The sequence below is a fragment of the Pseudomonas sp. N-1-13 genome (assembly GCF_057787095.1).
Genome location: NZ_JBYNRI010000001.1, coordinates 3,164,425 through 3,221,089, shown reverse-complemented (window position 1 = coordinate 3,221,089; position 56,665 = coordinate 3,164,425). Strand labels below are relative to the sequence as shown.

The window sequence follows — 56,665 nt, the reverse complement described above, 5'->3', positions numbered from 1 at the left end:
CGACTGGCTAACCCGGCTGGTGCTGATGGCCACTCGTTGGCCCAGATCCTGTCTGCGTTCAAAGGGACCCGCAGTGAGCTGGCCCGGCACTTGGGTATCAGCGAACGGACTTTGTACCGGCGCTTGAAAGAGCAGGGTTTGGCCTGATCAGCCGCGATGACACCTGACTGCCAATCACTGCCGTCATGGCAGATTGGCAGCCTCTGAGGTTGGCGCAAAATCCCCCTTCTCCCAGGTTACGTTCCTAATCTGCTGTTATTTAACGATAAAAATCTGACCCTGAGCCTTGGCATGGCGCGTGCTAACTGCACCGACATGACTATTTCCGACAAACGACTGCGCCGTCATCTGCTCACAGCAGTGCTTATCAAGCTGCTCGTGCTGGCAGTGCTGTGGTGGCTATTCATCCAGGATTTCCACGTCAGCGTCGACTCCAACGCGGTCGGCAACCGTTTCGGTGTACCCACCTCGGCTCAAGGGGCAAGCAAGTGATCTCAGAACAACTGGTGGATTTGTCGCGGCTGCAGTTCGCAGCCACGGCGCTTTATCACTTCCTTTTCGTACCGCTCACCGTTGGCATGGTGTGGCTGCTGGTCATCATGGAAAGCGTCTATGTGATGACCGGTAAGGTCATCTGGAAAGACATGACGCGCTTCTGGGGCAAGCTATTTGGCATCAACTTCGCGCTGGGGGTGACCACCGGGATCACCCTGGAATTTCAGTTCGGCACCAACTGGGCCTACTACTCGCACTATGTCGGTGACATCTTCGGTGCACCGCTGGCAATCGAAGGCTTGATGGCGTTCTTCCTCGAATCGACCATGATCGGGCTGTTCTTTTTTGGTTGGGACCGTCTCAAGAGACAGCATCACTTGCTGGTCACGCTGTTGATGGCAATCGGCACAAACCTGTCGGCGCTGTGGATCCTGATCGCCAATGGCTGGATGCAGAACCCGGTGGGCTCAGAGTTCAGCTACATCACCATGCGCATGGAAATGGTCGATTTCTGGACGGTGGTGTTCAATCCGGTGGCCCAGGCCAAGTTTGTCCATACGGTTTCGGCCGGGTATGTCACCGGTTCGATGTTTGTGCTGTCGATCTCCAGTTGGTATTTACTCAAAAATCGTGATGTCGAGTTTGCCAAACGTAGCTTTCGGGTCGCCGCAGCGTTCGGCCTGGCCTCTGTGCTGAGCGTCATCGTACTGGGCGATGAGTCCGGTTACACGGTGGGGGAGGCGCAGCAGACCAAGCTGGCGGCCATGGAGGCCATGTGGGAAACAAAGCCCGCGCCGGCTGGCCTGACGCTGATCGCGAGCATCGATGAAGCTCAATCCCGAAATAATTGGGAGGTCGAGGTGCCATGGTTGATGGGCCTGATCGGGACCCGCTCGGTCAGCCAGCAGATTCCCGGCATTCATGAGATCAAGGAAAAGAACCGCGCCCGAATCATCCGCGGTATTAGCGCAGTCAATGCGCTGGAAGCACTGAGAGCCAATCGCAGCGATCCGGCGGCGTTCAAGACGTTCGAAGAATACAAAGCTGATCTGGGCTTCGGGTTGCTGCTCAAGCGCTATGTCGAGGACGTCAACCAAGCCACACCGGCCATGATCGAAACCGCGGTGAACGATACGGTTCCGCGCGTGACGCCTATGTTTTGGGCGTTCCGGATCATGGTCGGCCTGGGTTTTGCGATGCTGATGCTCTTTGCACTGGCATTCTGGAGCACGCTGAAGTCGAACCGCACCCGCCACCGAGGGTTGTTGCGTTGGGCACTCTACATGCTGCCGGCGCCCTGGATCGCCTGTGAACTGGGCTGGTTTGTCGCCGAATACGGCCGTCAGCCCTGGACGATCTACGGCGTATTACCGACCCACATGAGCGTGTCCACGCTCAGCGTCAACAACCTGTATGGCTCGCTGGCCGGGTTCATCGTTTTCTACACCGTGTTGCTGGTGGTGGAAATGTTCCTGATGGTCAAGTTCGCCCGCCAAGGGTCTGGCAGCCTCGGTACAGGCCGTTATGTTCACGACGCTCATCTGAAGGAGCTTCACCATGCTTGATTACTTCACCCTGAAAATAATCTGGTGGGCGTTGGTCGGCGTCCTGCTGATCGGTTTTGCGATCATGGATGGTCATGACATGGGCGTCGGCACGCTGCTGCCATTCGTTGGCCGCAATGACCTGGAGCGGCGCGTTGTCATCAATACCGTCGGGCCGCATTGGGATGGTAATCAGGTCTGGTTCATCACCGCTGGCGGCGCCTTGTTCGCGGCCTGGCCTGTGGTCTACGCCACTGCCTTCAGTGGTTTCTACTGGGCGATGATTCTGGTGCTCTGGGCGTTGTTCTTCCGCCCGGTGGGGTTTGACTACCGTAGCAAGATCCACAACGCCACTTGGCGCAGCACCTGGGATTGGGGGCTCTTTATCGGAGGGGCGGTGCCTCCGCTGGTGTTCGGGATTGCGTTTGGCAACTTGCTGCTGGGCGTGCCGTTTCACTTCAATGACTATCTGGTGTCTACCTACACCGGCAGTTTCTGGCAACTGCTCAATCCTTTCGCGCTGCTGTCCGGTGTTGTGAGCAGTGCAATGATCACCCTGCAGGGCGGCACTTATCTGGCCCATCGCACTGAGGGGATTATCCAGTCCCGGGCAGTAAAAGGTGCAGTGGCGGCGGCGATTGTGCTGGTGTGCTCATTCATCGTGGCCGGCATCTGGCTGCAATGGATTGACGGCTACCGCATCACCTCGCTCGTTGATACCGCGGCGCTGCCGGACATCCTCAGCAAGACTGTGGTACGTGAACCTGGCGCCTGGATGGCCAACTACGAACGCTATCCATTGCTTTGGCTGCTGCCCGTCCTTGGATTGGGCGGGGCTGTAGCTGCCGCGTTCTTGTTGATGGTGCGCCGCACGCTGTCGGCGTTTGTCGCCTCATCGCTTGCGGTGATTGGCGTGATCAGCACGGCGGGCGTCTCAATGTTTCCGTTCATCATGCCTTCCTCAACCATGCCTGCGGCAAGCCTGACGGTGTGGGACAGCGTCTCCAGCCACCTGAGCTTGGCGATCATGTTCTGGGCCACGTTGATCTTCATGCCTCTGATCGTGATTTATACCTCTTGGGCGTATCGCGTCATGAGCGGAAAAGTCACCGTTGCCCAGATCAAAGCCAACGAGCATTCGGCCTACTAGTGCCGGCAAAGGAGCAAAGAATATGTGGTATTTCGCCTGGATGTTGGGAGTCGGCTTTGCGCTGTTGCTGGCGATATTGAATGCAATGTGGGGGGAGAACGAAGCGAACCGGGCCTTGAGTGACAATGACGAGCAGCAGCGATGATTCAGCAACGCTCAGATACCCAGCCGTCTTCACGCATTCATCTGGCGAGTCTGATGATCGCCATCACCATCATGCTTGCCTGCACACTGTACCCGCCGATGATGGCAACCTCGGAGGGAAAAGCTGATCACGCACTGGCGGGTGCTTTGTTTGCGGCGATGAGTGTGGCTTTCGTCAGGGGCGTGGGTTTTATCCCGCGCCGGTGGCTCTGGCGCTGGCTGTTTTCAGGTTGGACCTGCACTGCGGCATTGGTGCTGGCCGGATGGCTGATGTTCGTGCGGTGAAGGCGGGCTTACGTTCAATAACGCTGCACGAGAACGGCGACAGTAGTATTGGCTGCGCCGTTCATTCAGTTCCCTGGCCAAGTATCACGCCGTTCACTTCTTTGCCATAAAGATTGATCCCATCATTGGCATGGAATTTCAACCGGGTCTGCTCGATTGAACCGGCTATCATCCTGGGGTCTTTCGGCCGTTCGTGGCTGTTCATGTAGGCAGCAACGTGCCAGGCCTCATCGGCGGACAGGGTGGCGCCTTTACCTAATGGCATATTCGACTTTATGAACCCGGCTGCGGTATTGATGCGATGCATCCCCGCGCCCCAATTGAATGAGTCTTTGCCCCATAACGGTGGGAATACGTAATCGCTCCCGGTCTTTTGGCCTTCGCCCTCGTTGCCATGACACACCGCGCATTGCTGGGCGTAGATGACCTTGCCCTTGGCCAGATCGAAGCCTCCCGCCGGTTGTGGCACCTCAGGATAAGCTCGCCCGGGCAGTTCCTGGCCTAGCGGTGCTCCTGTTGCCAGCCAGTAGGAAAAGGCAGTCAGGGCGGCGATGACCTGCCCGTCGGCCGGAGGCGGTTTTCCGTTCATGCTGAACTCAAAGCAGCCTTGTAGGCGCTCGGCGTAGGTATTGACCTTGTCGTTCTTTTTTCGATAAGCCGGGTACATCGTGTAAGCCGCCCAAAGGGGCGCCGAGTCGGCTTTTCTGCCTTGGTCCAAATGACAATTGGTGCAGTTCATCCCGTTTCCCACGAACTCGGGGGCGTTGGCTTTGGTATCGACAAAGATCGCATGCCCTTGCCGCACCAAACGGCCAAAGGCGTTATCAGGCAGCGTGTCCTCTGCTGGCGGAATAAATGTCGCCGTCCGCTGTTGTGGGGTGTCTGGGCCGGGCAAAGGGGGCGATGCACCTGCCACATCAGCAGCGCCAGCCATCGATACCATGTTGAAACTGATGAGTGCCGCGATGAATGATTTCATGGCCAGACCTCTATTGACTGAGCTCAGCGAAATACCGGGAAACAGCCTCGACCTCGGCTTCAGTGAGGGACCTCGCGATGTGGCCCATGAGATCGTCTGGATCATTTTTTCGGGTCTTCTGCCGCCAGGCATTCAGTTGCGAGACCAGGTACTGAGCCGATTGGCCCGCCAGCGGTGGAAAAGAGGCACCGACCCCGATTCCGCCGGGGCCATGACAGGAGACGCACTCGGGTATGTTTCGATCCCATGCGCCTCTCAATGCCAGGGTCTGCCCCAGGCCCTTGGCCGCCTGCGCACGATTGATGGGTTTGACGGGTGGGCCTGGCATGTTGGCGAGCATGCTGGCGAGGGCTTGTACCTCGTCCTCGCTCAATGCCTGGGCGATAGGAAGCATGATTGGGTTGGCCCTGGAGCCTGAGCGAAAATCCGCGATTTGTTTTGCGAAGTACTCAGCAGGTAACCCTGCAAGCCTTGGGAAGCCAGCCGCGGGCATCCCTGTACCGTCCGCACCATGACAGGTTGAACAGGCAATGGCGGCGGGGTTGGTCCCGCCCTGGGTGAAGGTCTTTTGCGCGTCAGCTGCATAAGCGGATGTTGCCAGCGCACCGGATAAAGCAAGGACTGATCCCCATCGCGACATACCCATCGTTCTGCCTCGCAGACGTTATGGGGGACAGGCCCCCTGGTGCGCCATCAACTGCAACTCACCCTCGGTTATTTGACCAAGGTAATCGGGATACTGGACAGCTGGATCACTTTGGCCGCGACAGAGCCCAGGAAGATGCCTTCGAGAAAACCACTGCCGTGCGAACCCAGGATGATGCTGTCGCACCCCAAGGATTTGGCGCACGCCACGATTCTGCTGGCCGCGTCGCCGTGCAGTGTATGGAAAGTAAAGGCGATGCCTTGCTGTTTCAGAAGAGTGATTGCCTTATTCGCATCTTCGGCACTTTTGCCGTCGTAGTAACGGTCAAGTTCATCCTTGCTCATGGTTTGCGCGATGCGAGTGGGTAAAAATGACTGCACATTGACCAGGTGCACCTCCACGCTGCCTCCCAGCAATCCGCCGTCCTGGATCAGTCCAATGAGGTAATGCACCACACGTTCGGAGTGCTCTGAACCATCGACAGCGACCAATACTTTGTGCATTTTCCGAATCCTCTTTCAGTAACATCCAGCGGCTGGTCGAACACCATGCCAGCCGCAGCGTCAGGGTGACTTCGGGGTCTGTCCCACTATGAGCGTAGCGCCCTTGGGGTCGGTTAACCGTAGCCGAATCTGTTTTTCAGTTTCGATGATCGCAAAGAGCGCGATGCCCACTGCGATAATCAATAGCCCATCCATAAAGGGGATCGCTTGAGTGGCAAACACCCTTTGCAGGGGAGGCGCGTAGGTGATGGCGAACTGAGCGAAGGTTACCACTGCAACGGTCAGCCACACGACCTTTGTGCCTCTGACAGCCTTCCAGGTCAGTGAAGTGCCATAAAGATTGCGAATGAAGAATAGATGGAATATTTCCATCACCACCAGCGTGTTAACGGCGATGGTGCGGGCCAACTCCACCGGGTAGCCTCGGTCGAGTGCGTAGGTAAAAATGCCGTAGACACCGCAAAGAAACAGGATCGAAACCAGCACCATGTGCCAGATCAACGCGCCGCTTATCAACGGCTCGTGCCTTGAGCGCGGCGGCCTGCGCATGGTGTTTTCTTCGGTCGGCTCGAACGCCAGGGCGATACCCAGCGTGATCGCGGTAATCAGGTTGATCCACAAGATCTGAATCGGTGTCACCGGCAGGGTGAGGCCAAACAGCAGCGCGACAATGATGGTCATGGTTTCGCCCGCGTTGGTGGGCAACGTCCAGCTCAGCACTTTCTTGATGTTGTCGTAGACCGTCCGGCCTTCACGTACGGCGGCCACGATGGAGGCGAAGTTGTCATCGGCCAGTACCAGGTCCGCCGCCTCTTTTGCCGCCTCACTGCCTTTGTCACCCATGGCGATGCCGGCGTCGGCGCGTTTGAGCGCGGGCGCGTCGTTGACCCCGTCGCCGGTCATGGCCACGGTCATGCCGTTCGATTGCAGCAACATCACCAGCCGTAGCTTATGTTCAGGGCTGGTGCGGGCGAAGATATTCACGTCCTTGAGCGCTTCTTTGAGCGTGCCGTCGTTCATCGCGTCCAGGTCGACGCCCGTCAGCACCTTGTCGGGATTTTGCAGGCCGATTTGCGCGCCGATCGCGGCGGCGGTGCCGGAGTGATCGCCGGTGATCATCTTGACTGCGATACCGGCAGCCTGGCATTGCTGGACCGCCTGGATCGTCTCGGGGCGAGGCGGGTCAATCATGCCTGTCATGCCAAGCAGGGTCAGCGAACCCTGCACGTCGCCAAACTCCAGAACGGTGTGCTCGGACGGCACGGGGCGGCTGGCAAACGCCAGCACGCGCTGACCTTTGCTGGCAATGGTGTTTGCCTGTTGGTGCCAGTAGTCAGCATTGAGCGGCTCCGTGGCGCCGGTACTGCCACGCTGCTGCGCGCACATGGCCAGGATCTGTTCCGGCGCGCCTTTTACATAGATTGACGCCTGTCGCTCATGGTTGTGGTGCAACGTCGCCATGAAGCGGTGTTTGGCGTCAAACGGAATCGCATCGGTGCGGGGCCAGGTGCGTCGTTCTTCTTCGCCATCGATTCCGGCTTTCACGGAAAACGCCAGCAGTGCGCCCTCCATGGGATCGCCCTCGACCTTCCATGTGGCGTCGTGCAGTCTCAACACCGCGTCATTGCAAAGCGCGGCGGCGCGTCCCAGTTCGGCTAACGTGGGGTGATTGGAGGTGTCGATCAACTGGTCAGCCAGGTTCATGTTTCCCGACGGCTGATAACCGGCACCGTCGACCGTGAACGTCAGATCACGGGTGACCACTGATGCGACCATCATTTCGTTGCGGGTGAGGGTGCCGGTCTTGTCCGTGCAGATGACCGAAACCGATCCCAGGGTTTCGATGGCGGGCAAGCGGCGAACGATGGCGTTGCGACGGGCCATCGCGCGAACCCCGACCGCCAGGGTAATGGTGAGAACGGCGGGCAGTCCTTCGGGGATGGCGGCGACTGACATGCCCACCACCACCATGAAGATTTCGTTGAATGCGTAATGGCCGACAAAATGACCGTAAACCAGTAACAGCCCGGCGACGAGCAGAATCAGGATCGTCAGCCAGCGCGCGAAGACGTTCATTTGCTGGACCAATGGCGTGGTCAGTGTCTCGACTTCCGACAACAGATTGCTGATGCGCCCGATCTCGGCGGCGGTCGCGGTTGCAACGACAACCCCGGTGGCCTGTCCGCAGGTCACCAGGGTTCCACTGAAGGCCATGCAGGCACGATCACCCAGGGGCGCTCCAAGGCGCACAGGTTCAGTGTGCTTTTCCACGGCGGCGGATTCACCGGTCAGGATGGCTTCCTGGATCTGCAGCCTGTTGGCGTGCAGCAAGCGAAGATCTGCCGGGACTTTATCGCCGGCCTCCAACAAGACGATATCGCCGGGTACCAGCGCTTCACCCGCGATGCTCAAACGTTCACCGGCACGAATCACGGCGGCGCGGGGCGCCAGCATCTGCCGGATCGCGTCCATGGCTTTTTCCGCTTTGCCCTCCTGGACGTAGCCAATGATGGCGTTGGCCACCACCACCGCCAGAATGACCACCGTATCCCAGAGGTGTTGTAACAGCGCAGTGATCACCGCGGAGCCCAGCAGCACATAAATCAGGATATTGTGAAACTGCAACAGAAAACGCAGCCACGCCGGTCGCCGCGCCGACTCCGGCAGGCGATTGAAGCCTGTGCGCGCAAGCCGGGCTTGAACTTCTGCATCGTTCAGCCCGGTGTGCTCATTGACCTCCAGCCGTTCGAGCACCTGCTGCGCAGGCAACGTGTACCAAGCCTCGGCATCTGTGGGAATCGGATCCTGCTCGGTCGGTGCGTTGCTCGCTCGGTTCATCAGGCCGCTATCCCTGTGCTCATTACACTATTGGCGTTCATGCCTTCAATCGAACTGCTGCGGTGCAATCACCCACAAGCTGCACGGCATCTTGTACAGCAGGCCTTCCACGGTGCTGCCGATCAACTTGTCCAAACCTTTGTAGCGCACGCGCCCCATGACAATGACATCAATGTCATGGGATGCCGCGTAGCTGGCCAATACCTTGGCCGGGTCGCCCATGACCATGCGCCGTTGTTCCGGCGCTATCCCGTTGCGCTCGGCCAACGCGTCAAACGCCTCGCCCTGGGATTCATAGAGCTGCCGGGCCAGGGTGGAGGAAAAGAACATCGAGCCGCTGCCGAAGCCGTATTCAGAGGCAGTGATGGACGACAGGTCATAGGCGTAAATGACTTCCAGAGTCGCGTCGCAGGAGGTGGCCAGTTTGTTGGCTTCGCTCAGGATCCGGTCGTTGAGGCCTTCGTAGCGGCCGTCGAGATGAAAGGGGTCAATGGCCGCCAGAATCTTGCGCGGACGGGCGTGAGTGACTTTGTTGACGAAATGCAACGGCACTTCGCTTTCGCGCAGCAGGTGCACATCCAGCGGGGTGAACATCAGGCGCGAGAACCAGGATTCATGCTCCACCGTCTTGATCAGGGCATCCATCGGCTGCTCCTTGAGGTGGACCAGAATCTCCTGCAGCGGTCGCTCGACCCACGCCACTTCGGTCGTGACTTCAATGCCCAGCTTGCGCAGTGGCCGGGCCTGGTCTTCCAGCCAGTGGCGATGGCGTTCAACGTAACCCAAGCGCATCTGTTCCAGGGCCTGCTCATTGACCAGGCTGGCGGTGGCCAGGCCTTCGAGGTAGTCGAAGGCAACGATATGCAGCGCGGCGCCTTCGGCCTTGGCCAGCGCCGCTGCCCGGTCGAAGGCCGGACTGTGTTCCATCAGCGGCGAGACGACCAACATCAAACGTGATTGCGTGGACATGACAAACCTCCCGAGCATGGACGTATGGGTACCCGACGGCCTTCGCGCCGCGTGGAGCCAGGGTTTGATCATGATCGTATCGGGCATCGGTCACTTGATTTGCATCAAGCTCATGCCAGAAGCGTGGCATCAATGCACACGGCGCCTGGCAATAGCGCTATGTTTGATCATGAAATCCTCCCAGGGACTACCCTGGACTCAGGTACAACCGGAACACTCAGTATAGAACCGAGGCCATGAGCGAAACCCTGGGCTTTGCCAATGCCGCCGCTGCGCTCGGAATCGGCTTGTTGATTGGGCTAGAACGCGAGCGACGCAAAGGCGAGGGCGCCCGGCGCGACTTCGCCGGCCTGCGTACCTTTGCCATTACCTCGTTGCTGGGTTATGTCACGGTCCAGGCTGGCGGAGTCTTGCTGCTGGGGTTCGTGGCGCTTGCGCTGGGGGCACTGGTCACGGCGGCGTATTGGCGAAACCTTGACCAGGACCCCGGTATCACCAGCGAAGTGGCGTTATTCGCGGCGCTGGCGTTGGGAGCGCTCTGCATGACCGCCCCGGCCCTGGCGATCGCGATCGGCGTGGTGATGGCCGGTCTGCTCGCCAGCCGCCAGGCGCTGCACCATTTTGCCCGTAACCAATTGACCGCCGCGGAAATGCGTGACGGGCTGGTGCTGTTGATCGCCGCGCTGGTGGTGTTGCCTCTGGTGCCGGATCGCTTCCTCGGGCCTTACGATGCGATCAACCTGCGCACCATCTGTATGTTGACGGTCATGTTGATGGCTGTGGGTGCGCTGGGGCATGTTGCGGTCCGGACCCTCGGCACTCACTACGGCTACGCCCTCAGCGCGGTTGCCTCGGGGTTCGCTTCGGCCACGCTGACCGTCGCCACCATGGGTAACATCGCCGCGAAAGAACCGGCCAATCTCAAGGTGCTGAGCGCCGCTGCCGTGTTGTCCAATCTGGCGACAGTGGCACAAATAGGGCTGATCCTCGGTGCCGTAGAACCGGCCCTGTTGCTTTGGATGTGGGGCCCGCTACTCTGTGGCCTGCTGACAACATTGATCTACGCCGGAATGCTGATGTTTCCCCGACCCAGGGCTCGGGCGGATGAACCGATCAAGCGCGGCGGGGCCTTCAACCTCAAACTGGCCTTGACGGTAGTCTTGGCGATGGCCGGTATCACGCTCCTGTCGTCGGCGATGCTTGCCGAGTTCGGCCAGACCGGGGTAACCGTAACGGCGGTTTTCAGCGGGCTGGTTGATGCTCATGCTTCAATTGCCTCTGTTGCTTCCCTGGCGAAGGCCGGATTGTTACCCCTGGATGGCATCGCCATACCGGTCTTGATGGCGATGAGCAGCAATTCCCTGAGTAAATGCGTAGTGGCCTGGCTCAGTGGCGGACGGCGTTTCGCCGGGTATTTCATCCCCGGCCAGGTGCTGGTGACGCTGGGAATGTGGGCCGGCGTTCTGCTCCCGAATCTGTGAGCCTGTGTGGTGGCAGTTTGATGAAGATCAAGTCCTGCCCGTGGCATACGTTCATTCTGGAACCCTCAATCCTTTAAGTGGCTGCCGCCACGTGCCGAGGTGTTCCATGTCCCAGACCCAACGTTTGTTGTTATTGGCACCCGATGCCATGACCCGTTCGCCTGCGTTCGACCGCGCCACCGAACTGGCCCTGGCGCTGGATCTGCCCCTGCACATCGTCGCCATCGATTATCTGGAGGTGCTCTCGGTGGCCGGTCTTTTTGCGCCAGAACAAGTCAAGAAGGCCCGTGACGGGTATCTGGAAACGCACCGGCACTGGTTGTGGCAACAGGCTGAGCTGGCGCGCCGCCATGGAGTGGAGGCGACGAGCGAGGTGGTCTGGGGCAAAGACGCTTATCAGGCCTTGCAGCAGTACGTCAAAGAGATGCCACTGGCGCTGATCATCAAGGACGCCGAGCCTGAACCGGCAATGAAGCGGATTTTCTTCACACCCATGGACTGGCGCCTGCTGCGCGACTGTCCGGTGCCGGTGCACCTGGTCACCGACGCGCGTCATCCGCGGCCCCGGCAGGTCCTGGCGATCGTCGATGTGCTGCGCAGCGAGGAGCAGGACCTGGTGTTCAACGACCGGATCGTCGATGCCGCCGTGAAACTGGCCGATCAATGCAACGCCCAGGTTGAGTTGTTGCACGCCTTCGACTGGACGGCGGTGTACGCCGCCGACATGGGCGTGGGTGCGCTCCCGCTCGCCACTGGGCTCTATGAAGCATTGGGGCAGGCGCAGCACGAAGTGTTTGAATCCCTGGCCGAGCGTCACGGCGTGCCGCCGCAGCAGCGTCACTTCATCGAAGGTGCGCCGCTGAGCAGCATCTGCACATTCGCCACCGATCATCAGTGCGACGTCATTGTCATGGGCACGACACAGCATCGAGGTCTGGACAAGCACTTGGGCAGTACTGCCGAGCAGGTGCTGCAACGGGCACCTTGCAGTATATGGGCAATCAAGCCGGGCGAGTGACGGCAGGGTGACCTTGCGCGAGGCCTGGCCCCGGGTCCCGCGCAATGCACTGTGGTTAAAGATAGAGCCGGTGGATGACCTGCCGGGCATCATCGGGGTCGGTGCGGGTATCAAACCCAAGGCTATGGGCCAGATCCCGCATAGGGGCGTTATCGGCGGCGTCGATGGAATACAGCTGGCGATAGCCGTTCTTGCGGGCCGCCTCTATCAAATGCTCCATCAACAACGTCCCCAGCCCCAGATGCTGCCATTGATCGGCTACGGTCACGGCGCACTCGCATTCGTGTTCACTGGTAGCGCAATAGCGACTGACACCGATTTCGATCAGTTGGCCGTTGTCGTGGACCAGGGCGATGTAAGCCATGCGCGTCTTGCAGTCGACATCCATCAACTGGTCGAGCATGGCCGCGCCGGGCTCATTGATTTGCGCCAGGAAACGCATGTGCCGGGACTCCGGTGACAGACGCTTGATGAAGTCATACTCACGCTGGCGATCTTCTTCCTTCAGTGGCCTGATCAAAACGTGCCGGCCATCTCTGAGGGCCTGGATCCAGTGCTTGCCGCTGATGCTGGCATACAGGGCAGCGGCGCGTTCATTGTGGTCTTTGACGTTGAGCATGATGCGTTCCTCCATCGGGTGTGAACCTTCGGCGCGGCAAAGGCCGTGCATTCGCTACTGTTCTACGCCGGCGTGGCAGATCGATTCTGATCTGGATCAGTGCTCGCGAATCCGCTCGTCGATGATCAATGCCGGGGAGCAATTTCAGTGGGAGCCAAACCTGTGGGGGGCAAGCTTTGCTCCCACAGGTATGTGCATGCAGTTGATAAAGATCAAGCCGCCCCGGGGTGACAAGCGCAGGCTGTTGCACATGCCAGAGAGGGACCGCTGGGGACCTGATGGCCAACAGACCAGTGGAGGTGTGTAATGGGACAGTACCAACGTTTGCTATTGATCGTTGAAGCCGACCTGCATCCGTCTGCCGCGCTGCGTCGCGCCTGTGCCCTGGCCAGGGTCAGTGGCGCGGCCTTGCACCTGTGCGCATTCGTTCAACCACCGCCTCACACGCATTTGTGGGGCGAAAAGAACGATGAAGCGACAGCTCAGCGCTATATGCACCACTACCGTCGCTGGATGGTGGAGGAGGCGGCGCTGCTCAAGGAGCAAGGACTGGATGTGACGACCCATGTGGTCTGGACCACTCATCCATTACTGGACATCCTGCGCTACGTCGAGCAGTTTCAGCCCGATTTGCTGATCAAGGATGTGACCCTCGAGCCGCTGCTCAGACGTGTTTTCGTGACGCCCCTGGACTGTCATCTGCTGCGCGATTGCCCGGTGCCGGTGCATCTGGTCAATCGCGCCACCCACAGCTTGCCACGTCGGGTCGTGGCGGCGGTGGACCCGGCCAATCCGCAGGCCAACGCCTTGAACGAGCGCATTATCGAGGCCGCCGGGGCAATGGCCCTGCAATGCAATGCCCCGCTGCATCTGCTGCACGCCTGCGATCTGTCTCCGGCCTTCAACGGGGAGGCTTCGTTGGTGGCTGGGGCCTGGGATGAAGATTTTGCCGAGGCCTTGCGAGAGTCGCTGCATGCGGCGTTCATCAATTTGGCCGAGCGGTGGAGCATTCCACCCGAGCGCCGTCATTTCGTCATTGGCCTGCCGGTGCCGGTGATCCATGAGTTCCTCGATGAGTTCGAGGCTGATGTGGTGGTGATGGGCACCGAGCAACGCGCTGGGCTGGACCGTCTGATCGGTAGCACGACGGAACGGGCCCTGTATTCGGTGTCGGGCAGCTTGTTGGCAGTCAGGGTATGAGCAGGGCGCGTTGACTCTGATGTAAATCAAGTCGGGTTTGTTCAAGCGCTCCAGAATCAGTCGTGGCAGACCGTTCGATATCGGTTCAAGCGATCAGGGCAGTTCGCGGGTAATTCAGCCTCTTTGGGAGAATGTGATGAGTGATTTTCTTAGCCCCGACCAACTGGAAGGCATTGACGCCTATTGGCGTGCTTCCAATTATCTGGCTGTGGGGCAGATTTACCTCAAAGACAACCCATTGTTGCGCAAACCGCTGCTACTGGGCCACGTCAAGCCGCGCCTGTTGGGTCACTGGGGCACCACGCCGGGATTGAACCTGATTTACGTTCACCTCAATCACCTGATCAAGACCCACGACCTGAACATGATCCTGGTCACCGGCCCCGGACACGGCGGCCCAGCCATCGTCGCCCAGAGCTATCTGGAGGGCAGCTTCACCCAGTGTTATCCCTCGGTGGAACAGAACGAGAACGGGATGCTGCGCCTGTTCCGGCAGTTTTCCTGGCCCTACGGGTTGTCCAGTCATGTCTCGGCGCAGATCCCGGGGTCCATTCATGAAGGCGGGGAGCTGGGGTATTGCCTGGCCCACGCCTACGGTGCGGCGTTCGACAACCCTGACCTGATCGTGGCCTGCGTTATCGGCGATGGTGAAGCCGAAACCGGTACGCTGGCGGCGAGCTGGCATTCCAACAAGTTCCTCAACCCCCGGTGTGACGGTGCGGTTCTGCCCATCCTTCACCTCAACGGCTTCAAGATCGCCAACCCCACGCTGCTTTCGCGTATCAGTGAAGACGAGCTGTCAGCCCTGATGTACGGGTATGGCTACGATCCTTATTTTGTCGAAGGCGACGACCCCCGCAGCGTTCACCAGCAACTGGCGATGGTCCTGGACGCCATGCTGCTCAAGATCCGCGAAATCCAGCGTACGGCCCGTGCAGACTCGTCGGCACATGAACTGGAGCGGCCACTGTGGCCGATGTTGGTGCTGCGCACGCCCAAGGGCTGGACCGGTCCGAGATTCGTCGACGGTCAGCAGGTCGAGGGCACCTGGCGCGCCCATCAGGTGCCACTGAGTCATTTCGAGCAGCCCATGCATCTGACGCAACTGCAACAATGGCTCGAGAGTTACCGGCCACAGGAACTGTTCGACGCCAGTGGTGCGTTGCTGCCGGAGATTGCGGCGCTGGCGCCCACAGGGCATCGGCGTCTGGGCGCCAATCCCCACGCCAATGGCGGCTTGCTCCTCCAGTCACTTGAGCTGCCTCGGTTTACCGATTACGCCGTGCCGTTCTCCGCGCCCGGCAGTGTGCAGGCGGAGTCCACCCGGGTGTTGGGTGGTTTTGTCCGGGACGTGATGAAGTACAACCTCAAGGCTGGCAACTTTCGCCTGTTCGGCCCCGACGAAACCGCCTCCAATCGCCTTGATGCGGTGTACGAGGTCAGTGGCAAGACCTGGATGGCGGCACTTGAAGCGGGGGATACCAACCTGGCCTGCGAAGGCCGGGTGATGGAAATTCTCAGCGAGCAGGTGTGTGAAGGCTGGCTTGAGGGCTATTTACTGACGGGCCGTCATGGCCTGTTCTCCTGCTATGAGGCGTTCATCCATATCGTCGATTCGATGTTCAACCAGCACGCCAAATGGCTCAAGACCGCTGCGCAGATTCCTTGGCGCGCGTCGATTGCTTCGCTCAACTACCTGCTCACATCCCACGTCTGGCGCCAGGACCACAATGGCTTCTCCCATCAGGATCCTGGATTTATCGACCATGTGGCGAACAAGAGTGCCGATGTGGTGCGTATCTACTTGCCGCCGGACGCCAATTGCCTGTTGTCGGTGGCCGATCACTGTCTCAAGAGCCGCGATTACATCAACGTGATCGTGGCCGGCAAGCAACCAGAGTGGCAATGGCTGGATATCGATTCGGCCATCAGGCACTGCTCCATTGGCATCGGTCGCTGGGCCTTCGCCTGCCAGAACGATGACGACCCGGATGTGGTGATGGCCTGCGCCGGTGATGTGCCAACCCTGGAAACCCTGGCCGCCGTGACACTGTTGCGCCAATACGTGCCGGATCTGCGCGTGCGGGTGGTGAACGTGGTGGACTTGATGGCCCTGCAACCGCCGCAACAGCATTGCCATGGTCTGCCGGATGCCGGGTTCGATGAGTTGTTCACCGTGGACAAACCGGTGATTTTCGCGTTCCACGGCTATCCTTCATTGATCCATCGTCTGGTCTACAAGCGCCATAACCATGACAATTTCCATGTGCGCGGTTTCATGGAGGAGGGGGCCACAACCACCCCGTTCGACATGGCGGTCATCAATCACTTGGATCGCTACCAACTGGCATTCGATGTCATCCAGCGAGTACCGCGCTTGCAACCGTTGGTGGAGGGCGCCCGGGACCGCTACTGGGCCACCATGGAGAAGCACCAGCTTTACCTGATCGAACATGGGCAGGACATGCCCGAGGTCTTGAACTGGCGCTGGACGCCGGCGCCGGGTTGACTGTCCGCCTTGTCACGACTTCGACATCGCGCCGTTCGCCCTGACTTTTTGGAGATCCATCATGAGCCAGTACCAGCGCTTACTGCTGATCCTCAACCCGGCACAGCGACACTCTCCGGCCCTTCATCACGCAGCGGCCCTGACGGCGGCCAGCGGGGCGCACTTGCATGTTTCTGCGTTGGTGCCGTCACTGGACATTCTCAAACTGTTGGAGCAGGAGCCCCGTGATGAAGCGCGTCAGAATTACCTGCAGGACCACCGTCACTGGCTGGAGGAGGAGGCCGACAAGATGCGGCGCCGAGGCCTGAGGGTCACCACGCAGGTGGATTGGGTCGACGGCATGGACGAGCAGATTCTCCAGCACGTTACGCAAATCCAGCCTGATCTGCTGATCAAGCAGGTGCAACACGAGCCCCTGCTCAAACGGGCCTTCCTTACTCCGCTGGACTGGCGTCTGTTGCGCCAGTGCCCGGTTCCCATGTACCTGGTGGGCGCCACCGGCCACGCCTTGCCGCGCAAAGTGGTTGCTGCGGTGGACCCTTCCAGCGACTTTGCGCAAAACAGTGGGCTCAACGACCGGATCATTCGCGAGGCAATCGGCTTGGCCTTGCAGTGCGACGCCGAGTTGCATCTGGTTCACGCCTATGAGGTTTCGTCGGTCTATCTCGGCGATGTCGGCGGAGGTGGCCTGACGCTTAAACAGCTCAGCAATGAACTGCGCAGGAGCCTGGAAAAAACATTCCTGGAGCTGGCCAACCTGTTCGGCGTGCCGGCCGAGCGCAGGCACTTCGTGCTGGGCCATCCGGTTTCAGCCTTGAGTGAGTTTGCCCTGGAGCATGAGGTCGATGTCGTGGTCATGGGGCGCTCGCAGAAGGGTGGTTCGCACGGGCTGTTGGGTAGCACCACGGAGCATATTTTGTATCAGGTGTCGTGCAGCGTACTGGCTGTGTGAAGAAACCGGTGCTCATGGCTGTGTCCTTGATGAAAATCAATGGCCCGCTGGGCGAATAGTGCGACCAATGGAACGCCAATCGATTGTTCAGGAGCACGCTCATGCGCATGACGTTTCTAGGGGCGGCCGGCACAGTCACCGGCAGCAAGTACCTGCTGGAGCATGACGATCAACGCATCCTGATCGACTGCGGGCTGTTTCAGGGCTACAAACAATTGCGCTTGCACAACTGGGACCCCTTCGAACTGCCGATGCGTGACCTGGACGCGATCGTGCTGACTCACGCACACCTGGACCACAGCGGTTACCTGCCAGTGCTGGTGCGAAACGGTTATCGCGGTCCGGTCTATGCCACGTCGGCCACCTGTGAGCTGGTCAAGATCCTCTTGCTCGACAGCGCCCGCTTGCAGGAGGAAGAGGCCGAATACGCCAACCGCAAGGGGTTTTCCAAGCATGATCCTGCCATGCCGTTGTACACCCGGGAGCATGCCGAGCGGGCACTGAAACTGTTACGCCCGATAGCGTTCGATCATCCGGTGGATATCGCCCGTGGGGTGGGGATTGTGCTGCGCCGCGCGGGACACATCCTGGGCGCAGCCACGGTGCAGGTGCAGGCCGCTGGCGTTACGTTGGTGTGCTCCGGCGACCTGGGGCGCCCCGAGGACCCGGTGATGTTTGCCCCGCAAACCATCGAGCAGGCGGATTACCTATTGGTTGAGTCCACCTACGGCGACCGGAGGCACCCAAGTCAATCGCCCGAAGATCAACTGGCTGACGTCATCACCCGCACCGCATTGCGCGGCGGCATCACCTTGGTGCCCTCGTTCACGGTCGGTCGGGCACAACTGCTGATGTATCACCTGTATCGCCTGAAACAGCGGATGGCGATCCCGGACATCCCCATCTACCTGAACAGCCCCATGGCCATTGATGTAACCCGCTTGTATCAACGCTTTGGCGATGAGCATCGTTTGTCCAGGGAGGAGTGTGAGGGCATGTGCCACATCGCGCACCCGGTGCGCTCGGCCAGGGATTCCATGAACCTGGACCAGCAACGCACCCCGGCGGTGATCATCGCCGCCAGTGGCATGGCTACCGGAGGGCGGGTGTTGTTTCACCTCAAGAGCCTGGCGCCGAACCCGATCAATACCTTGTTGATGCCAGGTTTCCAGGCCGGCGGGACGCGTGGCGCAAGGATCGTGGCGGGTGAGCCTGCGGTGCGCATCCATGGCAAGGACGTGCCAATCAACGCTGAAGTGGTGCCGATGCAAACATTGTCCGCCCATGCCGATGCCGATGAAATCATGCAATGGTTGCGCGGCTTCAAGACACCGCCCCGGCATACCTATGTCGTACATGGCGAACCCAACGCGTCCGATGTCCTGCGCCATCGCATTCGCGATGAGTTGGGCTGGTCAGTATCGGTGCCGGAGTATCGCGACAGCGTAGAGCTTTGAGGCCTCCTTCGCGAGCAGGCTCGCTCCCACAAAGGTCCTGAGGTGTACGCGGTATTTGTGTTCATCACCGCCCCTGTGGGAGCGATCCTGCGCGCGAAGCGGCCCATCAGCTTCAACAACACATCTAAATGCACAGGCAAAAAAAAGCCCCTCGTCGTTGGCCGGCGAGGGGCAGGGTGCACAGCGTCAGTCAGCCTTGATCGGCACGACTTTTTCCGCTTTCAGCGCTTCCGGTTTTTTAGGCAGCGTCAGGGTCAGCACGCCTTTGCTGAACTGAGCTTCGATCTTGTCGCTATCGATGCCTTTTGGCAGGTTGAAAACCCGTTCGAAGGAGCCGTAATGGCGTTCGGACAGGTGATAACCTTTTTTCTTTTCTTCCTTGGCTTCTTTCTTCTCGCCCTTGATGATCAGGTTGCCATTGGCGAGCCGGATTTCGATGTCTTTCTGATCCATGCCGGGCAATTCGGCTGTGATTTCAAAGCTCTTTTCCTTCTCGCTGATGTCCACGGCCGGCAGGCTCGTGGAGAACTCCCTGCGCCAGAATGGCTCGACATCGAACAGTCCGCGACTGAAAGGAGAAAGACCTGTACCCCGGTTGAAGTCATCGAACAGGTGATCCACCTGCTGACGGAGTTTTTCCAGTGGATGCCAAAGGTCATTCTTGGCCGGATGTTGAGTGTTGTCTTGGGTATCGACCGGCATTTTTTTCACTGAATTGGACATTTGATTTTCCTCTTTGGTGATGTCCGGGCGGGACTTGGCATCATTGCCAGGGACCGGTTCCGGACGGGTCAATGCACGCTTGCAAGCCTTACAACGAGAGCTGGCCGAACCAGAGCATCCAGCCGGCGAAAATCGCCGCCACCCAGATCACCAGCAGCAACCCCCAGCCGAAACCATTGAGCGCATGCCCGGTCCTGGCCCGTTGCGCGCTGAGGTAAATCAGCGAGCCGGGGGCATAGAGCAGGGCGCTGAGCAGCATGTAGCGGGGGCCGGCGGCGTAGAGCAGCCAAATGCAATAGGTGGTGGCGACCAAGGCGATGGCCATGTCGCGCAATTGCAGGGCGCGGTGCCCGGCGTAGGTCTGGCCTTGCCAGGTCATCTTCAGCGCGTACAGGCCGCTGAACAGATAAGGCAGCAGGATCATCGAGGTGGCGAGCGAGATCAGGGCCAGGTAGCTGGCGCTCGAATACAGCGTCAACAACAGGAACAGCTGAATGCAGCCGTTGGTGATCCACAGCGCGTTGGCCGGCGCGCCGTGCTGGTTTTCCGAGGCCAGCGCGCGGGGCATGACCTTTTCCCTGGCCGGCGTGAACACCGATTCCGCTGCCAGCAGGGTCCAGGCCAGCAGCGCACCACCGACCGACACAATCAGGCCGATACTGATCAACACCGCACCCCAAGGACCGGCCACCGCCTCCAGAACACCCGCCATGGATGGGTTCTTCAGGGCAGCCAGTTCAGGTTGTCTGAGGATCCCCAGAGACAGGAGCGACACGGCAATCAGCAGCAGCAACGTCAGGACGAAACCGATCACCGTGGCCCTGCCCACATCCGCCCGGTCGGCGGCACGGGCGGAAAACACGTTGGCACCTTCAATGCCGATAAAGACCCAGACCGTCACCAGCATGGTGCTCTTGACCTGATCCAGGGTACTACCCAATGCCGGCGTGCCCCAAAAGTCGACCATGAAGGTGTCTTTGGAAAATCCGGCGATCACCAGGCCGATGAACAGCAGCAAGGGCACGACTTTGGCCACGGTGGTCAGGGCGTTGGCCTTGGCCGCTGTGCGCATCCCGCGCAGGATCATCCAATGCAACGACCACAGCACCACCGACGCACCGGCAATCGCGGCCTTGTTATTGCCTTCGCCGAACAAGGGAAAAAAGTAACTGAGCGCCGCGAACAGAATCACCAGATAACTGACGTTGCCAATCCACGCACTGATCCAGTAGCCCCACGCCGAATTGAAGCCCAGGAACTCACCCCCAAGCGCACGAGCGTAGGCGAACACGCCATTATCGAGTTCCGGTTGACGGTTGGAGAGTGTCTGATAGACCAGGGCCAGTGACAGCATACCCACGCCAGTGATCAGCCAGCCGATCAGGATAGCCCCGGCACCCGCGCTGGAGGCCATGTTCTGGGGCAGGCTGAAAATGCCGCTGCCGATCATCGAACCCACCACCAGCGCAACCAGCAGGCTCAATGACAGGCGTTTGGGTTCGACCTTTCGCAAACTGCCGGCCAAAGGATGAGGTTTGACGGCCGGGATGACCGGCTCAGTGCCTTGCAGGTGCGTTGCCATGATTGAAGCCTCCACGAGACGAAGGGGTCGACGACCTTCGCCGAAGCGAAGGTTCTAGCGCTGGTTATTAATCTCTGCGTGAAGAGGCTGGGGAGCATTGATTTAGATCAGAGGTTATGCAGGGCGTGAAACGATGAACTGATGAGCCTGCGCGACACCGGCAAGGGTTGATACCGGAGCGCCACAAACAGCAGCGCTGCGCAAGGCATGTTGCGACAGCGCATACCGTTGGACGATATTTCAATCATTGAGCGGACGATACCGACGTTACTCGTCACGTCTCCAGTCGACGCTCAACCCGTACACATCATCGCTGTACCTGTAATCACAGTCTCCTTTGAAGGCGGCTTGGAGTGCATGACCCAGACGATTGGCGAGATGGATGCCGGTCGTGCTTACAATCAGGTCACCTGCCGAATCAGTCAGACCGATGATGCGTTCAAGGGCATGATCGGCCTTTTCCTTTTTCTCGGTGTTTTCGATCAGGTGGATGATTTCATCCCGGTGCTTTTGCAGAAAACTGCCCGATAGTGTGAGTGTTCCTGCTGGCATACCGTCATTAATGCGACGGCAGGCTGGGCACGTCACCGTCTGCGCATCATGAATTACGGTGTTTTCGGGACGTCTCCATGTCCAGTTACCCGCCTGGTATGTTGCATCACACTGTGGGCAGACGGCGGACCCTTCAAGCTTGGGCAGGCAATAAGGGTCATGGAGGGAGGGTTTGAACAGTTTGTTCTTTTGACTTTGTTGATACTTGTCCATGGGCATTGGTCCTTGCGTCGGGGTCATTGAAAGTGCCACGCAACGTGGATTCACCCATCCATTTGGACTCGGTTTGGCACCGTACAAGTTGATCTTTATCAATTGCAACGCAAGCGCGTCGACCGTTGCTCGCTCGGCTTTGCAATGTCCAGCACGGCCTCGGTCAGGTTTTGACTTTGTTGATAAACCTCAACGTTCCTGGGGCGATTTCAGAGAAGCTGCAAGAGAACATATCCAATGCTCAAGCAGAGGGAGGGCGATCTGATGGCTCACAGCAAAATTGTGTTTCGTGCTGCCGCGCGCGAGAAAATCCTCAGTGGTGCAACGCAGTTGGCCGATGCCGTACGCGTGACGCTGGGGCCCAAATCAAAATCGGTGTTGATCCAAAACAAATGGGGCAATCCGACGGTTTGCAATGATGGCGTGACAATCGCCAAACGCATTGACCTGCTGGACCCCGAAGAAAACCTGGGCGCCCAGATGCTGCGTCAAGCGGCGGAACGCACGGGGGATGCGGTAGGGGACGGAACCAGTACCGCCACGATATTGGCCCATGCAATCCTGGCCGATGGCATACGCAACGTCGTTGCCGGGGCCAGTGCGGTCGACCTCAAGCGCGGCCTGGATTGCGGTCTGGCGCTCGTGGTGGCATCGCTTGCAGCTTTGTCACGACCCGTAAGTACCCTCAAGGAAAAGGCCCAGGTCGCCGCGTTGTCGGCGCATAACGACACCGTCGTCGGGCAACTGGTGGCAGACGCTCTGGATAAGGTCGGTGTGGAAGGCGTCATCAGTGTCGAGGAATCCAAAACCACGGAAACGGTGGTCGAGGTTATGGAAGGGATGCAGTTTGACCGGGGGTATGTCTCACCTTATTTCGTCACTGACACCGAGAAGATGCAGGTTGAGCTCGATGATGCCTATTTGCTGCTCTGCGACCACAAAATCGGCGTGCTCAAGGACTTGCTTCCGCTGCTTGAACTCCTGGCAAAAAGTGGACAACCACTGGTGGTAATCGCAGACGATATTGAAGGTGAAGCGTTGACCACGCTGGTCGTCAATCAGATTCGGGGTGTACTGCGAGCGGTGGCGATCAAGGCACCTGGCTTCGGTGACCGACGCAAGGAGATGCTTCAGGACATGGCCGTTCTGACGGGCGGGACATTGGTCTCCAATGAGCTGGGAATCACCCTCGAACAAGTAGGACTGGAGCAGTTGGGTCGAGCCCACCGAGTCGTGGTGCAGAAGGACAGCACTGCGCTGATTGGAGGCGCAGGTGCACCGGAGGCCATCGAGGCGCGCTTGCAGCAAATTCGTGCGCAAATGGATAGCACCTCCAGTGATTATGATCGTGAAAAGCTTCAGGAGCGCCTGGGTCGGTTGTCCGGAGGAGTAGCGGTGATCCGGGTCGGAGCACCCTCCGAAGCCGAGATGAAGGCACGCAAGGATGCCTTGGATGATGCCATTTGCGCGACCCGCGCAGCGATCGCCGAGGGCATTGTTCCCGGTGGCGGCCTGGCGCTGCTCAAGGCTGTGCCGATCCTTGTCGCCGAGGAGGATCAGCACCAGGGTGATGTCAGGACAGGCCTGCAGATACTGCGCCGGGCGTTAGAAGCGCCGGCCAGGCTGATTGCCGAAAACTCGGCGGTGGATGCGGGCGTTGTCGTTGCTCGCCTGCTGACGGAGACGGGAAGTATCGGCTTCGATGCTTCCACCAATTGTTACGTCGACATGTATGAAGCGGGAATCATTGACCCGACCAAGGTTGTGCGTATTGCCCTGGAAAATGCCGTTTCAGTTTCCAGCATTTTATTACTGACCGAAGCCACTTTGACCGATATTCCAGAAGAGCAATCATCCGCCCCGCCAGCCTTTGCGCAATGAGATATCCGTGCACCGCAGCTCGCGTTGTGTGGAATTTGACATAAGTCAACGCCAAGATCGCGGCTTCAGAGGACGCTGAATCAGCGTTGATGCAGCGATACATCAACGACGACATAGCTGGCCAATATGAGTGTGTTCTCAGCGAAACGACAGGCCTGAGCGCCTGGGGAGGCTTCCAATGAGTCAGAGTCCCTCAATGCAAACAGTGTGGAAGGACCGCAGCGCAGCGGGGCAAGGGCTGGTGGAACATTTGTTCAAATACGCCCATCGACCCGATGTCATCGTCCTGGCCTTGCCCCGCGGCGGAGTTCCAGTGGCTTATGAAGTGGTCACCGCTCTGCACGTGCGCCTTGATCTGATGCTGGTTCGCAAACTGGGTGTGCCGTCCAACCCTGAGTTCGCGATGGGCGCCATTGCCAGTGGTGGCATACAGATCCTCAATGACGACGCTCTTCGTGCCCATCCGATTGATCAGCCCAGTTTCGACGCCGTGGTTGCCCGGGAAACCCGGGAGCTGTTGCGTCGTGAGCAGGCGTATCGAGGCACTCGTGAGCCTGTACAACTCAAGGACCAGGTGGTCATCCTGATTGATGACGGTCTGGCGACGGGGGCCTCGATGATGGCAGCGATCCACGCGGTCCGCACGCAAGGGCCTTCGCGCGTTGTGGTCGCCGTGCCGGTTGGGCCGCTTGAAACAGTGGAGGCGCTACGCAGCGAAGTGGATGAGGTGATTTGTCCGCTTATTCCTGACTGGCTGGTTTCCATAGGCTATTGGTACAAGGACTTCCCTCAGACATCCGATGAAATCGTCATCGATTTGCTGCAGCGGGCCTGGCAACGGGAGTCGACCGCCGCGTCTCAGGGGTAGAGCGGCAGGACTGCGAACGGGCTCACACGCCAAATGGAAACGTCTCGTCTTCCGGCTCCAGCTTCTGGCTTTTCGGCAGTGCCAGCGCCGCTACCGGCTGTGTCTTTTCGATCCAGACCATGGCATCGAACTGTTCACTCAGGACTGCTTCGAAATAGTGGCTGTCACGCTCGGTTTCGGGACGATAAATCACCCCGATAGCCCGTTCCAGCATGGGTTTTGAGAGTGCGCGGCGCAGGTCCTTGCGCTGCGGATCTCGCCAGTCGGTCAATGAAGCCGGAACGCCGGCTTTGAGAAACTGATGCTCCCAGCTGTCCGGGCGCGAAGGTCGAATGTCTTTGATGAGCATGGCGCCGTCCCAGTCATCGGCCGCCGCCACCTGGCCACGGTCAGTGCTCATGCCGATCAGGGCGACGTCGCGCCCATAGGCGCTGCGGCATAGCTGGCCGATGTTGAACTGGCCCTTCCAGCCCATTTGCGTGGCAGCCGCGTTGCCAATGTGAGAGTTGTGCGCCCACACCACGGCTTTGGCTTGAGGGCCCCGGTGTTCCAGCAATGCTTGCAGGGTGTTGAACATGTGGCGGTCACGCAGGTTCCAGGAGGCGGTCGAACCTCGATAAATTGCCCGATAATACTGTTCCGCCGCCTGCACCACGCGAGCATTTTGCGTCGCGTTGAAGAACGCCTCATCGTCCTTGATAAGTCCTGCCAGATGTTCGGCCAGCATGCTATTGAGCTGCGCTACCACGGCATCTTCACAGGGCATCACCCCACCGCGCTCGACAAAGTGGCCATATAGCGCCGGATCATCCTGCCAGGGTGTCAGGCAGCCATAGCGACGTCGGGCTTCGCTGGCCAGTTGCGGGTCGACGCGGTCCAGGTAATTCAGCACCTCATGAATGGAGTTACGCAAACTGTAGATGTCCAGGCCGCGGAACTCGACGCGATCTTCGGGGCTGCGCGGGTGGTTGAATTGATGGAGCCAGTGGGCAAATGTCTTAACTTCAGTGTTGCGCCACATCCAGGTCGGAAATCGGCTGAAGATGTGACGCTTCCACGCCGAGGGCGCGAGCCCTCGGACATATCGATCAACATGCGCCGCATCCGGCCAGTCCGCTTCAACGGCGACGATGTTGAACCCATGCTGTTCGATCAACCGTTGGGTGATGGCAGCCCGGAATCGATAGAACTCGCTGGTGCCGTGGCTGGCCTCACCGATCATCACGATACGCGCATCCGCGTAGCGATCGAACATTTGTCCAAAGCCCGGTGCATCCGGTTCCGGTAGAGGTTCGGCGTAGTGTTGCAGGACCGGGGCAATGCTGGCCTCTTCAATGGGGTGGGGTGAACCATACAGCCCATCGAGTGTGTGTTGCGAAGGTGTGTTCATGTTCGTCATCCGCTAATCGTGGGTGCGTGCGTCAAAGGTTGCACAACCCTTACCACGGGGCGCTTGAGCGGTAGGAGCGGTGCAAATTCTTCAGGGGTCAAGGTTTCCCTTTCCAGCAAAAGACGCGCGCCGGCGTCCAGATCGCCCCGACGGCTTTCAAGCAGCGTCTTGGCTCGTTGATAGGCTTCATCGAGCAAGGCGCGAATGGCCAGATCGACCTCTCTGGCCGTTATTTGCGAATAATCCCTTTCTGCGACTTCCTGCATGCGTTCGCCCAGGTAAGTGGCACTTTTACGTTCCAGCACCGCCTGACCAAGCTCGGCACTCATGCCGAACCGGGTGATCAGTTGGCGAGCGATATCGGTTGCATGGGCCAGATCATCGGCAGCCCCGGTCGATATCTGGCCATAGGCCAGGAATTCGGCGGCGCGGCCGGCCATCAGCACGACAATGCGGTCCTTGAGCATCTGGCAACTGATGAGGAAATGGTCTTCGGTGGGGCGCTGTAACGTGTAACCGAGCGAACCGATGGCACGGGGCACAATCGAGACCTTGTGGACCGGGTCCATGGCCGGCAGGTTGCTGGCGGCCAGGGCGTGGCCCATTTCGTGATAGGCCACCACCTGGCGTTCATCAGGCAACAACAGGCTGCTCTTGCGTTCAATTCCGGCGACGATGCGTTCCACGGCCGCGGTAAAGTCGTCGAGGCTGACGGTTTCGGCGCCGCGACGAGTGGCAACGATGGCGGCTTGGTTGACCAGATTGGCCAGGTCAGCGCCGGTGAAACCGGTGGTGATGTCAGCGATGCGCTCGCTGTCTAGATCCGGCCCCACGACGATTTTCTTGAGGTGTACCTTGAGGATCGCCTGCCGGCCTTTACGATCGGGGCGATCGATCAGAATCTGCCGGTCGATACGGCCGGCACGCAGCAATGCCGGGTCCAGGACCTCGGGCCGGTTGGTCGCGGCGAGCAACACAACACCCTCTCGAGGGTCGAACCCATCCAGTTCCGTCAGTAATTGATTGAGGGTTTGTTCTTTCTCGTCATTGCCACCCCAGGCGCCGACGCCGCGCATCTTGCCCAGCGCATCGAGTTCATCGATAAAAATGATGCAGGGGGCTGCCTGCCGTGCCTGCTCGAACAAATCGTGCACGCGAGCGGCACCGACACCGACGAACATCTCGACGAACTCGGAGCCCGAAATCGAGAAGAAGGGCACCCCGGCTTCTCCGGCGATGGCTTTGGCCACCAGAGTCTTGCCTGTTCCCGGCGGGCCGACCAGCAGCGTACCTTTGGGTATATGCGCCCCCAGCCGTGCGTATTTCGCCTTGTCCTTGAGAAAGGACACAATTTCCACCAGCTCGACCTTGGCTTCGTCGATTCCGGCCACATCGGCAAAGGTTACTCCGGTGTCCCGCTCGACGAATACCTTGGCGCGGGACTTGCCGATGTTCATCAGGCCGCCCATGCCTTGTTTTTCCGCCAACCCCCGGAACATGAAATGCCAGATCACCATGATCAAGCCGAAGGGCAGTAACCAGCCCAGCAAACCACCCAGGAAGGTATTCTCGCTCACCCCGGTAAAACCGACACCCGAATGGGCAAGATCCGTCGCCAGCGCAGGATCCACCCGTATAGTCGAGAACAGGTTATGACCGGCGATCGGCTCCTGCAGTTTGCCGCTGATCCGATCGTTTTCCACCCGTAGATCGCTGACCTTTTGCTCGTTGAGCAACTGCAGGAACTGGCTGTAGGGAATGACCTGGACCATGGGGCGTTCGAAAAACAAAAACTGCGCAAGGCTGAACACGACCAGGGCGACCAAAAAATATGACAGGTTCCATTGGTGGGTTTTTTTCATGGCCTCGGCTCAATGACGACAGCAGATGGAAATACAGCGAATGGATCACCGCAGAGACGGTTCTCTGCGGGCCTGCGACTCAGACAAGCAACAGGTGATCGTCCACCTCTCTGACCCCCGGCACCGACCAGGCCGCCCGTTCCGCGATTTTACGCTGGCGCCATAAATGGACTTTGCCTTCGAGCCTCACCACATCCCCATCGACCTTGACGTGAATTGCCTTGGCATCCACTTCGGCATTGCGTTTAAGGGCCTCTTCGATACGACGCTGGATGTTGCCCGCGTCCACTCGAGGGCGCAGGGTTAGCCGATTGTTCACGCCCACCACGCCGGACAGCTTGAACACGGACCGCTCCACGCTTTCTTTCTGGTATTGCCATTCCACTTCGCCTTCCAGGCTGACCCAGCCGTTCTGCACGATGACTTTTATGTCGCCTTCAGGAACGTCGCAGCTCCAGTTGATGATCTTCAAGGCGCGATTGGCAATGGTGTCGTCTGCGGTGCCGGCGTTTTTATTCAATCGGACCTGGATTTCCTCAGCTACGGCGCGCACGCCCTCGATGCTTTTGACGGCGCGTTCAGCGCTGATCTTTTCTGCATAACTGCCGACATGACCGGAAAGGGTGACGACGCCATTGTCCACGGCCACGCCAATATGGGCTGCGTTGAGGTCGGGTTGGAATTCCAGTTCTTCCAGAATGGTCTTGCGCAGGGTCAAGTCGCTCATCGTGGCGTCCTCCAGGTAATGCGAAGCGGGCGGGGCTATCAGGGCCCGGTCTGCTTTTTCTACGCCTGGGTGATGCCGACACATTGAGCTAAATCAACAAGGGTGTAAGTGGGTCAACGCGCTGTCGGGGCAACGGCCTGTGATTTGATGAAAGTCAGCAGGGCGGTCGACCGTGTCAGCGGGGCGGGCGATCAGGCGACGGGCAGGTGATCAGTGATGCAAGCGCCTCGAGAGGGTTTCACCGCTCTGAATGACGATGGCAACCGGCCACTTTTTGCTTGAGGCCGGGCAGGTCCAGGATGGTGACGTTGCGTCCATGCATTTCTACCAGTTCCTCTTCTCGCAGGTGCGCGATACCCCGGCAGATCGTTTCCAGCCGCAGGCCCAGATAAGAGCCGATAGCCTCGCGGCTCATGCGCAAGATGAATTCCCTGGAGGAGTAACCGCGCATGTTAAGTCGCTGAGACAGGTTCAGCAGAAACGCCGCAAGACGTTCATCGGCATTCATGTTGCCAAGCAACAGCAGCATGCTGTGGTCGCGCACGATCTCCTGGCTCAGGAGCTTGTTGAGGTTGTGCTGTAAAGAGGGCAAATCGTGGGCAAGTTTTTCCAGGTTGCTGAAAGGAATCGGGCAAACTTCGCTGTCTTCCAGCGCTATTGCATTGCAGGCGTAATGATCGGTGCTGATGGCGTCCAGACCGAGCATTTCGCCTTGCATCTGGAAACCGGTGATTTGTTCGCGTCCGTCTATCGACAATACGCTGGTCTTGAAAAAGCCCAGCCGCACTGCATACAACGAGCGCAGCGGATCGCCGGTGCGGTACAGCGCCGTGCCTTTTTTGACCTTGACCCGCTGGGAGATCAAGGTGTCCAGGCGCTCGACTTCGCCGCCCGTCAGCCCGATAGGCAGGCACAGCTCAAGCACGCTGCAGTTGGAGCAAGCGGTTTTAAGGGAATGCACGCGCAGAAGTCGTGCTTCTGATTCGCTCATCGGAATAAACTCCTTTGCTGGAGCAATCATAGAAGATCAAACCCGTTGCGCCTGTAATTTGTCGTATATAGATATACCGGCTGTCATGTTTCAATCTGCAAGCTCAGGTCTTGAAGCGAATGGTTCGACAAACACGAGGCCGACTACACTCAATTGCTGCTCTTCAGCGCGCTAGAAAAGATCCCTGTCCAGTTCAAACACCGAACCTGTTGAACTTTCATGAACTAGCGCGGTGAATAGGGATCTAGACCTCCAACACAACGGCTCTATGAAATATATCCGAACCCGCATTCAGAAGGATTATCCGAGCTGGAATCACCGACTCCGGCCATAAAACCGGGGGCGATGGGGAGCGTGGGCGTTTCAGCCAGGCGGATTGAGGATTACCAGATGTCGAACATTGAAGAGCTTGCCGTGGAGGTTTGCGCTCCGAGCGAGTACCAGAGCCTGCTCACCCTGGGCGCGAGCGCGCTCGACGCCATACCGGGGGCGGTATACCTCTGTGATCACGAGGGTTGGCTCGTCAGGTACAACAGTGAAGCGGCCGAGCTATGGGGCAGGACGCCCATTATCGGGAAAAACGGTGACCGCTTTTGCGGCTCGCACCGGCTTTTTTTACCGGATGGCACGCCGCTGGCTTTCGAAGACTGCCCCATGGCTTCGGTGCTTATTACCGGCGCTGCGACACGCAATCAGGAAGTGATCATTGAGCGTTCGGATGGAACGCGGCTTATGGCGCTGGTGAACATCCGGGCCCTCAGGGATCGGCGCGGGGCCATTCAAGGGGCGATCAACTGTTTTCAGGATGTCTCGGCGCGTCATGCGATGGCCGAAGAGCTTCGTCGCAAGAGTGCCGACCTCGAGGATTTTTTTGAAAACAGCGCGGTGGGGCTTCACATTGTCAGCAACGCGGGCATTATCCAGCGTGCCAACAAGGCCGAGCTGAACATGCTGGGCTATACGGCTGCCGAATATATCGGCCGCCACATTACGGAGTTTCATGTGGATGAGCCCGTTATTGGTGACATCCTCAATAAACTGGGCAGCGGCGAAAGCCTGGACAGCTACCCGGCGCGGTTGAGGGCCAAAGACGGCACGATCCGGCATGTAGCGATTACCTCCAATGGGCGTTTCGAGGACGGTAAGCTCTTTCACACACGCTGTTTCACCATCGATGTCACGCTCGCCCAGCAAATGGAAAGCCAGATTCGCGAAAGCGAACGGCATATGCGCAATCTTCTCGAGGCTCTGCCCGCTGCGGTTTATACAACCGATGCACAAGGGCGCATCACCTTCTTCAATCGGGCGGCTGTCGAATTGTCTGGCCGAACCCCACAGTTGGGGGACATGTGGTGCGTGACCTGGAAAATATTCAATACCGATGGAAGCGCGCTTCCCCACGACCAGTGCCCGATGGCGGTGGCCTTGAAGGAAAACCGCCCGATACGTGGTGTCGAGGCCATTGCCGAACGGCCGGATGGCACTCGTGTGCCGTTTGCGCCGTATCCCACACCGCTGCATGACGCCGATGGCAATCTGGTGGGCGCCATCAACATGCTGGTGGACATCACCGAGCGAAATCAGGCGCAGAACCGGCAGAAGACCCTGATCGACGAACTCAATCATCGGGTCAAGAACACCCTGGCCACCGTGCAATCCCTGGCGGCACAAACGGCGCGCAATGCCGAGGATGCGAACGACGGTTACAGGCGTTTCGAAGCCAGGCTGCTTGCGTTGTCCCGGGCTCACGATCTGTTGACCCGGCGCCATTGGGGCCATACCCCGCTGGGGTCCCTTGCCCATGAAGTGCTGATGCCGATATTTGGCCAGGAACCCAGTCGAATCGTGGTGGAGGGCGACCCTGTCGACATCGGCACCCGCGTTGCGCTCAACCTCACCATGACCCTCAATGAACTGGCGATCAATGCACTGAAATACGGCGCGATGTCAGTAGAGACGGGCACGCTTTCAGTGAAGTGGGTTGTGCAACCACAATCCGATGGAATGCTACTGACCCTGGACTGGCGCGAGCAGGGCGGGCCACGGGTGGCCCAACCCAAGCGGGAAGGGTTGGGTTCGCGTTTGATGAAGCGCTGCATCGAGCGCGATTTGGGCGGGACATTTGACCTGACCTTCGACCCGAAGGGCGTTTGCTGCCGAATCTCGTTTCTGATCCAGGCGTCCAGTCCATGAGTTCGTTCCCCGGAGTCAGGGTGCTGCTGGTTGAGGACGAAGGCACCATCGCCATGCTGGTCGAGCAAATGCTGGAAGAGCTCGAATGCGTGGTGGTGGCGTCAGTGGCACGGCTCGCTACGGCCTGCGAAGTGGCGAATCGGGTGGCAATTGACCTGGCCATTCTCGATGTCAACCTGGCCGGTGAGCGGGTTTTTCCGGTTGCCGAAATTCTCCAGGCGCGCCAGATTCCGTTTTTATTCAGCACCGGATACGGTGCCAGCGGGCTGCCGAACGAGTTCGCCCATCGTCCTGTGTTGCACAAGCCATTCTCCGAAAACGAGTTGCAACTGAAGATCGCTCTTGCGCTGGGGCGCTGACCTTCAGCGATGAGCGGGCACGCTGTCCGGCCCTGGTGATTCCCCGCAGGCGCCCAGGACGTGTTCATTCCAGTTTATGAAACAGTGGATTGCAGTTCGTGCGTATTCCTCCCCAATCCCTTTGGGAAGAAGATAACCCCACCTGCAATGCACCCTCGGCAAGAGGCGTAGCGCAGTCCCCCTGACCGTAGCGTCTTAACGCAGCCTGCAAGGCTGCGGGCGCGAGGAGTAGCTGATGGACGAAGCCGCGAAACCACAATCCTCACCCTGGCATGAAGGCGAACTGACCTTGCAACGCTCGGTCGGTGCGGTCGACATGATGACCAGCGTCGGCCAGCGACAATTGGCGCGCAACTGGATGCCGGACCAGCACCGGGAGTTCTACGCACAGTTGCCTTTCGTGGTATTGGGCGCCGTGGATCGGCAAGGTGACGTGTGGGCGACCCTGCGCACCGGCAAACCCGGTTTCATGAGCTCACCTGATCCGCAAACCCTGCAGATCGATCTCAAGCCACAACCCAGCGATCCGGCCCAGGAGGGCATGGGCGAGGGGGCTGCCATCGGCATGCTGGGTATCGAATTGCACACCCGTCGGCGCAACCGCATGAACGGCAACATTCGCCGTCTGCTCGATCACGGGCTGGAAATTTCCGTCAGCCAGGCCTATGGCAATTGCCCTCGCTATATCAACCTGCGCCAATATTCCTTTGTCCGCGAACAGGCCGGTGACGTTCGGCACCTGGTGGCAACGGACCCATTGGCTCGACGCCTGATCACGGCGGCTGATTCGTTCTACATCGCCACCTATGTGGAGCGCGACGGCGAACGGCAGGTCGATGCGTCCCACCGCGGCGGCAAGCCAGGTTTTGTGCGCATGGACGAGGACGGCACGCTGACCATCCCGGACTTCTCTGGAAACCTGTTCTTCAACACCCTGGGCAACATCCTGCTCAATCCCCGCGCAGGCCTGATCTTCGTCGATTTCAAGACCGGCGATCTTCTGCAAATGACCGGTTCCGCCCAAGTATTGCTGGACGACCCCGAAATTGCCGCGTTCCAGGGCGCCGAGCGGCTGCTGCGCTTCAAGCCGCAGCGCGTGGTTTACCGCCAGGCCGCGATCCCGTTGCGCTGGAAGGACCAGAGCGCGGGTGACTCGCCCAATTCATTGATGACTGGCAGTTGGGAACAGGCCGCCGAGCGCTTGCAGGCCGAAGCCCTGCGGACCCAATGGCGCCCATTGCGCGTGGTTCGTGTGGTGGATGAGAGCCACAACATTCGCTCTTTCTACCTGCAAGCAGCCGACGGAGCGGGCGTGCCCCGGTTTGACGCCGGCCAGCACTTGCCCGTGCGGATTTCGCTGGAGGGGCAGAAAGCCCCCGCGATTCGTACCTACAGCGTGTCCAGCGCACCGTCGGATGATTTCCTGCGCATCAGCGTCAAGCGCGAGGGCTTGGTCTCCTCGCATCTGCATGACCGGATTGAGGTGGCGCAGCAGATCGAGGCGCGAGCGCCCCAAGGGCATTTCACCGTTCAGGCCGCTGAGCGGCGGCCCTTGGTGCTGCTGGCGGCGGGCGTGGGTGTGACGCCGCTGTTGTCGATGTTGCGCGAGGTGGTTTATCAGGGCCTGCGCATGAGTCGGATGCGTCCGGTCTGGTTGGTGCAAAGCGCGCGCACGGTAGCCGACCTGGCATTTCGCGAGGAAATCGATGAGCTGGTCAAGCGTGCCGCAGGTAAGGTAAAGGTACTGCGCCTGGTCAGCCAGCCACCTACGGACGGTGCGGGGCAAGGCTACGACGCGACGGGCAGGATCGATGTGGAACTGCTCAAGCAACTGCTGGCGCTCGATGACTACGACTACTACCTGTGCGGGCCCGGCAGCTTCACCCAGTCGCTGTATGACGGATTGCGCAAATTGCGCATTCCAGACGATCGCATTCATGCCGAAACCTTCGGCCCATCCACACTGGTACGCGACGCCGAAGTCAGCGTGCCCGCGGCCCCGCAAGTGCCTGCATCGAGCGAGTCGGTGAAGATCCTGTTCGCCAGCTCCGGCAAGGAGGCCCGCTGGGAACCGGGCAGCGGGACCCTGCTGGAGCTTGCCGAAGCCCGGGGCCTGAGCCCTGAGTTCAGCTGCCGTGGCGGTTCGTGCGGCACCTGTAAAACCCGGCTAAGCCAGGGGCAGGTGCATTATCTGAACAGTCCGGCCGAGCCGGTTGCCGAAGATGAGGTACTGATCTGTTGCGCAGTACCGGCACAGGGGAGTGAGACCGTGGTTCTGGACGTTTGAGCAGGTGCTACACCCTCGCCAAAAGAGCAGCTTTTTGATCGTTCCCACGCTCTGCGTGGGAATGCATCCCGTGACGCTCTGCGTCACCTTCCAGAAGCGGAACGCGGAGCGTCCCTGGCGACATTCCCACGCAGGAGCGTGGGAACGATCGAATCTCTGGCTCCAATCGCCCAGCCCAGCGCCCTCGCCACAGGCTAGATCGTACGGCGCACTTTTCCTGGTGCTTGCCCATAAATCTCCTTGAACTTCTTGCTGAACGCCGCCTGGGATTGGTAACCGACCTGCACGGCAATATCGCTCAAGCCCAAATGTGAATGGCTGAGCAGACTGAACGCCAACTCCATGCGTATTTGCGTCAACAACACCCAAGGCGATACCCCGGCCACGCGAACGAACGTTCGCATGAAGTTCGCGCGGGACATGTTCGCGAGGTCCGCCAGGCCTTGGATCGTCCACTCGTAGGCCGGATCTGCGAGCATCGCCTGCCAGGCTCGGCCCAGACGTTTATCGCCCAACAGCGCCAGCGAGCCGCTGTCCTGGCCGTGATTTGCCAGATGCGCACGCAGAATAAGCGTGAACAAAGCCTGGGAAAGCGCATCGAGCAGAAAACGGGCACCGACCTTGGCCTCATCGGCTTCCGCACGAATGACTTCCACCAGCGCGGGTAGCGGACCGTTGGCCGGCAACGCGCCGCTGGGGATGACCAGGTATTCGGGCAGGGAGGCAAACAGCAGTGAGGCCCGATTGAAGTGAAAGTCGCCACACAGCATGTCCAGTTCGGCACTGGCGTTGCCAATACGATGGACCGGCAGCGCGCCACCTGTGACGAGTTTCGGTGAAGTTGGCGCCACTGTTTTCCCAGGGCTGTGCATCAGGTGTCGCGCACCACGGGGCAACAGCAGGATGTCACCTGCGCGCATGGGCAAACGCTGCCCATCGGGAAACTCCACCCGGCACTCTCCCGCCAACACGATGTGATAGGGCGCCCTGCCCAAGGCTTGCTGTTCATGATCCAGAGCCCAGTCACCCTGGAATTGACAGCGTAGATCCAGACTGCCGCGAACATTGGCCAGGCTGATGAGTCGATCGATCGCATTCATTTGAGAGCATCGCCAAAAAAACTGAGCGGATTGAACAAAATCGACCCGCGCCGGAGTGAAAAACTGAGGGCGTCGAAACAGTACACCCAACCCACTCAGGAGTTAATGCCATGTTCAATAACTGGTCTGAAATGTTGCCCACCATTCAAAAAGCCTTTGGCGCGCTGGGCAAGAGCAACCCGAAAATGGTCAAGGCCTACATGGCCCTTGGGGAGGCCGCCAGCGAAAACGACGTACTCGATGCCAAGACCCGCGAGCTGATTTCGATTGCCGTCGCGGTGACCACCCGCTGCGATGGCTGTATCGCCGCGCACACGGACTCGGCGATCAAGGCTGGGGCGAGCCGCGAGGAAGTGGCCGCCGCCCTGGCAACCGCGATCTCGCTGAATGCAGGTGCCGCGTACATTTACTCGCTGCGTTCGCTTGAAGCCTATGACACGTTGAAAAACCGCGCGTGACGCCACGCAACGTCAGGCCCCGGCACTGCAAAGTCCCGGGGCTTTTGCCCGTTTTATGGAAAACAGCCAGTTGATTGTGCTAAACCTTCTGATCGTTCGATGCCGGCTTGCTGGCAGTCAACTGTCCTGACAACCGCTTAAGGGAATGATCATGAGCCTGCACGGCGATTACGATCCGCAGAACATCTTCGCGCTAATCCTTCGTGGCGACGCGCCGTGCTACAAGATTTACGAAGACGCCGATGTACTGGCCTTTCTGGATATCTTTCCTCAATCGCGCGGCCACGTCCTGGTGATTCCCAAAGCGTCCCAGGCCCGGAATATTCTTGATGTCGAGCCTGCGGCCCTCGGCGCGATGATGTCTGCCGTGCAGCGGCTCACACGGGTCATCGTGGACGAGTTGAAACCCGATGGTGTGCAAATCGCGCAGTTCAACGGGGCTCCGGCCGGGCAAACGGTCTACCACATTCATGTACACATCGTCCCTCGCTGGGAGGGCGAGGAGGCGGGCATACATGGGCGGGGCAAGGCCGACCCCGAGGAGCTCAAAGTGCTGCAGGCACGTCTGGTCGAGCGCATCCGTGCAGAGGGCTAGCGCTGGCCCGATCCTGACGTAGGTAGAGAGTCAGTACACGGTTTTCTTGAAAGGGCGGGTGACCACGCCCGTGTAAAACGCCAGGATCGCGAGGCCTTGCACCACGACAGCGGCAATCACGATAGCGACGATGGCCTGGCTCGGTTCGGCAAAGACTGAACGGACTAGGCCGAAGAATGCTGGAGCGAAGGCATAGGTGGCTTGACTGATTGCGACCATCAGCGCAATCACCCTGGCGGTCTGTTCGCGGCTGAACTCAGTCTGGGCGATCAACGGCGGCAATGAAGTGGCGTTGCCGATTCCCGAACCGATCAACACCACCGCCACCCAGGCGACCGCCGGATGGATATCCAGGCCCAGGAGCATCAGTGTTCCAAGCATCTGAATCCCATAACCCAGGCAGGCCAGTTGACGGCGGTTGACGCCTTGGGTCATCAGGCGTGCGGCCACGTAACGCCCGCCCATGGCGCTGGCGGTGGCCAGGCCCATGGCGAATGAGGCGTCATGGGCGCCCATGCGTCCCGCCAGAATCGAATACAGGTGGGCGATCAAGCCTATTTGGGCGAACAACCCCAGGGACATGCCCGCTGCCAAGGAACGGAAACTGGCCGATTTGAGGGTTTGCGCCGCAGTCCAGGGTGTGGCGCTCGTGCCAGTCGCTATCGGTTCTGGTTGGTCGGCATTGTCCGGATGTTGGCCGAGGCTTTGAGGGCTTTTATTGAACACCAGAAAGGCGAAGCAGCCGAGCAGCACCACGGCTGCGAGGCTGATCACCAGCGCCGCCGTGGCAAAACCAAAACGCTCGATCAGCAACACCCACAACGGCGAGAAAATCACCCCACCCATGCTGGCGCCGTTGTAAGCCTTGCCCAAGGCTTTGGGCCGCTCCTTGATATACCAGGGCGCGATCAGGGTGTTAACGGCAGCGGCGCCTAATGTCACCCAACCGATGCCCGAGCAGATGGCCCCGGCATACAGCACCCATAATTGGCTGGCCTGAGCCCAGATATTCACCCCGACCCCCAGCACCACGCTGCCCAGCAGGGTAACGGCCGGTACACCGAAGCGCGCGTAGAGCCTTGGCAGGTTGGCGATGACCAGGGTGCCGCTGAGAAAGTGCAACGTAACGGCCGCCGACACCTGGGCCACCGGCCAGCCGGTGCGATCCATCACGGCCTGCATGTAGATCGGCGGTCCATAGAAACCGACCCCCCATCCGATCATTGCCAGGATGAATGTGCAGGTCAGTACGGTCTTTCCAAAAAAACGGGTGGGTTTCATTGCCATCTCCTCCATGTGGGCTCACAGGTTATGCACCTGAGGCATCGCTCACTTCGAGGAGGGTCAAACTATGGATGTCGCTGCTGCCAATACTTTTTAATCCCACACCCGGTGCCAGGTTCAGCGCACGCGCGTGCGGCTCTGCTCCGCCAGGTCCAGCGCTTTTTGCATGTCCAGTCGAGCCGAACGCCCCACGTCCTTGTCGTTAAGCTGATAGCTGCGCTCCGACGGCAGGATAGGGGCCGTGAGGTCCTCGCCATCCATCCGTTCAAAATCGTGATTTTCACCGATGGTCATGGCGCTGCGCCGGAGCAGCATGCGTAGCTGCTCGGGCTGAAGTTGCGGGTTGATGGACAGCATCGCCGCCAGCAAGCCCGCGACCATGGGCGTGGCATAGGATGTGCCGCAATGCACTGCGCCGTTTTCGCCGGCGCGGGCGGTTGAGGCGTGGGCGCAAGCGGCGGCGGTGATATCCACGCGCATGTCGATGTTCGAGGAGCTGCGCTTGACCGCATAGCCCGGGTCATCGACGGCAGCTCCGGCGCGCTCGCTGCGCTGGTGCCCGCCGACCACCAGCAGTTGTTCGGTGATGAACGAAGAGGGCAGGCGGTATTCATCGCTGCCCGAGAACGAAGATCCGTTGCCGGCGGAGTTCACCACCACCACGTCGGGATGCTCCTTGCGCAGCCACAGGAAAAACTCTTCCAGCAGTTCCTCGTAACCGCTCATGGCGATGCCTGAGCGCAACAGCGAGTCCACCTCATCACCCTTGACGTTTTTCGCGCCAACGCGGTGAATGCCCCAGCTCCAGTTGAGCACCCGCACGCCGTCCTCCACAAGGTTGACCGAGGCGGCGATGTTGGCGGTGATCCCGGCATCGGAGTTGCGCTCGACAATGACTTCGAAACCACCGCTGGCTTTGTCCAGCCCCCGGAGAAAACCGGTGTTTCCACCGTCATCCCAGCGTGCGGCGAGAATGCCGGCGACGGTGGTGCCGTGGTTGTCTGGCGTATTCGCATCGCGCGCATAGACGCAGGTGCGCGGCATCGAGCAGCCGCCGAGGTAGTCGGCGAAATCGGCGGTGTCGAAATCCACGTTACGTTCGATCAGGCCGATGCGCACCGGTTGTGGCGGGGTGGGCGGTTGCCGCGCGGGAATGCGCCGCTGGTAGTAGTTCACCGCGTCGAGAAAGCGGTTGGCGGCCCATTCATCGGAGTCCAGGGCCGGCTTCTTCGGCTCTTCAGGGTGGGAGCTGGCTTGCTCGGCCTCTTCTGCCGCCGACTCCTCGATCACCACGGCATCGACACTGGTCTCGCTGCCCATCCGTAGCACCAGCGCGTCGCGCTGCACCAGATCCTTGGCCGGTAGCCGAAGCTGATACAGGTTCAGGGGAGCAATACTGCCGACGACCTTGGCGCCGTATTTTTGGGCGAGACGCTCAGCTTCCTGGCGCCCATCGTGATTCTCCTCGATCAACAGGCTCACCAGATCGACGTAGGTGCTCAAGCCGTCCATGTTCTTCGCCACTTCGTCCGGCCCGGCGGCCAATACGTGACTGTTGCGCAGGCTCAGCCAGGCTGCATTGCTGACGCGCTGCCCGTCTTCCAGCCAAATAGGGCCGCTCTGATAGGCGGCGCTGTCCAGGCGCACGCGCAGGTTTTGCCCTTCGCGTTGGACAATGAGCGCGGGTAGCGTTTTTTCACCGAGTTTCAGTTGTGGCGTTTGAGTATCCAAGCCATGCACCGTCAGGCACCAGTCCTGATGCTGGCTCTGCAGCAGGTCACCGCAGCGGTCCAGGCGTTCCAGACGCAGCGGTTCTTGTGCGGCGGCCGCCGTGCTGGCGGCCAACGTGAGCAACGTAGCGAGGACAGCAGATCGTAAGGACATGAGTCAGGTTTCTTTGCCGAGGGGCCTGGTGTTCCGACTGCCCCGTGGCCTGTTTCGTTCAGCGCGAACAGCAACGGTGACTGACTCACAGCATCCGGGGAAAAAACCGTTTCATCTGATCTGCTCGCCGAGGATTTCACCCTGAATTCTTGCCGCATCGCGTGCCGGGGGCAGTCCGAATACTCGTGCGTAATCGCGACTGAACTGCGTAGCGCTTTCGTAACCGACCTCCAATGCCGCGCTGGTAACGCTTTTGGCATGGGCAACCAGGAGTGTCCGAGCCTGAAGCAAACGCACTCTTTTTTGGTACTGCAGAGGGCTCAGCGCGGTCACGGCTTTGAAGTGACGGTGAAAGGCCGAAACGCTCATCGCAGCCCGTTGTGCCAGCGCTTCCACCCGAATGGACTCGGCAAATTCCCGGCGAATGTACTGGATCGCGAGGCTGACCCGAGCCATGGCGCTATCGGGTGCTGCGATATCACGCAGCATCCAGCCGTGAGGGCCTTGTAACACCCGGTAGAGGATCTCTCGTTCGTAAACGGGGGCAAGGGCCGCAATGTCTTCAGGCCGGTTCATCAACCGCAGCATACGGACCCAGGCATCCATCAACTCGGGCGTGACTGAGGCTACCGAAAAGCCCGCATCCTTTTCGTATTGGCCGACAGGCTTTGGCAGGTCGGCGAGCAAAGTTGCCAGGACCGCCGGGTCGAGTGTCAGGCTGACCGCCAGGTAAGGCTCGCCGGACGCAGCAGGATGGACTTGGCCGACCGCTGGCAATTCGATGGACATGACGAAATAGGTCGCAGGGTCATAGTCCAGCGTACGGTCGCCGATGGTCATTGACTTACTGCCTTGCAGAATCAGATTGATCATCGGTTCGTAAACGGCGGCCAGCAAATGCGCCGGGATTTCACCCTGGACCATGGCCAGGCGCGGTATGCCCGTTTCCGTGCGGCGGTTCTCGGCCCGAGCAGCCAGGGCGCGCAGTTCATTGAGTGGGTTGGTCATGGGGCCATCTGAACGCAGGCGGATGCGTCCACGCAAGCAAAAAGCAGAAACAGGCAGGATTCGAGCAGGAACGGCTGCGCTCGCTACCAAGGCGATGGTTACTGTGGTGACTCAACTCAGTGACAGTGGCGCAGCGAATGAGCGTGATCGCCATGCTGCTGTCCGAAGAAGGACGCTGGATCAATGCTCAGACGATCGAAGTCGCGGGCAGCTACAACATCTGAATAGCGAGGCTAGCGCATGCTTGATCATATTTTTATCTCAGTCAGCGACATTGAGCGTTCCATCCGTTTCTACACCGCGACACTGACCCCGCTGGGCATTACCGTGCGACTTGATTACGACGGCAAGGACGGACCGCCAGGCCACCCGGATCTCAAGGGCTTCGGCGCCAATGGGCGGATGTTCTTCTGGTTGCGCGAGGGCGTGGTCGAGGGGCGAGCCGTGCATGTCGGTTTCGTGGCGAGCAGCAAGGCCGAGGTCAACGCGGCGTATGCGGAGGCCATGGCCAGTGGCGGCCGCGACAACGGCGCCCCCGGCGCACGTCTGCATTACGACCCCGATTACTACGCAGCCAATGTCCTTGACCCGGATGGCTACAGCCTCGAATTCGTCTACAAGAACTGGCAGCACAATCAATGAAAAAATTAATGATCTACGGCGCGACGGGCTACACCGGGCGCATGGCTGCCGAGCATGCCAAAGCGTTGGGGCTGGAATTTGTCATCGCCGGACGCAATGGCGAAAGGTTGCAGGCTCTGGCTGCTCAACTGAACGTCACGTACCGAGTGTTCAGCCCGGATATACACGCAGCACAATCCCTGGAAGGCATCAGCGTGCTGCTGAACTTCGCCGGGCCTTTTGCACAGACAGCGCACGCCCTGATGCAGACCTGCATCAAGGCTGGGGTCGACTACCTGGACATCACCGCCGAGATCAACGTCTATCGGCAGGCCGAACAGCTTGGCGCACAGGCCGTCCAAGCGGGTGTCATGTTGCTGCCCGGCGTCGGCTGGGACGTGGTGCCGACAGACTGCCTGGCCATGCATATCGCCCGTCGTGTACAGGATCCGCAGTCGCTGAAGGTGGCGCTGCAGGTCGCAGGCTCCATGTCACGGGGATCGGCTTTGAGCGTCAGCGAGATCATCGGCGCGGGGCTCTTGGCGCGGGTGGACGGATTACTGGTGGCAACACCCGACGCGCAGCCTCAGCACTTCGACTTTGGCGATGGCCCGGCACTGTGCGCACCGCTGTCCTTCGGTGATCTGATCACCGGGTGGCATTCCACCGCAGTCCCCAATATCGCCATGTTCGTGAATATCACCGGTGATGCCTTTCCCGAAGGCGACCTGTCACAACTTTCCGACGGCCCAAGCGTTGAACAACGTGAGGCCAACCGCGCCCGCGCCGTGGCAGAAGTCACAGGAGCTGACGGCACGGTGGCGCGTTCAATGATCGAGACCGTCAACGGCTACACCTACACCCCCCTGGCGGCTGTGGAGGCGGCGCGGCGGGTACTGGACGGTGAGCGGCGGGCAGGCTTTGAAACCCCGGGCCGGATGTTCGGTGTCGGTTTCGCCGAGACGATTGCAGGGACGACAATCACTGATTTATAGGGGTACAACGGTGGCGGGCCGGCTAGAGACAAGCTTTACCTTCAGCAGGCCTATCGCATCGATACTCAACCCCAGCGGCCCTTCGGTGAATCCGGATTCGTAATTGACTTGAAAGCCCTGCGCCCATTCATGTTCATTTGTCGTTTCTATCGTCGACTCACGTCGCACTTGAGTCCGAGACACGTGCCGTTCGCACAAATAACGCGTGCACCTTCTCCCAGAAATTCCCCCCGAGTACAAAAAAGCTGCCAATCAGCATGACGTCACCCAGCAATTGGGCCTGCCAGAGGTTCGGTCTGAGACCTGGCCAGAAGGCATCGACGTAAGGCTCGAGGAATGAGGAGATCAACGGCAAGCAGAACATCACGATGCCGATTCGATGACGAACCGGGCCAACTTCGTCCTTCATGGAAGGCACAAGCCCGGACACGTAACCGACCAAGCTGCCCTTCAACTGCTGGAAGCCGGCCTTGCCCATGACGGCGATGACGAGAATCAGCAGGACTTTGTTGCTGATAAACAGGACCCCAGTCAGCGCTGCGATCTTTGATCCAGGCACATCGAGCGCCGCCGCGACCGGCACCATCAGCCAGGAGCCTAGCATCAGACAAATGATGGCTATACCCAGTTTGAAGCGCCATTTAGCGGTATGGGGGGAGTTCATGGCTGCCGTACCTTTTTGACTGGTCTTATCAAATGTAACGATGCTTGAAGAGCTTAGCAGTCTGCGGGCGATCAGGCGTCTATGCTCCTGTAATCTTCCTTGACTGGAAAAAACGCATGCATCTGACGCGATCGGGCCAACTGCTAGTGTTTGGAGTGCTCGGCTTGAGCGGCTGCGTGCGCCTGGGGCCAGACTTTCAGTCACCGAGGGAGGCGTGGCCAGGACACTGGACAACTCCTGCCCTTGAGCAAGTCAGCCAACGCAGCCGGGCCCCGGACTTTCGTCAATGGTGGCAAGTTTTCGGCGACCCGATCCTCAATCGTCTGATTGCCGAGGCGGATGCCAACAATTCAGACCTTAAAGTTGCCGGTCTGCGGGTGATTGAGGCACGGGCCCAGTTGGGTATTGCCCAAAGCGGGCGTTACCCACAACTGCAGCAGGCCAGCGCCGACAGTCTGTACTTCAACCGTCAGCAATCCGGCGGAAGTAGTCCGCAAAACAGTCATTTCTGGCAATACAGTGCGGGGTTCGACATTGGTTGGGAACTGGACTTCTGGGGGCGCTTCAGTCGCGCCATTGAATCATCCGATGCCAGGTACTTCGCCGCCCAGGCCAATTTCGAAGACGGGCTGGTTCTGCTGCGCGCCCAACTAGCCAGTACTTACTTTTCGCTGCGTACCACCGAAGCACGTTTGCGCGTGGCCAAGGAAAACGCCAAACAGCAAAAGCGTAACTTCGAGATAACCGAGAAGCTGTTCAAGAGCGGCCAGAATGCAGAGCTCGACCTGCAACAAGCCAGAACCCAATACCTGGGCACCCTGAGTACCATCCCCAACTTCGAGGATCAGGTTCTGCGTACCCGTAATTCGTTGGCGGTACTGATTGGACGGCCGCCCGGCGCTCTGCCGCAACTGGTCGAAAATGAAGGATGGATTCCGCTGGTGGACCGTACCGTGCTGCAGGATGTACCGGCCAACCTGCTGCTGCGCAGGCCCGACGTGCGTGCCGCTGAACTCAATGTCGCGGCCCAGTCGGCCCTGATCGGCGTGGCCGAAACCGATTTCTATCCGTCGCTGACCTTGCTGGGCAGCATCGTTTGGACGACTGATACGCTCAATGGCACCCCCAGGAGTCTGGACCTGATCGGTGGCCCGAGTCTGCGCTGGAATCTGTTCGACCACGGCCAGATCAGTAACAACGTGCGCGTCCAGGATGCGCGGTTGCAGCAACTGATCGAAGGGTACCGCGAAAAAGTGCGCCAAGCGGCACGCGAGGCAGATGACGCAGCCAATGGACTGATCAAGTCCCTGGAGCGCGAAGCAATCCTGCGTGAGGCCGAAGTCGCCGCCAAGCGATCACTGGTGCTGGCCAACGCCCTGTATCGGGAAGGGTATTCGGACTTCCAGCGGGTGCTCGACTCGCAACGCGCACTGCTGGAGCAACAGGACAATTACCTGGTCAGCCGAAGCAATGCCGTCAGCAATGTGATTGCCCTATACAAAGCGTTGGGCGGCGGTTGGTACAGCGTCCAACCGAAAGTCGCCCCGGCCACCCGCCAGCAAATGGAAGGGCGCACGGACTGGGGCAACTTGCTGGATGAGCCTTCAGCAGCGGAACCGAAAAAGGTCAACAAACATGAGTGAAGCCGCGCAGTCTTCCACCGATGCCTCTTCCCCCGAGGCGCCAGAACCGCCAGTTGAATCCGGCTCAAAAGGCATCAAGTGGGTACTGATCTTGATCACACTGAGTCTGGTCTGGTACTTGTTGGCTGACCGCTTTACGCCTTATACGCAACAGGCTCGAGTCGGTGCCTTTGTGATACCGGTGGCTGCGGAAGTGGCTGGTCGAGTCATCCGCGTCAACGTGCGTAACAATCAGGACGTCAAGGCGGGAGACGTGCTGTTCGAAGTGGATCCTCAGCCATATCAGATTGCCGTCGACCGTGCGCATGCAGATCTTGAGTCCACCCGTCGACAGATCGGTGCCAGCACCGCTGGCATAGCCGCGGCACAAGCCAATTTGCGAGCGGCCCAGGCGAATGAACTCAAGGCGCGGCAGGACAACCAGCGGCTCGAGGGTTTGTACCGCGAAGACCCAGGCACCATTTCCGTACGCTTGCTCGAAGTATCGCGCGCCAACTACCAACAAGCGCTCAGCCAGGTCGCCGCCGCCCGTGCCGAGGTCCAGCGCGCGCGCGAGCAAGAAGGTGGCAGTGCGGAAAACAACGCTTTGCTGCGCAGCGCCGCCACCGCGTTGTCGAAAGCTGAACTCGACCTGGCTAATACACAGATTCGCGCACGTTCGGCAGGTTTGATCACCGATCTACGCACCGACGCGGGGCAGTTCGCAGCCATCGGCAGCCCAGTCATGACCCTGATCGCCATCCATGATGTGTGGATCAGCGCAGACATGACCGAAAACAACCTCGGTCTGGTCAAGCCCCAGACAGCGGTGGCGATCGTCCTGGATGCATTGCCAGGCGAAGTGTTCGACGGGCGTGTACGCAGTGTCGGCTACGGCGTCAGCGTGGGTCCGACGACAGCGCCCGGTACATTGCCAACTGTGCAGAACAGCCGGGACTGGCTTCGTCCGGCACAGCGTTTTCCGGTGATCATCGAATTTTCCGAGGATTCAATGGCCAGGCTGCGTGACACTCGCGCGATACGTGCCGGTGGCCAAGCCGAGGTCATGGCTTTCCCCGCTCAAGGCAACCCGCTGAATCCACTGGGCCGCATATTTCTGAGGCTGATGAGTTGGCTGTCTTATGTCTACTAAGCGGACGCCGAGGACTCAGCGGGCGTTGCGCCTGGCTACAGGCACCGCGCTGTGCTTGGCGGTCAGCTTCGGCGTGGCCTTGCCGATTCCCTTTATCGCGCCTGTGCTTGCGGTACTTTTGATCGCCACCCTCAATCGTCCGTTGCAACTCAAGGCCGGACTGACACTGGCCCTGGTCGCGATGTTGACCACCGGTGTCGGCCTATTGCTTATCCCAATCCTGCGCTACTACCCGTTCAGCGGCGTTCTCCTGGTTGGCGTGAGCCTGTTCCTGGTTTTTCGATTGGGTCTGCGTGGCGGCAATAACCTGATCGTCACGTTTCTGGTGATTGGCCTGACCATGATCTCCTCAGCTGGCTTCGTCGATTTTGACTTGGCGATGATGATCATCGGTGCATTGGTTAAAGGCTTGATCCTCGCTGTCATCGTGCTGGCGATAAGTCATTGGCTGTTTCCCGAGTCAGCCAATACTCCGTCACCACCTGCGGCCCCGGCCTTGCGGGCGGAAGACGTCGACAGGGTTGCGCTACGGGCAGCGCTGATTGTATTACCAGCGTTTCTGGTGGCCCTGATTGATCCGGCCACTTACCTGCCCATTGTCTTGAAAGCGGTCAGCCTGGGTCAGCAGAGCTCCACAACGACGTCGCGTAATGCCGCTCGAGAATTGATTGGCTCGACCTTGTTGGGAGGCCTGCTGGCGGTGTTGTTCTGGTGTGCACTGAGTCTCTTTGTACACCTATGGATGTTCTTCCTTTGGATGCTGCTGTTCGGCCTCGTGCTGGCGCGCAAGCTATATGGGATAAGCCCTACACGGTTAAGCCCAGGGTTCTGGCTCAACAGCCTGATCACCCTGATTATTCTGCTGGGCCAGTCGGTTCAAGACAGTATTGCGGGCAAGGACGTCTACACGGCGTTTGCCGTACGCATGGGATTGTTCATTCTCGTGACGCTGTATGCCTGTCTGATGGTTCATATTCTGGATCAGCGACAACCAAGAAGATTCGTATATTCAGGTGCCTATCAGAAAATTATCGCTCTACGGCGACGCATTTGATCTCCACGAGAAGGCCAGGTTGAGCCAGTTCACCGACACCTATGCATGTCCATGCACAAGTGCTTCTGGGAAAGACTTCATCCTTCACGCGTCTAAAAATTGGCATGTGGCGGTGCATATCGACGTGATAAGTTGTCATTTCGACGACATCTTCAAATTCGCAGCCACCGGCTTCCAAGACGAGTCGGAGATTGTCCCATGCTGCCAAAAACTGCTGCTCAGGGTCTTCGATAACTGATAACTCCGGCGTCCGGCCTACCTGACCAGCGCAGTAAAGAGTTTTCCCTACCTTTACAGCTGGTGCATAACCGGCATGCTCGCAGAGCAATCTCATGCCATCTGGAATAATGATTTGGCGATCAGTCATGGTTGTGGTGCCCAAAGTATGAACGGATACGAAAGCTAACCCAGGTGCCAGAGCGGCGCCCTCGATCGACGCAAAAAGCACGAGCGGGAATCGTTATTGACCAGCAGCATTTCAGGTCTTGGTCCACTTATATGCTTGCTTATTAGTCAACCATGATCGCGTCGTCATCACCTTGAAATATCTCTGCGTAAAGCCGAGCGACTTTAGGCGTGAGGTTTTGAACGGAGGGAATCAGGAAGTCCGAGGGGGGAGCGAGTCGTTTTACGTAGATGACTTCGTAAACCCTGCGCACGGTTCCAGGCTCTGTTTCTTCTTGGTCGAAGCCAGGCATTATGCCTACGGCTTTGTAACCTGAGTGCTCCAATGCTTGTTGCATATACGAAGCGCTGGTTGTGGCCATGCCATAGATCAAACCCGCGCCCATGAACGTTCCCATTTTTTCTCCCAGGTCTTGGGCAGCAATGGCCAGTCTTGTCTGTCTATGAGGTTTGGCTACCGCGCCCACTCGCCCGAAGATGACATCAGCGCCGTCAATTTTTTCCCACGTTGCTATGGCGACAATGTCATGGTTCTGGCGAATCACGATAGCGAATATTCCCCGCTCCAGATTACCTTCGAACACCACGTTGTCTGCATAAAATTGTCGGTCCAGGAAGTGGCTTCCAAGCCCCACCGAAATGGAGGGAAACCATGTACGGAAAAAATCTATCGCGACATCGATCTCCTCGCATTTCAGGTAATCCCATGTGTAGCCAGAGGGCAAAACAGTAAAACTGCGAATCTGATCGATCGTTGGCCATTTCATGTGGTTTTCTCGTTGCGGTTGTCTGATTGCTTCTGGGAAGGGAGGCTTTTTCAGGCCTGAGGGGTAGCGTCCTTGCCGAGTTGCTGGTCATGCCTGGCCGCGAATTGTCTGTGACGATCGACTACTTCGCTGATGACAAACTGCATCAGCCTCTGAACGAAGGCCGTATCCAGCCTGGCCGCCTGGGCGAGTGCTGTCAGACGTTCGTATTGCTGCTGCTCTCTGTTCTCGTCTACCGCAGGCAACTGATGTCGAGCTTTGAGTAAGCCGATCTCATCAGTACAGCGGAACCGTTCAGCGAGCATGTGGATGAGTGCGGCGTCGATATTGTCGATGGTTTGTCTAAATGCCGAGAGTTGACGCGTGATGTCGGAATTCTCCATGGATGACCTCGTGGCAGTTGTTCTAAGGGGCTTGTCTGTATCCATCCTTGGTCTCTTGATGATTGGACTGAGAACCTCAGCAGGTGCTTTACTCGGGATCGGGCATGCTCAACGATTTTTCCAGCCACTGCGTGACCACCTTGAAAGCCGAATCTGAATTGCGTTCATAGATCAATCCGTGGCCATTGCCGTGAATACCCAGTGCCGGTAGATCCAGGTGGTGAATGTTGGCACCGGCATTTCGCAGGAAAGGGACGATGCTGGATGCGTAAGAAGCAAACGCTGATGTCTCACCTGTCACCAGCGCTACCGGAACGCCCTGCAATCCGGGAATTTTCAGGGTCGATGGTTCTGCTGTGCGGACTTGCTCCGGCGTCTTGCGAGGCGGATCGAAGGTCAGAGGGGCGGCGGTCAGTCCCCAGTCGAGGCTGCCTATACCCGGAGTGTGGCCAAATACCGGACCCATAGGCTCCACCGCTACAATCCCTGCGATCAGGTCGGGTCGACGATCGGCGACCAACCAGCCACTGGGCCCGGAAGCGGAATGCGTAACGATGATCGCCTTACCGATTCTGTCGAGCAGTTCGGTCAATCGATCGGCGTCGAGGGTCTGCGAAGCTGCGAGGTCAGCCGGCATAGGACCGTAGGCTGCAATGAAGGCGTCAAACGCTGCTTCGTCATCCGGCTCAAACGGCCATTGCGTTTCTCCGCCTCCCTCTGGAAAGTAGACTTCGCGGGCGCGCTCATAGGAAAACGCTGGCCCCATCGGCCCCATGATGTCGGGATGATAGGGTGATCGCCCGTGACCCGGTCGGTCGACGCGAAGGACTACGAAGCCCGCTTCGACGAACCGCTGCGCCCATCCCGGACGACCGTCGGGGGTATCCAGCCATTCGGTGCCCTGCAGCGTGCCACCATGCACCAGCACCACGGGATAGGCTTGAGTGATGTGCTCGGGGGATTCCCAGGCTACGTACATCGGACCCTTCTGGAAGCTTTTACCGTTCTGTGTAATGCGGGCTCCGGTCACCCAGAAGTTGCCACGCCGCGAGCGTTTTACCGGCGCGGTTCGCCAGGGTTGCGCGGCATGATCGGTTGATCGGGTAACAGTCTGCGTAGCAAAAGCCGACCAGTCCTTATCCCCGTCTCCCCAGGCTATCGCCGACATCATTTTCGATCGCGATAAGTGATGGCCAGCCCGGACGAGCAGTGTAATGATCGCTCTGCCCATGCTTCCCACACCGATAAAACCAATCTTCATTTGCAGCCCCCGGTTGGTGTTTCGACGAAGGTGAATGCAGACAAGTATGTCGGGCGTGGGATTGCTACGGCACTGCCATTGCTGCACTCTCACTGTTCATTTTTGTACGGGGTAGAGCATGGACTGGAGTGATGTGCGGGTCTTTCTCGCGATTGCCCGCAGTGGGTCATTAGGCGCTGCCGCCAAGCTGTTGGGTGTAAGTCATCCGACCGTGGGGCGGCGCTTGCAGGTGCTTGAACAGTCCAGTGGCCAACCTATTTTTCTGCGTACCACCCAAGGTCTGGTGCTGACCGGCAGCGGAGAAAAGTTGTTCAGCCTGGCGCAGGAAATGGAGCAAAGTGCGTTGGCCATCGAAAGGCGCCTTGCGGGCGACAGCGCACAGCCAGAAGGTGTGTTGCGCATTTCTTGCGCTGACTGGTTCGCCTGTTATGTGCTGGCCCCGGTCCTGAACGAACTGGGACGACGTTATCCGCTGATCGTGCCCGAGGTCATCGCCGGGCATCGATTGTTTGACCTGGCTCGCCGCGACGCCGACATCGCGTTTCGAATCGTTCCTTTCACCGAACCCGATATCGTTCACCGCAAGCTGACTACCCTGAGCTATGGGTTATATGCAGCCGTCGGATCTGCTGACCCCGAACCACAGGGCGACGGGCTTGGTTTGATTACCATGAGTGTGGCTCAGTCTCATTATCCTGACGTGCAATGGCTGCAGCAGCGATACCCTCTGGCCCGGACCGTGTTTACCAGTAGCAGCCGCACCGTCCAGGCACAGATATGCGCGCAAGGGCAGGGTGTCGCCGTATTGCCCCGTGCCCTGGGCGACCAGTTAACAGCGTTGCGGTTGATTGATCTGCATGAACCGCCACCGGGCCGCGACATATGGATGGGCTACCACCAGGACATGCGCCAGATGGACAGCCTTCGTGCCCTTGCCGACCTTGCTTCCATCATGATTGGCAATCAGGCCGCCGGTTGACTCACTCTGCTTGGCGCAAGGCCGCCGTTTGCAGCTCTGCGGCAGGTTGGCGTGCCAGGGTAAGACTTAGCCCCGCGCCCACCGCCAGGCACGCCGCGATGCAGAGTATGGAGACGGTGAAGGCGTGGGTGATGGCCGCCGCGTCCGTATCCGTACCCAGAAGGGTGTAGAAAATGCCGCCTATTATTGCGACGCTCAGTGACGTGCTGATTTGCAGGGTGGAGCTGGTAATGCCCGCAATCATGCCGGAGTACGCGGGCGCCACACGTCCTGTGATCATGCGCATCAATGTCGGAAGGGCCAATCCTTGTCCGAAACCGATCAGAAAGAGAATGACGGCAAGGGGCAGCGCAGCGGGACTAATGGTCATCGGCGTCTGTGCCACGAGCCAGGCCATTAGTACAAACCCCAACACTTCCAGCCCCATTCCGAAGGGGTTCACGTAATCCCCGAGAAAACGCCGGAACTGATGGGTAGCGAGCGGTCCCAGCAGAAATCCCGCGCCGAAAGGAAGGAAGACCAGACCTGCACTGAGTGGGCTCGTATGCAGTGCTCCCTGCAGATAAATGGAAAACAGCAGGAAAAACACGCCGATGGCGTAAAAGGTCAGGGCGACGAGCAACGCCCGGCCCAGACCAGGCGCGCGCAGTGCGGAAGGATTGAGCAACGGTGCGCCTTGCGCTTGATGCAAACGGGCTTCGTAGTGCCAGAACAGCCAGGCCAGCAGCGGCACCGCCGCAAGCGACAGCCAGGCCGACAAAGGCCAGCCCGCTTCACGCCCCTCGATCAGTGGAACGATCAGAGCCCCAAGCGTCACCATGGACAATAGCGTTCCGCCCAGATCCAGCTTGCTGGTCTGTTTCGCGCGGGTTTCCTTGACCACGGGAATGGCGATCAGAACGACCAGCACCGCAATCGGTAAATTGACCAGAAATATCGCCCGCCACCCCAAGTCCATCAGGTTGAGCGATATTAATATCCCGCCAAGTGCCTGGCCGACGACGGATGCCAGGCCAAAGACCGCGCCATAAAGGCTCAGGGCCAAGGGCTTTTCGGACTCGGGGAATATAGCCTGCACTGATGCGAGTGCCTGGGGCGCCATGACCGCTGCCGTCACGCCTTGCAGCGAACGTCCGGCAATCAGCATCCAGGGTGACTCGGCGACACCGCAGATCAGTGAGGCGACGGCAAAGCCAATCAGACCAACGAAGAACATTCTCATGCGGCCAAAGATGTCTCCAAGCCGTCCGCCGGTGATCAATGTCACGGCATAAAGCGCCGCATATGAAGAGATGATCAACTGTTCGGCAGAGGAGGCCGTGCCCAGCGAATCCTGAATTGAGGGCAGCGCTACGTTGACGATGAAAAAATCCAGCGGCGGTAAAAACGCACCGACCAACAAGATGGCGAACATCAACCAGCGCCGGGGTTCCGGGGGGGCGATTTTTGTCTGAGGCATAAGATCTCCTTCCTGGAACCCTTCGGTTCCAGAATATTCTCGATTGCGGGTCATGCTCTGAATCAGCTGGCTCCAATCTAAACGATCAAACCTTCGCTTACGCCTCACATAATTGAACGGCCAATGTTCATTTATGGCAGTGCCGCTCAACGCCTGATTCCTCTCAAAATGGTCGCACTGTGGTTCCAGTCGAGCCACACAACCGAGACTGAGGAGTCAGATATGTCAGGTAAATTCGCTGATCAGGTGGCAGTGGTCACCGGCGCATCCACCGGGATCGGGTTTGCGATTGCGAAGGGTTTAATTGCCGAGGGAGCCAAACGCGTATACATCACCGGGCGTTCTGCTGCCACGCTGGAGGTGGCGGTGGCAAAGCTCGGCGATAGAGCGGTCGCGGTCATTTCGGATGTCGCCAGCCAGGCTGATCTCGATAAGCTCAAGGCAACGATCGAGGCCCGCAACGATCAATTGGATTCCGTATTCGCCAATGCGGGTATTTGCGAAAAAAATCCGCTGGGCGAGACCACTGAGACGGATTATTTCAACATGTTCGACATTAACGTGAAGGGCGTCTTTTTCACCGTGCAGACGTTGATGCCGTTGCTGAAAAATGGCGCTTCGATCGTGTTGACGGCCTCTATCTGCTCGAGCAATGGCATGGAAGGACTGAGTCTCTACAACGCATCCAAGGCTGCAGTTCGTTCCTTCGCCAGGACTTGGGCCAACGAGCTCAAAGGTCGCAAGATTCGAGCGAATGTCCTGAGCCCTGGCTTCACCCGCACCCCTCTGATGGATAACGGTTTGAAGATGAGCGAGAGCGACATTGCCGCGCTGCGTCAGCACGTCGAGCAGATCACTCCGCTGGGGTATATGGCCCAACCTGAAGAAATCGCCTCGTCGGCGCTGTTCCTCGCATCCGCCGATGCGAAATATGTCAACGGTGTGGAGCTGATGGTCGACGGCGGCCTGTCGCAGATCTGAGCACTTGCTCAACCGTAGGGCAGCCCTCGCAGAGGGTTGCCTTTGTCGCTTTTGCGAAGCCTCAGCAGGAAACCTCATCATGAACGTTGAAGAATTGACCACCCGACTGGACGCACTGGAAAGTCGCGCCGCCATCGAGTCGCTGATCAGCACCTACGCCAATGCCTTCGACCGCATCGACGCCTCGCTCCTGAGCGGTATCTGGCACGAAGAGTCGACACTGGATCTACCGGGTTTCGGCCAAGCCGGAAACCGTGACGAAATACTCGCGATGGCGCAAAACAGCTGGCGCCAGATGCCACATATGCACCACTGGATGGCCAACCCGTTGATCGAAATCAAAGGTGACAGCGCGGTGGGTACGGTGGCTGCGGATTGCCTGTTCCATGACATTGAAAAAGGCCCGGTTCAAGTCAGCGGGCTGTACTACGACAGGTTTGAACGTCGGGACGGAAAATGGGCGTTCCTGTCACGTCGTTTTGAACTGCACTTCCTGACACCGTTAAATGATTGGGTACCCATAGCCGGCGAAGAAAAGTATGCGCCGGTTGAGCATCAGAGCCTGAGCAAGCCCTCAGAAAGTTGACCTGCTCGCATGACCCTCAGTGAGGGCAGTGAACGACAAGCACTGCCCGTTGATATCGTTCAAGCTCCAGGGAATGACAGCGAAAAACGGATAATCCCAGGCTTTGGCTGTTCGACACGCACGTGACCTCCATGCAGTTGCATGATTGCCACGACGATGGCGAGGCCAAGGCCGTAGGAGTCGGAGTTCTGGTGGCGAGACGCATCGCCGCGATAAAAGCGATCGAAGAGTTTGCCCAGGGTTTCGTCGCTCAGCACAGGCCCTTGGTTCTCCACTTCAATCCGTGCACCGCCTTGGGTTTCCATCACCCGCATGAGAATCTCGGAGCCCTCGTAGGCGTAGCGAATCGCGTTCGCTACCAGGTTGCTCAAGGCTCTGCGCAGCAGCAAGGGGTCAGCACGCACGTTGCCATCGCCTGTTATCTGAAAGGTCATTCGCCGCTCTTCAGCCAATCCTTCAAAATATTCAGCAATGCGCTGTGATTCGGCATGCAGCGATAGTTGCTGGCGCTCCACCACTGCTTGCGCTTCATCGGCGCGCGCAAGGAACAAGATGCTTTCGACTATGCGCGAGATCCGTTCGAGCTCTTCAAGGTTCGAAGCAATCAGTGCCTGGTAGTCGTCCTCGCTGCGGCGCTGGCGAAGGGCGACCTGGCAATGCCCCATGAGCGACCCAACCGGCGTGCGGATTTCATGGGCAAGGTCAGCGGAAAACTGCGTCAATCGCTGATAGCCCTGGGCAAGGCGATCGAGCATCGCGTTATAGGCGTCACTCAGCTGTTGCAGTTCAACCGGCGTATCGGCACTGTCCATGCGGCTGTGCAGACGCTCGGGTGTTATGGCTGCCGCATGGGCGGCCATTTTGCGCAACGGACGCAGCCCTCGACGCAGTACCAGGTAACCCAGCAACGCTGTTGCCAGAAAAGCAAGGGCAACGGCCAGGTAGATACGCTCGCGATACGCCGCGAGCATAGCCATTTCCTTGCCCATGAGGTGCGCTGCCGTCAGTCGGACTTCACGTCCACCCGAGGTCGTGACGACGGTCGCGGCGCGCAGCATTGTTCCCGAGTCGGTCACGCCGCTGCGCAGGTCACTGACGCTCAGCTTTGTATCCTGGCCGATCACCGGCAGTTCAGGCAGCGTGACGTTGAGTGGATTTACCTGGATTATCGGTTGCTGCCCCGGCTCTTCAATGATGAAGATGTCGTCTTCGCTGTCGAGCATGTTCTTGAAAATCTGCGGGCTGTCGCGCAGCTTCTCGATGGCGAGCTCGTAGTGCAGCAGCTTGCGAAAATGCTCCAGACGGCCCATGACCGCATGATCGCTGTATACCAATACCGAGGCTTTCATCGTCTGATACAGATAAACGCCCGCACCGGCCACGGCCAGCATCGCTACCATGGAAAACGCCACGGTCGATCGCAGGGTCAGAGAGGGTTGGCGTCGGGACCGCATGGCCTCACCTCGCAGACATAGCCGATACCGCGAATGGTATGGATCAGCTTGATCGGGTAGGGATGGTCGACCTTGTTGCGCAGGCGCTTGACCGCCACGTCCACCACATTGGTATCGCTGTCGAAATTCATGTCCCAGACTTCCGAAGCGATCTGTGTCCTGGACAGCACATCGCCTGCCCGACGCAGAAACAGATGCAGCAGGGCAAACTCCTTGTTGGTCAGCATGATCAATTGCTGTTGGCGTGTAACGCGGCGACGAACCAGGTCCAGCTCCAGGTCGGCGAGGTGGAAATGGTCGGCTTCGCGCACTACACCGCGACGCAAAATGGTGCGGATGCGTAACAGCAGTTCGGTAAACGAAAAAGGTTTGACCAGGTAATCATCGGCGCCCAGTTCCAGGCCGCGAATACGGTCATGCAACTGGTCGCGCGCGGTGAGGAACAGCACGGGTACGTCTTGTCTGGCGCGTAAGAGCTCAATGATCTGAAACCCGTCAATCCCGGGCAACATCACGTCCAGCACGATCAGGTCGTAGGGTGTATGTAAGGCCATGTGCAGGCCGTCGGCGCCATGCTGGGTCCAGTCAACGTTGTAACCGGACTCGCCGAGCCCTTTTTTGAGGTACTCACCTGTTTTGGTGTCATCTTCGATCAGCAGGATGTGCATCGTGAGGCGCGCTCGGGTCTCTTCATGAAGGGGTTCAGCCAGCGACATTGGTATCTCGGCTGTGCAGTGTAACGAGATGAGCCGGGGCAGTCGGTTACATTTCTGTCATTCATGGGTATGGGCTGGCGAATGACAGAAATGTCATTCGGCGGTCATCGTGACGTACCGGTCTGCGGTCGAGGATGGCGACACATCAACCCATGAGGAATCGTCGCCATGCAACTCAAACACGCCCTGTCTACCACATTCGGTTTGTTGATGCTCAGCGCTGCCGTCATTGCCACCGCGGCCGACATGCCGGTCATCAAACCGTTGCGCGGTACGGTGGAGAGCGTCAGCAACAACACGCTGACATTCACTGTCCGCTCCGGCGCCCAGCAGACTATCGGACTGACAGACAAGACCGGTATCAACCGGGTATCGAAGGCCAATATCGACTCGATCAAATCCGACAGCTTCATTGGCTCGGCGGCCATCCCGCAGGCCAACGGAACATTGAAGGCGCTGGAGGTCACGGTATTCGACGCCAGCCTCAAGGGCAGCGGCGAAGGTCATTACGGCTGGCAGAACGCGGATGGCAGCACAGGCACCATGACCAACGGCACCGTGGGCAAATTGTCCAAAGCTGACGGCCGCACATTGACCGTCAACTACAAGGGCGGCGAGAAACAAATCGTCGTACCGGATGATGTGCCAATCGCCTACGTCGAGCCAGGCAAAGCCGATGAACTGGTCAAAGGTACGAAAATTGTCGTGTTCCCCGCCGCAGATGGCACCACCGCACGCGGCATCGCGGTCGGCAAGGATGGCTTCCAACCACCGATGTAATCACCTGAAAAGGCAGGGGCGCTGCCGTTTGGCAACGCT

The 56,665-nt window shown here is 59.1% G+C and carries 54 protein-coding genes and 1 pseudogene (1 of these 55 cut by a window edge); 29 read left to right on the top strand and 26 right to left on the bottom strand.

Annotated features, from left to right (window positions below; translation table 11 throughout):
- The 6 genes from AC3I65_RS14515 to AC3I65_RS14490 all read left to right on the top strand — a co-directional run.
- A protein-coding gene (locus tag AC3I65_RS14515) for a sigma-54 interaction domain-containing protein (protein ID WP_139049885.1) crosses the window boundary here: on the top strand, positions 1-147 show its final stretch. Its footprint begins 1,179 nt before the window's first position; only the last 147 of its 1,326 coding nucleotides appear in the window; its start codon lies off the left edge, out of view; its stop codon occupies positions 145-147.
- Positions 148-291: 144 nt separating this feature from the next.
- Complete coding sequence (gene cydP / locus AC3I65_RS14510; protein WP_052915280.1) at positions 292-492, top strand: cytochrome oxidase putative small subunit CydP; 201 nt, start codon at positions 292-294, stop codon at positions 490-492.
- Positions 489-2,060: a cytochrome ubiquinol oxidase subunit I gene (locus AC3I65_RS14505; protein ID WP_488523916.1), complete on the top strand. Its 1,572-nt coding sequence runs from the start codon at positions 489-491 to the stop codon at positions 2,058-2,060. Before cydP ends, AC3I65_RS14505 begins: the two co-directional genes overlap by 4 nt.
- Positions 2,053-3,189, top strand: coding sequence for a cytochrome d ubiquinol oxidase subunit II (cydB, locus tag AC3I65_RS14500; RefSeq protein WP_076384320.1), 1,137 nt, complete (start codon positions 2,053-2,055; stop codon positions 3,187-3,189). The genes AC3I65_RS14505 and cydB overlap by 8 nt, the downstream gene beginning before the upstream one ends.
- 22 nt (positions 3,190-3,211) lie before the next feature.
- Positions 3,212-3,334 (top strand): cytochrome bd-I oxidase subunit CydX, encoded by a 123-nt coding sequence (gene cydX, locus AC3I65_RS14495; RefSeq protein WP_047225667.1) that lies wholly within the window; start codon positions 3,212-3,214, stop codon positions 3,332-3,334.
- Positions 3,331-3,618, top strand: a complete 288-nt coding sequence (locus AC3I65_RS14490; protein ID WP_107322782.1) for a cyd operon YbgE family protein — start codon at positions 3,331-3,333, stop codon at positions 3,616-3,618. The genes cydX and AC3I65_RS14490 overlap by 4 nt, the downstream gene beginning before the upstream one ends.
- Before the next feature lie 61 nt (positions 3,619-3,679).
- Here the strand turns inward: AC3I65_RS14490 and AC3I65_RS14485 are convergent, their stop codons facing one another.
- The 5 genes from AC3I65_RS14485 to AC3I65_RS14465 all read right to left on the bottom strand — a co-directional run bounded on the left by AC3I65_RS14485 (position 3,680) and on the right by AC3I65_RS14465 (position 9,553).
- Positions 3,680-4,597: a c-type cytochrome gene (locus AC3I65_RS14485; protein ID WP_488523915.1), complete on the bottom strand. Its 918-nt coding sequence runs from the start codon at positions 4,595-4,597 to the stop codon at positions 3,680-3,682.
- Between the two features lie 10 nt (positions 4,598-4,607).
- Complete coding sequence (locus AC3I65_RS14480; protein ID WP_107322781.1) at positions 4,608-5,243, bottom strand: c-type cytochrome; 636 nt, start codon at positions 5,241-5,243, stop codon at positions 4,608-4,610.
- Positions 5,244-5,311: 68 nt separating this feature from the next.
- Positions 5,312-5,746 (bottom strand): universal stress protein, encoded by a 435-nt coding sequence (locus tag AC3I65_RS14475; protein ID WP_076384326.1) that lies wholly within the window; start codon positions 5,744-5,746, stop codon positions 5,312-5,314.
- Between the two features lie 60 nt (positions 5,747-5,806).
- Positions 5,807-8,584 (bottom strand): cation-transporting P-type ATPase, encoded by a 2,778-nt coding sequence (locus AC3I65_RS14470; RefSeq protein ID WP_488523914.1) that lies wholly within the window; start codon positions 8,582-8,584, stop codon positions 5,807-5,809.
- A 45-nt stretch (positions 8,585-8,629) separates the two neighbouring features.
- A complete protein-coding gene (locus AC3I65_RS14465; protein WP_322833928.1) occupies positions 8,630-9,553 on the bottom strand; it encodes a universal stress protein in 924 nt (307 codons plus the stop codon).
- Positions 9,554-9,789: 236 nt separating this feature from the next.
- On the opposite strand from AC3I65_RS14465, the gene AC3I65_RS14460 reads away from it, so the two are divergent.
- Positions 9,790-11,034 carry an MgtC/SapB family protein gene (locus AC3I65_RS14460; protein WP_076384332.1) on the top strand — a complete coding sequence of 415 codons (1,245 nt, stop codon included), beginning with the start codon at positions 9,790-9,792 and terminating at the stop codon, positions 11,032-11,034.
- 106 nt (positions 11,035-11,140) lie between these two features.
- Entirely contained in the window at positions 11,141-12,052 is a 912-nt protein-coding gene (locus AC3I65_RS14455) for a universal stress protein (RefSeq protein ID WP_047225675.1), read from the top strand.
- 55 nt (positions 12,053-12,107) lie between these two features.
- Here the strand turns inward: AC3I65_RS14455 and AC3I65_RS14450 are convergent, their stop codons facing one another.
- Positions 12,108-12,671 (bottom strand): GNAT family N-acetyltransferase, encoded by a 564-nt coding sequence (locus AC3I65_RS14450; protein WP_047225870.1) that lies wholly within the window; start codon positions 12,669-12,671, stop codon positions 12,108-12,110.
- A 306-nt stretch (positions 12,672-12,977) separates the two neighbouring features.
- Here AC3I65_RS14450 and AC3I65_RS14445 point away from each other — a divergent pair, with 306 nt between their 5' ends.
- From AC3I65_RS14445 to AC3I65_RS14430, 4 genes are all read left to right on the top strand, one after another.
- Positions 12,978-13,871 carry a universal stress protein gene (locus tag AC3I65_RS14445; RefSeq protein WP_419417107.1) on the top strand — a complete coding sequence of 298 codons (894 nt, stop codon included), beginning with the start codon at positions 12,978-12,980 and terminating at the stop codon, positions 13,869-13,871.
- A 136-nt stretch (positions 13,872-14,007) separates the two neighbouring features.
- Positions 14,008-16,380: a phosphoketolase family protein gene (locus AC3I65_RS14440; protein ID WP_488523913.1), complete on the top strand. Its 2,373-nt coding sequence runs from the start codon at positions 14,008-14,010 to the stop codon at positions 16,378-16,380.
- Between the two features lie 61 nt (positions 16,381-16,441).
- Positions 16,442-17,332 (top strand): universal stress protein, encoded by an 891-nt coding sequence (locus AC3I65_RS14435; protein ID WP_047225679.1) that lies wholly within the window; start codon positions 16,442-16,444, stop codon positions 17,330-17,332.
- Between the two features lie 101 nt (positions 17,333-17,433).
- Complete coding sequence (locus tag AC3I65_RS14430) at positions 17,434-18,789, top strand: MBL fold metallo-hydrolase RNA specificity domain-containing protein (protein ID WP_487777030.1); 1,356 nt, start codon at positions 17,434-17,436, stop codon at positions 18,787-18,789.
- Positions 18,790-18,975: 186 nt separating this feature from the next.
- Here AC3I65_RS14430 and AC3I65_RS14425 read toward each other — a convergent pair whose 3' ends face one another.
- The 3 genes from AC3I65_RS14425 to AC3I65_RS14415 form a co-directional block, all read right to left on the bottom strand.
- Positions 18,976-19,512, bottom strand: a complete 537-nt coding sequence (locus AC3I65_RS14425) for an Hsp20/alpha crystallin family protein (protein WP_047225871.1) — start codon at positions 19,510-19,512, stop codon at positions 18,976-18,978.
- Positions 19,513-19,600: 88 nt separating this feature from the next.
- Positions 19,601-21,094: an arginine-ornithine antiporter gene (arcD, locus tag AC3I65_RS14420; protein WP_488523912.1), complete on the bottom strand. Its 1,494-nt coding sequence runs from the start codon at positions 21,092-21,094 to the stop codon at positions 19,601-19,603.
- Positions 21,095-21,361: 267 nt separating this feature from the next.
- Positions 21,362-21,859: a BCAM0308 family protein gene (locus tag AC3I65_RS14415; RefSeq protein WP_488523911.1), complete on the bottom strand. Its 498-nt coding sequence runs from the start codon at positions 21,857-21,859 to the stop codon at positions 21,362-21,364.
- A gap of 264 nt (positions 21,860-22,123) precedes the next feature.
- Here AC3I65_RS14415 and groL point away from each other — a divergent pair, with 264 nt between their 5' ends.
- Together groL and AC3I65_RS14405 are read left to right on the top strand one after the other, a co-directional pair.
- The gene (groL, locus tag AC3I65_RS14410) at positions 22,124-23,740 is read left to right on the top strand and encodes a chaperonin GroEL (RefSeq protein ID WP_488523910.1); all 1,617 of its coding nucleotides are present in this window, start codon (positions 22,124-22,126) and stop codon (positions 23,738-23,740) included.
- Positions 23,741-23,918: 178 nt separating this feature from the next.
- The gene (locus tag AC3I65_RS14405; RefSeq protein WP_047225681.1) at positions 23,919-24,608 is read left to right on the top strand and encodes a phosphoribosyltransferase; all 690 of its coding nucleotides are present in this window, start codon (positions 23,919-23,921) and stop codon (positions 24,606-24,608) included.
- Between the two features lie 22 nt (positions 24,609-24,630).
- On the opposite strand, the gene AC3I65_RS14400 is transcribed toward AC3I65_RS14405, so the two are convergent.
- The 4 genes from AC3I65_RS14400 to fnr all read right to left on the bottom strand — a co-directional run bounded on the left by AC3I65_RS14400 (position 24,631) and on the right by fnr (position 29,578).
- A complete protein-coding gene (locus tag AC3I65_RS14400; RefSeq protein ID WP_488523909.1) occupies positions 24,631-25,998 on the bottom strand; it encodes an erythromycin esterase family protein in 1,368 nt (455 codons plus the stop codon).
- A gap of 5 nt (positions 25,999-26,003) precedes the next feature.
- Complete coding sequence (ftsH, locus tag AC3I65_RS14395) at positions 26,004-27,860, bottom strand: ATP-dependent zinc metalloprotease FtsH (RefSeq protein WP_488523908.1); 1,857 nt, start codon at positions 27,858-27,860, stop codon at positions 26,004-26,006.
- Positions 27,861-27,939: 79 nt separating this feature from the next.
- Positions 27,940-28,587 (bottom strand): BON domain-containing protein, encoded by a 648-nt coding sequence (locus tag AC3I65_RS14390; protein ID WP_076384342.1) that lies wholly within the window; start codon positions 28,585-28,587, stop codon positions 27,940-27,942.
- 238 nt (positions 28,588-28,825) lie between these two features.
- Positions 28,826-29,578 carry a fumarate/nitrate reduction transcriptional regulator Fnr gene (gene fnr, locus AC3I65_RS14385; protein WP_419417102.1) on the bottom strand — a complete coding sequence of 251 codons (753 nt, stop codon included), beginning with the start codon at positions 29,576-29,578 and terminating at the stop codon, positions 28,826-28,828.
- Positions 29,579-29,932: 354 nt separating this feature from the next.
- Here fnr and AC3I65_RS14380 point away from each other — a divergent pair, with 354 nt between their 5' ends.
- The 3 genes from AC3I65_RS14380 to AC3I65_RS14370 all read left to right on the top strand — a co-directional run bounded on the left by AC3I65_RS14380 (position 29,933) and on the right by AC3I65_RS14370 (position 34,417).
- Complete coding sequence (locus tag AC3I65_RS14380) at positions 29,933-31,771, top strand: sensor histidine kinase (RefSeq protein ID WP_488523907.1); 1,839 nt, start codon at positions 29,933-29,935, stop codon at positions 31,769-31,771.
- Positions 31,768-32,130, top strand: a complete 363-nt coding sequence (locus AC3I65_RS14375) for a response regulator (protein WP_076384348.1) — start codon at positions 31,768-31,770, stop codon at positions 32,128-32,130. The genes AC3I65_RS14380 and AC3I65_RS14375 overlap by 4 nt, the downstream gene beginning before the upstream one ends.
- Positions 32,131-32,365: 235 nt before the next feature.
- Complete coding sequence (locus tag AC3I65_RS14370; protein ID WP_488523906.1) at positions 32,366-34,417, top strand: 2Fe-2S iron-sulfur cluster-binding protein; 2,052 nt, start codon at positions 32,366-32,368, stop codon at positions 34,415-34,417.
- A gap of 194 nt (positions 34,418-34,611) precedes the next feature.
- On the opposite strand, the gene AC3I65_RS14365 is transcribed toward AC3I65_RS14370, so the two are convergent.
- Entirely contained in the window at positions 34,612-35,517 is a 906-nt protein-coding gene (locus AC3I65_RS14365; protein WP_188250787.1) for an AraC family transcriptional regulator, read from the bottom strand.
- Between the two features lie 110 nt (positions 35,518-35,627).
- On the opposite strand from AC3I65_RS14365, the gene AC3I65_RS14360 reads away from it, so the two are divergent.
- Positions 35,628-35,975, top strand: coding sequence for a carboxymuconolactone decarboxylase family protein (locus AC3I65_RS14360; RefSeq protein ID WP_047225688.1), 348 nt, complete (start codon positions 35,628-35,630; stop codon positions 35,973-35,975).
- 151 nt (positions 35,976-36,126) lie between these two features.
- Positions 36,127-36,570: an HIT family protein gene (locus AC3I65_RS14355; RefSeq protein ID WP_139049899.1), complete on the top strand. Its 444-nt coding sequence runs from the start codon at positions 36,127-36,129 to the stop codon at positions 36,568-36,570.
- A gap of 30 nt (positions 36,571-36,600) precedes the next feature.
- Here the strand turns inward: AC3I65_RS14355 and AC3I65_RS14350 are convergent, their stop codons facing one another.
- From AC3I65_RS14350 to AC3I65_RS14340, 3 genes are all read right to left on the bottom strand, one after another.
- Positions 36,601-37,851, bottom strand: coding sequence for an MFS transporter (locus AC3I65_RS14350; protein WP_107322323.1), 1,251 nt, complete (start codon positions 37,849-37,851; stop codon positions 36,601-36,603).
- 120 nt (positions 37,852-37,971) lie between these two features.
- On the bottom strand, positions 37,972-39,738 hold the full coding sequence (locus AC3I65_RS14345) for a S8/S53 family peptidase (RefSeq protein WP_488523905.1): 1,767 nt from the start codon (positions 39,736-39,738) through the stop codon (positions 37,972-37,974).
- Positions 39,739-39,849: 111 nt separating this feature from the next.
- The gene (locus AC3I65_RS14340; RefSeq protein ID WP_173406892.1) at positions 39,850-40,746 is read right to left on the bottom strand and encodes an AraC family transcriptional regulator; all 897 of its coding nucleotides are present in this window, start codon (positions 40,744-40,746) and stop codon (positions 39,850-39,852) included.
- Between the two features lie 143 nt (positions 40,747-40,889).
- On the opposite strand from AC3I65_RS14340, the pseudogene AC3I65_RS14335 reads away from it, so the two are divergent.
- The 3 genes and pseudogenes from AC3I65_RS14335 to AC3I65_RS14325 all read left to right on the top strand — a co-directional run.
- Positions 40,890-40,970, top strand: a pseudogene (locus AC3I65_RS14335) (3-oxoacyl-ACP reductase); the annotation flags it as partial.
- 16 nt (positions 40,971-40,986) lie between these two features.
- Complete coding sequence (locus AC3I65_RS14330) at positions 40,987-41,388, top strand: VOC family protein (protein WP_107322325.1); 402 nt, start codon at positions 40,987-40,989, stop codon at positions 41,386-41,388.
- Positions 41,385-42,362: a saccharopine dehydrogenase family protein gene (locus AC3I65_RS14325; protein ID WP_488523904.1), complete on the top strand. Its 978-nt coding sequence runs from the start codon at positions 41,385-41,387 to the stop codon at positions 42,360-42,362. The genes AC3I65_RS14330 and AC3I65_RS14325 overlap by 4 nt, the downstream gene beginning before the upstream one ends.
- On the opposite strand, the gene AC3I65_RS14320 is transcribed toward AC3I65_RS14325, so the two are convergent.
- Both AC3I65_RS14320 and AC3I65_RS14315 read right to left on the bottom strand, forming a co-directional pair.
- Positions 42,357-42,530: an OprD family outer membrane porin gene (locus AC3I65_RS14320; RefSeq protein ID WP_370695161.1), complete on the bottom strand. Its 174-nt coding sequence runs from the start codon at positions 42,528-42,530 to the stop codon at positions 42,357-42,359. The genes AC3I65_RS14325 and AC3I65_RS14320 overlap by 6 nt on opposite strands.
- Complete coding sequence (locus AC3I65_RS14315; RefSeq protein ID WP_076384367.1) at positions 42,520-43,026, bottom strand: transporter suffix domain-containing protein; 507 nt, start codon at positions 43,024-43,026, stop codon at positions 42,520-42,522. Before AC3I65_RS14315 ends, AC3I65_RS14320 begins: the two co-directional genes overlap by 11 nt.
- Before the next feature lie 116 nt (positions 43,027-43,142).
- Here AC3I65_RS14315 and AC3I65_RS14310 point away from each other — a divergent pair, with 116 nt between their 5' ends.
- The 3 genes from AC3I65_RS14310 to AC3I65_RS14300 are packed head-to-tail and all read left to right on the top strand — an operon-like array spanning position 43,143 to position 46,855.
- Entirely contained in the window at positions 43,143-44,669 is a 1,527-nt protein-coding gene (locus AC3I65_RS14310) for a TolC family protein (protein ID WP_488523903.1), read from the top strand.
- Positions 44,662-45,801 carry an HlyD family secretion protein gene (locus AC3I65_RS14305; protein WP_487777024.1) on the top strand — a complete coding sequence of 380 codons (1,140 nt, stop codon included), beginning with the start codon at positions 44,662-44,664 and terminating at the stop codon, positions 45,799-45,801. Before AC3I65_RS14310 ends, AC3I65_RS14305 begins: the two co-directional genes overlap by 8 nt.
- Positions 45,791-46,855, top strand: a complete 1,065-nt coding sequence (locus AC3I65_RS14300; RefSeq protein ID WP_488523902.1) for a DUF2955 domain-containing protein — start codon at positions 45,791-45,793, stop codon at positions 46,853-46,855. The genes AC3I65_RS14305 and AC3I65_RS14300 overlap by 11 nt, the downstream gene beginning before the upstream one ends.
- On the opposite strand, the gene AC3I65_RS14295 is transcribed toward AC3I65_RS14300, so the two are convergent.
- The 4 genes from AC3I65_RS14295 to AC3I65_RS14280 form a co-directional block, all read right to left on the bottom strand.
- Positions 46,830-47,222, bottom strand: a complete 393-nt coding sequence (locus AC3I65_RS14295) for a Rid family hydrolase (protein ID WP_419417093.1) — start codon at positions 47,220-47,222, stop codon at positions 46,830-46,832. The two genes, AC3I65_RS14300 and AC3I65_RS14295, sit on opposite strands and share 26 nt — an antisense overlap.
- Positions 47,223-47,364: 142 nt before the next feature.
- Entirely contained in the window at positions 47,365-48,027 is a 663-nt protein-coding gene (locus AC3I65_RS14290) for a hypothetical protein (protein WP_419417092.1), read from the bottom strand.
- Between the two features lie 50 nt (positions 48,028-48,077).
- Entirely contained in the window at positions 48,078-48,410 is a 333-nt protein-coding gene (locus AC3I65_RS14285; protein ID WP_487777022.1) for a chorismate mutase, read from the bottom strand.
- Positions 48,411-48,498: 88 nt separating this feature from the next.
- A complete protein-coding gene (locus AC3I65_RS14280; protein WP_488523901.1) occupies positions 48,499-49,671 on the bottom strand; it encodes an alpha/beta hydrolase in 1,173 nt (390 codons plus the stop codon).
- Positions 49,672-49,789: 118 nt separating this feature from the next.
- Here AC3I65_RS14280 and AC3I65_RS14275 point away from each other — a divergent pair, with 118 nt between their 5' ends.
- Entirely contained in the window at positions 49,790-50,650 is an 861-nt protein-coding gene (locus tag AC3I65_RS14275) for a LysR substrate-binding domain-containing protein (protein ID WP_419417089.1), read from the top strand.
- Between the two features lies 1 nt (position 50,651).
- Here the strand turns inward: AC3I65_RS14275 and AC3I65_RS14270 are convergent, their stop codons facing one another.
- Positions 50,652-52,259: an MFS transporter gene (locus AC3I65_RS14270; RefSeq protein WP_488523900.1), complete on the bottom strand. Its 1,608-nt coding sequence runs from the start codon at positions 52,257-52,259 to the stop codon at positions 50,652-50,654.
- A 72-nt stretch (positions 52,260-52,331) separates the two neighbouring features.
- On the opposite strand from AC3I65_RS14270, the gene AC3I65_RS14265 reads away from it, so the two are divergent.
- On the top strand, positions 52,332-53,090 hold the full coding sequence (locus AC3I65_RS14265; protein WP_419417087.1) for an SDR family oxidoreductase: 759 nt from the start codon (positions 52,332-52,334) through the stop codon (positions 53,088-53,090).
- 79 nt (positions 53,091-53,169) lie between these two features.
- Complete coding sequence (locus AC3I65_RS14260; protein WP_419417086.1) at positions 53,170-53,676, top strand: nuclear transport factor 2 family protein; 507 nt, start codon at positions 53,170-53,172, stop codon at positions 53,674-53,676.
- A gap of 59 nt (positions 53,677-53,735) precedes the next feature.
- Here the strand turns inward: AC3I65_RS14260 and AC3I65_RS14255 are convergent, their stop codons facing one another.
- Positions 53,736-55,130 (bottom strand): heavy metal sensor histidine kinase, encoded by a 1,395-nt coding sequence (locus AC3I65_RS14255; protein ID WP_419417085.1) that lies wholly within the window; start codon positions 55,128-55,130, stop codon positions 53,736-53,738.
- Positions 55,103-55,798, bottom strand: a complete 696-nt coding sequence (locus tag AC3I65_RS14250) for a heavy metal response regulator transcription factor (protein WP_139050535.1) — start codon at positions 55,796-55,798, stop codon at positions 55,103-55,105. Before AC3I65_RS14250 ends, AC3I65_RS14255 begins: the two co-directional genes overlap by 28 nt.
- Before the next feature lie 216 nt (positions 55,799-56,014).
- Between AC3I65_RS14250 and AC3I65_RS14245 the strand changes: the two genes are divergently transcribed.
- The gene (locus tag AC3I65_RS14245) at positions 56,015-56,626 is read left to right on the top strand and encodes a hypothetical protein (RefSeq protein WP_109755454.1); all 612 of its coding nucleotides are present in this window, start codon (positions 56,015-56,017) and stop codon (positions 56,624-56,626) included.
- Positions 56,627-56,665: the final 39 nt, after the last annotated feature.

Bases quoted from the DNA above. Each gene is read 5' to 3' on its own strand.
- AC3I65_RS14260 (WP_419417086.1), top strand. From the start codon at position 53,170: ATGAACGTTGAAGAATTGACCACCCGACTGGACGCACTGGAAAGTCGC.
- cydP (WP_052915280.1), top strand. From the start codon at position 292: ATGGCGCGTGCTAACTGCACCGACATGACTATTTCCGACAAACGACTG.
- AC3I65_RS14285 (WP_487777022.1), bottom strand. From the start codon at position 48,410: ATGGAGAATTCCGACATCACGCGTCAACTCTCGGCATTTAGACAAACC.
- AC3I65_RS14300 (WP_488523902.1), top strand. From the start codon at position 45,791: ATGTCTACTAAGCGGACGCCGAGGACTCAGCGGGCGTTGCGCCTGGCT.
- AC3I65_RS14290 (WP_419417092.1), bottom strand. From the start codon at position 48,027: ATGAAATGGCCAACGATCGATCAGATTCGCAGTTTTACTGTTTTGCCC.
- AC3I65_RS14245 (WP_109755454.1), top strand. From the start codon at position 56,015: ATGCAACTCAAACACGCCCTGTCTACCACATTCGGTTTGTTGATGCTC.
- AC3I65_RS14355 (WP_139049899.1), top strand. From the start codon at position 36,127: ATGAGCCTGCACGGCGATTACGATCCGCAGAACATCTTCGCGCTAATC.
- AC3I65_RS14275 (WP_419417089.1), top strand. From the start codon at position 49,790: ATGGACTGGAGTGATGTGCGGGTCTTTCTCGCGATTGCCCGCAGTGGG.
- AC3I65_RS14490 (WP_107322782.1), top strand. From the start codon at position 3,331: ATGATTCAGCAACGCTCAGATACCCAGCCGTCTTCACGCATTCATCTG.
- AC3I65_RS14350 (WP_107322323.1), bottom strand. From the start codon at position 37,851: ATGAAACCCACCCGTTTTTTTGGAAAGACCGTACTGACCTGCACATTC.
- ftsH (WP_488523908.1), bottom strand. From the start codon at position 27,860: ATGAAAAAAACCCACCAATGGAACCTGTCATATTTTTTGGTCGCCCTG.
- AC3I65_RS14460 (WP_076384332.1), top strand. From the start codon at position 9,790: ATGAGCGAAACCCTGGGCTTTGCCAATGCCGCCGCTGCGCTCGGAATC.
- AC3I65_RS14470 (WP_488523914.1), bottom strand. From the start codon at position 8,584: ATGAACCGAGCGAGCAACGCACCGACCGAGCAGGATCCGATTCCCACA.
- AC3I65_RS14445 (WP_419417107.1), top strand. From the start codon at position 12,978: ATGGGACAGTACCAACGTTTGCTATTGATCGTTGAAGCCGACCTGCAT.
- AC3I65_RS14365 (WP_188250787.1), bottom strand. From the start codon at position 35,517: ATGAATGCGATCGATCGACTCATCAGCCTGGCCAATGTTCGCGGCAGT.
- AC3I65_RS14370 (WP_488523906.1), top strand. From the start codon at position 32,366: ATGGACGAAGCCGCGAAACCACAATCCTCACCCTGGCATGAAGGCGAA.
- AC3I65_RS14375 (WP_076384348.1), top strand. From the start codon at position 31,768: ATGAGTTCGTTCCCCGGAGTCAGGGTGCTGCTGGTTGAGGACGAAGGC.
- AC3I65_RS14475 (WP_076384326.1), bottom strand. From the start codon at position 5,746: ATGCACAAAGTATTGGTCGCTGTCGATGGTTCAGAGCACTCCGAACGT.
- AC3I65_RS14360 (WP_047225688.1), top strand. From the start codon at position 35,628: ATGTTCAATAACTGGTCTGAAATGTTGCCCACCATTCAAAAAGCCTTT.
- fnr (WP_419417102.1), bottom strand. From the start codon at position 29,578: ATGAGCGAATCAGAAGCACGACTTCTGCGCGTGCATTCCCTTAAAACC.
- AC3I65_RS14315 (WP_076384367.1), bottom strand. From the start codon at position 43,026: ATGAACTCCCCCCATACCGCTAAATGGCGCTTCAAACTGGGTATAGCC.
- AC3I65_RS14250 (WP_139050535.1), bottom strand. From the start codon at position 55,798: ATGCACATCCTGCTGATCGAAGATGACACCAAAACAGGTGAGTACCTC.
- AC3I65_RS14450 (WP_047225870.1), bottom strand. From the start codon at position 12,671: ATGCTCAACGTCAAAGACCACAATGAACGCGCCGCTGCCCTGTATGCC.
- AC3I65_RS14415 (WP_488523911.1), bottom strand. From the start codon at position 21,859: ATGGACAAGTATCAACAAAGTCAAAAGAACAAACTGTTCAAACCCTCC.
- cydB (WP_076384320.1), top strand. From the start codon at position 2,053: ATGCTTGATTACTTCACCCTGAAAATAATCTGGTGGGCGTTGGTCGGC.
- AC3I65_RS14340 (WP_173406892.1), bottom strand. From the start codon at position 40,746: ATGACCAACCCACTCAATGAACTGCGCGCCCTGGCTGCTCGGGCCGAG.
- AC3I65_RS14425 (WP_047225871.1), bottom strand. From the start codon at position 19,512: ATGTCCAATTCAGTGAAAAAAATGCCGGTCGATACCCAAGACAACACT.
- arcD (WP_488523912.1), bottom strand. From the start codon at position 21,094: ATGGCAACGCACCTGCAAGGCACTGAGCCGGTCATCCCGGCCGTCAAA.
- AC3I65_RS14255 (WP_419417085.1), bottom strand. From the start codon at position 55,130: ATGCGGTCCCGACGCCAACCCTCTCTGACCCTGCGATCGACCGTGGCG.
- AC3I65_RS14390 (WP_076384342.1), bottom strand. From the start codon at position 28,587: ATGAGCGACTTGACCCTGCGCAAGACCATTCTGGAAGAACTGGAATTC.
- AC3I65_RS14430 (WP_487777030.1), top strand. From the start codon at position 17,434: ATGCGCATGACGTTTCTAGGGGCGGCCGGCACAGTCACCGGCAGCAAG.
- AC3I65_RS14485 (WP_488523915.1), bottom strand. From the start codon at position 4,597: ATGAAATCATTCATCGCGGCACTCATCAGTTTCAACATGGTATCGATG.
- AC3I65_RS14440 (WP_488523913.1), top strand. From the start codon at position 14,008: ATGAGTGATTTTCTTAGCCCCGACCAACTGGAAGGCATTGACGCCTAT.
- AC3I65_RS14455 (WP_047225675.1), top strand. From the start codon at position 11,141: ATGTCCCAGACCCAACGTTTGTTGTTATTGGCACCCGATGCCATGACC.
- groL (WP_488523910.1), top strand. From the start codon at position 22,124: ATGGCTCACAGCAAAATTGTGTTTCGTGCTGCCGCGCGCGAGAAAATC.
- AC3I65_RS14330 (WP_107322325.1), top strand. From the start codon at position 40,987: ATGCTTGATCATATTTTTATCTCAGTCAGCGACATTGAGCGTTCCATC.
- AC3I65_RS14345 (WP_488523905.1), bottom strand. From the start codon at position 39,738: ATGTCCTTACGATCTGCTGTCCTCGCTACGTTGCTCACGTTGGCCGCC.
- AC3I65_RS14265 (WP_419417087.1), top strand. From the start codon at position 52,332: ATGTCAGGTAAATTCGCTGATCAGGTGGCAGTGGTCACCGGCGCATCC.
- AC3I65_RS14305 (WP_487777024.1), top strand. From the start codon at position 44,662: ATGAGTGAAGCCGCGCAGTCTTCCACCGATGCCTCTTCCCCCGAGGCG.
- AC3I65_RS14465 (WP_322833928.1), bottom strand. From the start codon at position 9,553: ATGTCCACGCAATCACGTTTGATGTTGGTCGTCTCGCCGCTGATGGAA.
- AC3I65_RS14325 (WP_488523904.1), top strand. From the start codon at position 41,385: ATGAAAAAATTAATGATCTACGGCGCGACGGGCTACACCGGGCGCATG.
- AC3I65_RS14405 (WP_047225681.1), top strand. From the start codon at position 23,919: ATGAGTCAGAGTCCCTCAATGCAAACAGTGTGGAAGGACCGCAGCGCA.
- AC3I65_RS14400 (WP_488523909.1), bottom strand. From the start codon at position 25,998: ATGAACACACCTTCGCAACACACACTCGATGGGCTGTATGGTTCACCC.
- AC3I65_RS14295 (WP_419417093.1), bottom strand. From the start codon at position 47,222: ATGACTGATCGCCAAATCATTATTCCAGATGGCATGAGATTGCTCTGC.
- AC3I65_RS14310 (WP_488523903.1), top strand. From the start codon at position 43,143: ATGCATCTGACGCGATCGGGCCAACTGCTAGTGTTTGGAGTGCTCGGC.
- cydX (WP_047225667.1), top strand. From the start codon at position 3,212: ATGTGGTATTTCGCCTGGATGTTGGGAGTCGGCTTTGCGCTGTTGCTG.
- AC3I65_RS14435 (WP_047225679.1), top strand. From the start codon at position 16,442: ATGAGCCAGTACCAGCGCTTACTGCTGATCCTCAACCCGGCACAGCGA.
- AC3I65_RS14480 (WP_107322781.1), bottom strand. From the start codon at position 5,243: ATGGGTATGTCGCGATGGGGATCAGTCCTTGCTTTATCCGGTGCGCTG.
- AC3I65_RS14280 (WP_488523901.1), bottom strand. From the start codon at position 49,671: ATGAAGATTGGTTTTATCGGTGTGGGAAGCATGGGCAGAGCGATCATT.